Origin of the sequence: Janthinobacterium sp. 1_2014MBL_MicDiv (genome assembly GCF_001865675.1) — a bacterium.
GTDB lineage: Bacteria > Pseudomonadota > Gammaproteobacteria > Burkholderiales > Burkholderiaceae_D > Janthinobacterium.
Genome location: NZ_CP011319.1, coordinates 2,566,011 through 2,620,797 on the forward strand (window position 1 = coordinate 2,566,011; position 54,787 = coordinate 2,620,797).

A 54,787-nucleotide genomic window follows, 5' to 3' on the forward strand; every position below is an offset into this window, starting at 1 on the left:
CTTCCCTAGCCCCTACTGCAGAGAGTGCGCCATGAATGATCTCGTTTCCCCATCGACCCTGCTGCCGCAGCGGTCACACCTGAGCGGCGGCTTGCAGGTGCAGCACGTGAGCAAGTCGTTTTCGCTGAAAGGCGCGCCGCTGCTGGTGCTCGACGATATTTCCCTGACGATTGCACCCGGTGAATTCGTCGCCATCGTGGGAGCGTCCGGTTGCGGAAAATCAACCCTGCTGCGGCTGCTGGCGGGCCTCGACACGGACTACACGGGCTTGCTGCTGCACGATGGCGTGCCGATCCGTGGCACGGATCTGCACCGGGGCCTCGTGTTCCAGGACCACCGCCTGTTTCCCTGGCTGACGGTGCAGCAGAACGTGGCCGTGGCTTTCAGCAATACCAAGGTGCCGCTGGCCGAGCGCGACGCGCGCGTGGCGGCGGAAATCACGCGCGTGGGCCTCGACGGCTATGCGGATGCGTATCCGCATCAATTGTCGGGCGGCATGTCGCAGCGGGCCGCCATCGCCCGCGCCCTCGTCGGCCGGCCCGACGTGCTGCTGCTCGACGAGCCGCTGGGCGCGCTCGATGCGCTGACCCGCTTGCGCCTGCAGCAGGAGCTGCGCCGCCTGTGGCAGGACGAAGGCATCACCATGGTGATGGTCACGCATGACATCGACGAAGCCGTGTACCTGGCCGACCGCATCGTCGTGCTCGATGCGCGCCCGGGCAAGGTGCGCCGCGTGCAGGACGTGCCGCTGGCCCACCCGCGCCAGCGGGGATCTCCGGGCTTTGTCGCCATCCGCGATGGCTTGCATGCGGATTTCAGCGATCTCGACGATAGCCACGTGCCGCTGGCGACGGCGGAAGTCCATCCCAGCAGCTTGTGGGACGGCAATGAATGGGCGCGCAGGATGGCGCTGTAGTTTCCCTTTGATCGACACACCCACCCGGAGATACCCGATGAGCAATGACACACTCGACACCCTGTGGTACACGCGCTGCCCCGTCCCGACGGGCCTGGGCATCGCCTTGCAGCAGGGCTGGCTGGAAGAAGCCCTGCGCGCCGACGGCACCAGCTTGCGTTCGCTGCGCGAGTCCGAGCAGGAAGCCGTGCGCGAATCGCATTTCGACCATACCCTGCAAAATTCCGTGCGCCACGGCGGCAATATCCCGGCCCTGTGGGCCAGGGCGGCGGGACGCGAGACGCGCGTCATCGGCCTGTCGTGGTCGGACGAGACGCAGCTGATATTGACCCTGCCCGACAGCGGCATCAAAACCGTGCGCGACTTGAAGGGGCGGCGTTTCGGCCTGCCCCTGTGGGCGAAAGCGCAGATCGACTTTGCGCGCGCGCAAGCCTTGCGCGGGCTGGAAAACGCGCTGAGCCTCGAAGGGCTGGCTGTTGCCGACGTGGAACTGGTCGATTATGTGGTCAACACGGGCCAGAGCGAAGCGCCGCCCGAGCGGGGCGCGGCAACGAATCTGTTCAGCGGCGCGCGGCGCGGCGGGCAAAGCCCGGAACTGCTGGGGCTGCTGCGGGGCGAGGTGGACGCCATCTTCCTGAAAGGCGCCTCGGCCGCGCAGCTGGCGCAGCAGTTCGGCTTGCACACGGTGATCGATACGGGCAGCCATCCGGAACCCTTGATCCGCGCCAACAACGGCACGCCGCGCACCCTGAGCGTCGATGCGCACCTGCTCGACAACCATTTTCCTTCCGCCGTGACCCTGGTCAACCAGGTGTTGCGGGCCGAAGCGTGGGCGCGCGGCCATGCGGACGAGACGCGGCGTTTCCTCGCCCGCGAATCGAATGCCAGCGAGCATTGGGTGCAGGTGGCTTACGGCAAGGATGCGCATCTGCGCCTGGATACGGATCTGGCGGAAACGTCGATCGCGGGCTTGCAGGATTTCAGCGATTTCCTGTTCCGCTGGAATTTCCTGCCCAGCAAGGTCGATGTGCGCGCGTGGATCGACCCCCGTCCTTTCGAAGCGGCGCTGGCGCAGACGCGCCGGGCTGCCTGAGCGGGACGCACGTCAACGGTGGCCATGTTCGATGAAGAGGAGAATGCGATGCGGCGACGCACGGTGATGGGCGGGCTGGCGCTGCTGCCCCTGGCGGGACAGGCAGTGTCGGCGGCGAAAGCGGCGGGGGCGCCGCCGGCGGCCCTGCGCATCGCCTCGACGGGCTTTGCGGAAAACGGCAGGGCGGAGCTGGGCGGCATCGCTTACCGGGTACAGCAGGAAGGCTGGCTGGCGCGCGAACTCAAGCTGCGGGGCGTGCGGCTGGAATGGCTGCCCGTCACCGGCGATACGGGCGCCACCATGAACGAAGCGTTCGCCAGCGGGCGCATCGACATGGCCGCGTATGGCGACTTGCCCTCCGTCATACTCAACGCGGGCGGCGTGCGCACGCAGGTGATCGTGCCGGCAGGGCGGGGCACGGACCAGTTCCTGCTGGTGCCCACGAGCTCACGCGCCACGTCGCTGGCCGAGCTGAAAGGCAAGCGCATCAGCGTGCACCGGGGCCGGCCGTGGGAACTGGGCCTGCGCCAGCTGATCGCCGACCAGCGCATGTCGCCCACGGATTTCCGTTTGATTAATATGGACCTCAAGCCGGGCACGGCCGCCCTGGCCACGGGCGCCGTCGATGCCTTGTTCATGATCAATGGCTACCCGCTGGAAGACAAGGGCATCGGCCGCATCATCTGGTCCAGCAAGGGCTTGCCAGAGAGAAAAATGCGCGCGGAACTGTGGGCGCGGCGCGACTTTACGCAAGCCCACCCCGACATCGCCGAACTGGTGGCCACGGCCTGGCTGCGGGCCCAGCACTGGGCGGCGCTCGACGGCAACCGCGAAGCGGTCATCAAGGATGGAACGCGCAACGGCACGCCCGACAGCGTGGTGCGGCGCAGCTACGACGATCCTGGCTTGCAGTGGAAGGAGCGCTGGTCGCCGCTGTACGACGATGCCGTGTACCGCCATTACCGCAGGGTACTGGCGTTTGCGCAGGAACAAAAGCTGATCCGCCAGCCATTGACGGCGGAAGAATTGCTGGAGCCGCGCTTCGTCGCGGCCGGCCTGAAAAAACTGGGCCTGGCCCATTACTGGGAGCCGGCCAAGGTGTAGTCCGGCTAGAGGGACGCGTGGATCAATGGGGCAGGCACACGCGTCCTGCCGGTTTAACCTCCGTATCGCCCGCATGCGCGCGCAGTTGCAGCAGCATCAGGGCCACGCCCAGCATCAGCGCGGCCGCGCAGAGTTTCTTGTGCATTGTCTTTCCCGTTTTCACTATCTTTTATGGAGGTTGGCAACAATATTATTGCCGAAATTCAGCGTGCGGACCGAGTAGTTGCTAAGCGTGCTCTACAATTATGCATCTTGCGCATCCGCGCCATCTGAATTCTATGCATAGTATGTGAAGGGAATGACAAGCCTGTGACTTCCAAGCCGATCAAGATCGCCGCCACCGTCGTCGTGGCCCTCGCCGCTGGTGCCGGCATCTACACGTTGACCCGTCCGGCCGCCACCGCCACGCCGGGCGCTCCCGCCGGCGCGCCCGGCAACTCGGCCGCCGCGCCGCAATCGGCCGCCGATACGGCGGCCATGGCGGCCCAGTTCCGCGACTTGCTGGCCAATTTCCGCAAGATTATCGTGCTGCTGGCCGACGAGCAAAGCTTGCCGGAAGGCGCGCGCGACGAGGCGAGAAAAGTGGGACAGGCGCTGTTCCATGAAAACCAGGAACGCATCGCCAAGCTCGATCTTGCGCTGGATCAATTGACGGCACCCACCAATCCCGGCCGCTTCGAGGCGCTCGACAGTTTATTGACGTATATCGAATCCGATCCCGGCCTGTACGATGCGGACCGCCTGGCTTTCCGCGAGCTGCTGCAAAGCATGCTGGCGGACGTCGCCAAGGATTCCTCCTTGCCGGCCATCAAGCTACACAAGCGCATTTCCGAAGACCTCGACGCGCTGGGCGAGATCGAGCGCAATTACGAGAAGGAAATCCGGCAAATCTTCGGCAACCTGGGCCAGCGCGCCATCGAACTCAAGCGCGAACGGTGGGACGACTACGTGGCGCAGCTGAAAAAGCTGTACAGCCGCGAACAGATCCTCAAGGACAACGGCATCGTCGTGCCGTATGCAACACCGCCGGCTGGCTCCGTGCCCGAAGCCAAGCCGGCGCCGAAGAAGGACGAGGCGGAAATTTTCGGCCTGGGCTTGCCGAAGAAGACCATCGTGCTGACCTTCGACGATGGCCCGCACCGCCGCTACACGGAAGAAATCAGCGCCATCCTGAAGCAGTATGGCGTGCCGGCCGTGTTCTTCAACGTGGGCCGCAACCTGGGCTCGCTCGACGCGGAAGGTCATGCCAAGCTGAACGCGGGCGCGGAAGTGAGCCGCAAGCTGATGAAAGAGGGCTATGCCGTGGGCAACCACAGTTTCAGCCACGCCCAGCTGTCGAAACAGACGGGCGAGAAGCTGAAAGGCGAAATCCTCGGCACCGACACCCTGTTGAAGGCCATCAGCCCCGAGCGGGCTGCGCTGTTCCGCTTTCCTTACGGCGCGCGCAACAGCGAAGGCATGGCCGCGCTGGCCGACGCCCACCTGAAATCCGTGATGTGGAATATCGATTCGCTGGACTGGGCCGACCCCGTGCCCAGCTCCATCACGAACCGCGTGCTGGCGTCCGTCGACAAGGCGGGGCGCGGCATCGTCCTGTTCCACGACATCCACGAACGCACGGTGAAAGCCTTGCCGGCCGTGCTCGACAAGCTGATCGCCGAAGGCTATCAATTCGCGGGCTGGGATGGCACCAGCTTCCAGGTGGCCAAAAGCACGGCGCCGGCGCCGGAAAAAGTGCCCGTGACCACGGGCTATGCCAATTCCTGGGCCGTGGTGATCGGCATCGACGATTACGCGAAATGGCCGAAATTGCAGTATGCGGTGCGCGATGCGCAAGGCATACGCGAAACCCTGATCGAGAAATTCGCGTTTGCGCCCGAGCGCGTCGTGACCCTGAAAAACGGCGAAGCGACGCGCAACAACATCCTGGCCGCCTTCCACGACAAGCTGGCTCATGGCGGCGTGCAAAAGAACGACCGCATCTTCGTCTTCTTCGCCGGCCACGGCGCCACGCGCAAGCTCAGTTCCGGACGCGACCTCGGCTACATCGTGCCCGCCGATTCCGACCCGGCGCAGTTCGCCACGGATGCGATCCCGATGACGGAAATCCAGAATATCGCGGAAAGCCTGACGGCCAAGCACGCGTTCTTCGTCATGGATGCCTGTTACAGCGGCCTGGGCCTGACCCGCGGCGCCGGGTCCAGCTCCTTCCTGCGCGACAACGCCAAGCGCATCGGCCGGCAAATGCTGACGGCCGGCGGTGGCGACCAGCTGGTGGCCGATGGCGGACCGAACGGCCATTCCGTGTTTACGTGGACCCTGCTGCAGGGCCTGGCGGGCAAGGGCGACCTCAACGGTGACGGCCTGATCACGGCGACGGAACTGGCGGCCTACGTGGCGCCGGCCGTCTCCAGCGTATCGAACCAGACGCCCGCGTTTGGCAGCCTGCCCGGCTCGGAAGGGGGCGATTTCGTCTTCGAATTGCCGGGCGAGACGGAATTCCTCAGCCCGAACACGGCGCAGCTGTCGACGGAAGCCATCGCCCTGAATAGCAAGCTCGACGCCAAGCCGCAGGCGGCCAGCGTGACGGTGAAGGACTTGCAGGGCGGCGAACAGAAGATCGTCACGCCGGGCGCCGTGCCCACTTCCACGCGCCAGCTGGCGCAGCGGGCCAACGACCGCGGCTTGCAGCTGTACAAGGAAAAGCAGTATGCGCAGGCGGAAGCGCAATTTACGGAAGCGCTGAAATTGCGTCCCGACTTCGCGCTGGCGGCCAACAACCTGGGCTTTGTCTTCTACAAGCAGGAAAAATACCGCGAAGCGGCCCGCTGGTTTGAAAACACGGTGCGGATGGACCCGTCGCGCGCCATCGCCTACCTGAACCTGGGCGACGCCTATGCCAAGGCCGGCGATGCCGCCAAGGCGAAAGCCGCGTACAAGACTTATCTGGAACTGGCGCCGACGGCCGCCACGGCCCCGGCCGTTCGGCAAAAGATGGAGAAGCTGTAAGCGTGGCCGGCAGCCAGTCCATCGTCCACGTGTTTGCCTGCAGCGGGCGCTTCGCCAGCTGGGAAGCGCTGCAAGCCTTCCTGGCGCCCACGTACACGGCAGATGGCGACGCCGTGCCGTCGGCGTTCTTCCTGGAAACCGGGCTCACGCAGTACGAGCCCGCCTGCCTTGAAAGCGCGATGCTGGCGGCGCCCGCGCCGCTGGCGCAGCTGCTCGATGGCGTGTCGTATGGCGACAGCTGGCTGGCGCGGGCTGGCGCGGACGCCGATGCGCAGGGCGTGCTGGCCGACACCAGCGTCTGCGTGTTTGCGCCCAACCAGCTCGCCCATCCACAGCGCAGCTCGCTGCATTACGTGGGCAGCTATGCCTATGTCATTGCTTGACGCTTCAGCGTTCGCGCTCCTCATGCAATAGCTTGTTCACGCTGGCCAGCAGGCTGGTGCCCGAGGTGGTGATGAAGCGCGCGCCAGCCGCCTCCGCTTCCACGCCATAGCTGGCGACCGTATCCTTGCTGCAATACACGATGATGGGCAGGTCCGGCTGGACCTGGCCCACTTCGCGCACCGTGCGCACGCCCGCATCCTTGACGCGCCGGCCGTTTTCGGCCCGTGCCATGTCCGTGATGAATAGCGCATAGCGCTTCTGTTGCAGCATGGCCAGCGCCTGCCGCGTCGAGACGGCCTGGTCCACCTTGATGTTTTCCCGTTCCAGCTGTTCCACCAGCAGGGTGTTGTTGCGCGGGTGGTCGTCCAGCCACAGCACCAGGCTGGACGGTTTTTGCGCCGTCGGCATGCCGGCCAGGGCCGTGACGGCGGCGCCGCCATCGGGAGGATGGGCCAGCAGCAGCTGCGTGACGGCTTCCTGCATGTCGTCGAGCGACTTTTGCTGCAAACGGCTCAGCTCGGTTACTTCGATTTCCTTGCCGCTTTCCAGGCGCACGGACTCGTTTTTCACGAGGCTGTCGGCGCGCTTGATCATGATGGACAGGTAGATGCGCGTGAGCAAATAGCCGATAAGGAAACCGTGCACGGAGAAAAACAGCATGATGCCGCCGACCACGGCCATGGCCGTGGCCGTGTCGACGGCCAGGCTGGGCGCGATGAAGGCGGCCATGCTGCGTGCGCTGGCGGGCAGGCTCTTGAGTTCGATCAAGCCGACGCCGACGATGATTTTCGTCAGCCAGTCCGACACTTCCACCAAATTCGAATTGATCTCCATCGGCGTCGGCGTGCCGAGGAACAGGGTGTTGCTGGCGTTGCTGGCGGCCGCATCGCCCGCCGTGGCTGGCGGCTCGTCCGTGGGGCGGCTCTTGCCGCCGGCCCGCTCATCGGGTGTCGCCATGTTGACGGTGCCCGACGGCAAGGTGCGTGGAATGCCGAATAAAAAGCCCAGCAGCATGCCGCTGACGCAAAATCCCAGGCTCCACAGCAACGCCGGCACGGCCTGGTAATGGGGCGGCAGCAGGGCGCCGGCCAGCACGGCCAGCAAGCCTGCCAGCAGGATGAACAGCAGGATGTAGGGCAGCACGTCGCGCTTACGTACGCTGGCAGGCACGTTCCTGGCCGGCTTGCTGGCGTTATCGGTCTGGTCCACGGGCACTCCTTGCCAAGTCGGCCATATCGCCAGCGCTGAATCCAGACGGGCGATGGCCGCGTATATAAGCGGTAGGCCGGCCACGGCCGGCGGCCTGTACTGACATCATAAAAACTGGGGGCGCGATGGGATTGATAAAAAGCAAACGGATGGCAGCTTGTGCGCTGGCGCTGCTGTCGATGGCAAACAGGGCGGCGGCCGCAGCCCCGGCCACGGCCGCCACAGCCGTTGACGAGGCGCGCACCGTGCGGGTGTCCGGCCACTACGACAACGCCGTCGGCACCTCGGATGCGGCCAGCCAGGGCGTCATCACCAGCGAACTGATCATCAACCGGCCCGCCTTGCGCACGGGCGAGTTGCTGGAATTCGTGCCGGGGCTGATCGTCACCCAGCATAGCGGCGACGGCAAGGCCAACCAGTATTTCCTGCGCGGCTTCAATCTTGACCATGGCACGGATTTCGCTACCCATGTCGACGGCATGCCCGTCAACATGCGCACGCATGCGCATGGCCAGGGCTATTCCGACCTCAATTTCCTCATTCCCGAACTGGTGCAGCGCATCGACTACAAGAAGGGGCCGTATTTCGCCGGCGAGGGCGATTTTTCCTCGGCCGGTGCGGCGCGCATCCGCCTGGCGGATAAATTGCCGCAAGGCCAGGCCAGCGTCTCCGTGGGCCAGCATGGCTATGTGCGCGGCGTCGTTGCCGATTCCTTCGATGCGGGACCGGGCACCTTGCTGTACGGCATGGAGGTGAACCGCAACAACGGCCCCTGGGACGTGCCGGAAAACGTGCGCAAATACAGCGGCGTGCTGCGCTACAGCCAGGGCACGGCGGATGACGGCTACAGCGTGACGGCCATGGCTTACAGGAATCACTGGAACGCCACCGACCAGGTGCCGCTGCGCGCCGTGGAAGCGGGCCAGATCGGCCGCTTCGGCTCGCTGGCGCCCAGCGACGGTGGCGACACGTCGCGCTACAGCCTGTCCTACGCCATGCGCCAGCGCACGCAAAACCGCCTGTTCGAACTCGATGCCTACCTGATCCGCTCGCAGCTGGAACTGAACAGCGATTTCACGTATTTCCTGGCCAAGCCGGAACAGGGCGACCAGTTCCAGCAAAGCGAGCGGCGCACGGTGGCGGGCGTGAACGCCAGCGAAAGCTGGAACACGCAGCTGGCAGGATTGTCTATGCGCAACAAGGTTGGCGTGCAGGGGCGTTTCGACCGCCTGTCGCCCGTGGGCCTGTATGACACGGTGGAGCGCATCCGGCAAAGCACGGTGCGCGAAGACCGCGTGCGCGAGGCCAGCCTCGGCCTGTACGGCGAAAACACGGTGCAATGGCTGCCGTGGCTGCGTTCGGTGGCGGGCTTGCGCTATGACGCCTACCGTTTCAAGGTCGATAGCAGCATCGACGGCAACAGCGGCACGGCGCGCGACCATGTGGTGTCGCCGAAACTGTCCTTGATCTTCGGCCCGTGGAGCAAGACGGAGTTTTTCGTCAATTACGGCAAGGGCTTCCACAGCAACGATGCACGCGGCACGACGCAGACGCGCTTGCCCAACGGCGAGGCCGCCACGCCCGTCACGCCGCTGGTGCCGACCAAAGGCATGGAGCTGGGCGCGCGCACGGAGTGGTTGCCGGGCCTGCAAAGCTCGCTGGCGCTGTGGCGCCTCGACATCGATTCGGAACTGCTGTTCGTCGGCGACGCGGGCGAAACGGAGGCGAGCCGCGCCAGCCGCCGCCACGGCATCGAGTGGAACAACCATTACATTGCCGCGCCCTGGCTGCTGTTCGACCTCGACCTGGCCGCTTCCCGATCGCGCTACACGCAGAATGACCCGGCCGGCAAGCATATCCCCGGCGCCATCGGCAAGGTGGCCTCGTTCGGCATGACGGTGACGGACCAGGGCCCGTGGTCGGGCGCCTTCCAGCTGCGCTACTTCGGCCCCCGTCCCTTGATCGAGGACAATAGCGTGCGCTCCGCCTCGACGACACTGGCGTATGCGCGCCTGGCCTACCAGCTCAACCGCAGGACGCGGCTGTCGCTCGACGTCTTCAACCTGTTCGACAAGCGCGCCAGCGACATCGATTACTACTACGCGTCGCGCCTGCCCGGCGAGGCGCAAGATGGGGTGAACGACCGGCATTTCCATCCCGTGGAACCGCGTTCTGCGCGCCTGACCTTGTCATATGTGTTTTAACAGGCGTAGACTGCGGCCATGGCGCCCGCTGTGGGCGCCTGCATTGACCCATAATAACAAGATTGAATGACCGATAATTTAGTACACACCAGCAAATTCCTTTCCCTTATCCTGCGCCACGCGCCTGAAAAAATCGGCCTCGCGCTCGATGCCCAGGGCTGGGCCGACATCGGCCAGCTGCTGGCGCAGGCGGCCCGGCATGGCCGCCGCCTTTCGCGTGACCAATTGGATGACGTGGTGGCACGCGACAGCAAGACGCGCTACGCCATCAGTGCCGATGGCTTGCGCATCCGCGCCAACCAGGGGCACTCCTTGGCCGCCGTCGATATCGGCTTGCCGCCTGCCGCGCCGCCCGCCATGCTGTACCACGGCACGGCCAGCCGCTTTGTCGAGGCAATACGCGCGGCCGGCCTGCTGGCCGGGTCGCGCAACCATGTGCACCTGTCTGCCCACCGCGAAACGGCCGTGGCCGTGGGCGCGCGCCATGGCAAGCCCGTCGTGCTGACGGTGGACGCAGCCGCCATGCAGGCCCGGGGCCACGTGTTTTATGTGTCGGCCAATGGCGTGTGGCTGACGGACGCCGTGCCGGCGGCGTTCATCGGTTTCCCCTGAAGCGCGGCAGGTTTGCCCTGGCCTGGCCCTGGCGCTTGCGGCGCCAGATCAGCACACCCGTGATGCTGAGGGTCGCCACCAGCACACCCATGGCGCAGATGAACAGCTTGAAGGGCCAGCCCCACATCGAGGCCATGTGCAGGGCGCTGATCCAGCTGCGGATGGTGTCGCCGCTGGCCGCGCCCGTGGGCAGCCAGGTGGCCAGCTGTTGGCCGCTGGCCGCATCGAAAAAGACGGTGGTGAGGCCCTTGTGGGCGCGCACGTCGCGGCTGCTGCGCACGTGGTAGCTGTACACACCCAGTGCGCGCTCGTACGCCAGCGCGTTTTCCTCGATGATGCTAAATGCGTGCCGGCGCGCCAGCTCGTTCATCAGCTGGCGGCCCTGCGCGCGCGCGGCCGGCCAGTCCAGGTGCGGCGCGGGCGAAGGCGTGTGCCGCGCCACCACTTCCTCGGCGCCCTGGTGCGGGAACAGCGGCTGCATCACGGCCGCATATACGCCGTACAGGTTGAAGGCGACGCCGCTCCAGGCAAACACCAGCAGCATGGCCCACAGCCACAGGCCGCCCGCGCGATGCAGGTCGAACACCAGTTTATAGCTGCCGCCATGGCGGCGCAGCAGCCATGAAGGACGCCAGCGCAGCAGCCAGGCTTTCGTGTCCGGCCCCCGTTTTTTCAGGCGCGTGGGGAAGGTCAGGGCGGCGCCGATGAAGCAGTCGACCGTCCATAGCACGGCGATCAGGCCAAACACCAGCAAGCCCGTGTCGCCCAGCGCCAGCGCGTAGTGCAGGCGCTCGATGAAGGGCAGCAGGTTGATGGCGCCCTGGCCGATGTCGCCCCACCGGCGCTGGCCCAGCACGGCGCCCGTGTACGGATCGACGAACACTTCGTCGCTGGCCAGCGGCGTTTGGCCCGCCGGGCGCAGGTAGAACTGCATGCTGTGGCCGGGCGGCGCCGACAGCGGCGCGTAGCTCACCTGCGCCTGCGGGAAGCGCGCGGCCACCCGTTCGCGCAGCAGCAGGGCGTCGAGCGGCGCCGCGCCAGGCGCGGGCGGCGCCACGCGGAACACGGCGGGCAGCATCGCCGCCTCCAGTGCATCCTTCCACGCCAGCGCGCTGCCCGTGACGCCGGCCACGATCAGGAAGCCGGCCATCAGCAGGCCGGCGTAGCGGTGCATGGCCGCCAGTGCGGGCCGCATCTGCAGCGAGGGCATCAGAAGCGGTACATGGCGCTGACGTTGGCCGTGCGTTCGGCGCTGCGGTAGCACAGGTTCGGCAGGTAGCCGCAGTCATACAGCGCCTGCTTGTTGAACAGGTTGTTGACGTTGAGGGAAAACTGCCAAGGTCCGCGCGACATGCCCAGCGCCGCATCCCACTGCGTGATGCCGCCGTTGCGGAGATTCAGGTTGTCGCCGTCCGAATTGGAGCGCATGGCGCCGAGGAAGCGCATGCCCAGCGCCGCATGCGCGGGCAGGGTCCCGGCCACGTTGAACGACTGGCGCGCCCAGGCCGAGGCGCTATGGCGCGGCGCGCCCGGCTGTTGCAGGCCCAGGTCGCCGTTATTGCTCTTCGTTACTTCCGTATCGAGGTAGGTGTACTGGGCGATCAGGCTCAAACGGCTGGCGAACTCCGTGCGCGCTTCCAGTTCCACGCCGCGCGCCTTGACTTGCCCCGTCTGCAGCAAGTGGCCCGGATTGGCGATGTCGGACGTCGAGACATTGTCGCGCACCAGGTCGAACACGGCGGCCGTATAGCTGGCGTGCCGGCCCACGGGTTCGTAGCGCACGCCCGCTTCCAGCTGCTTGCCGCGCGACGGCTTTAACGCGCCGCCGCCCGCCATCGTGCCCAGTTCGGGCGAAAACGAGGTGGCGTAGCTGACATACGGCGCCCAGCCGCCGTCGAACAGGTAGACGGCGCCCAGGCGGCCCGTGGTGGCCGATGGCGACTGGTGGTAATCAGGTTTGACGGCGCCGCTGGCCAGGTCGATGACGTCGCGCGATTGCGTGGCCTTGTCGCGGCGCAGGCCTGCCGTCACGACCCAGCGCTCCCATTTCAATTGATCCTGCGCGTACAGGCCCAGCTGGCGCGACGGGGCGTCGGCGCGCGTGGGCGCCTTGGCCGGCACCAGCGGCTGCTTGCCATACACGGGATGGTACAGGTCGAGCGGTTCGACGAAACCCTTCTGGTAGCGGTAGTCGTCCGTGTTGCGGATGTTCGCGTAGTCGACGCCCAGCAGCACCTGGTGCGTCAGGCCGCCCGTGGCAAACCGCGCCTGCAGCTGGGTGTCGGCGAACAGGCTGCGCGATTCCGTGTCGACGGGCCAGAAATAGCGCTCCACCGTGCCGTTGTCGTTCAGGCCGCCGGGGAACATGTCCGTGCGGTCGTTGTTCAGGCGCGTGTAGCGCAGATTCTGGCGCAGCGACCAGGTATCGTTCCATGTGTGCTCGAACTCGTAGCCCAGCATGGTGTTGCGGCGCTTGAAGCGGTTGTCGTCGCCCATCAGGTTGACGCGGGGATCGACCTGGCCGCGCGGGCCCGGCACCAGCAGCTGGTTGGGAAACGCGTACTGCTGGTTGTCCTGCTCGTAGCGCGCCAGCAGGGTCAAACGCGTATCCGGCCCCGCTTGCCACGTCAGCGAAGGGGCGACATACAGGCGGTTGTCGCGGTCGCGCTCCAGCCGCGTGTGCGCTTCGCGGCCCAGGATGACGACGCGCCAGGTCCATGCGCCTTGCGCGTCGAGCGCGCCGCCCACGTCGGCCTTCAGCTGGCGACGCTGGTAGCTGCCGTATTCCATGCCCACTTCGCGCACGGCGTCCACGCTGGGGCGCTTGCTGACGGCGTTGACCATGCCGCCGGGCGGAATCTGCCCGTACAGCACGGAAGCGGGGCCGCGCAGCACTTCCAGGCGCTCCAGGCCATACGGCTCGATGGAGGCGCCAAAGGTGCGGCCCGAATTGCGCAAGCCGTCCTGCAAAATGCCCGTCGTTTCGATGGTGAAGCCGCGCAGCAGCGAGGAATCGTCGCTGCCCAGCGGGCGCTGGTTCGGCGTCACGCCGGCCGTGTAGCGCAGGGTTTCATCGAGCGATTCGGCGTTGCGGTCGCTGATTTCGTCGGCCGTGACGACGGACATGGATTGCGGATTTTCATTCAAGGTCGTATCCGTCTTGGTGGCCGAGGCGGCGCGCCGCGCCACATAGCCGCGCACGGGACCGGTGGCCGTTTCGCGCTCGCTGCTGGCATTGATGGTGATGGCGGGCAGGGTGGCCTGCGCGCCTGCCTGCGCTTGCGTCACTGCGGCTCCGGCCCGTAGCGCATATGCGCCGTCGGCGCCCGCCACGAGGCGCAGGCCCTGGCCGCGCAGCAGTTCCTCGAAGCCCTGGCGCACCGTGTAGCTGCCCGTCAGCCCGCCGCTGCGCTTGCCCTGCAGGAGCGCCGCATCGGCCGACAGTTCCACGCCGGCCGCGCTGGCGAACGTGGTCAGCGCGCGCTCGAGGGAGCCGGCGGGAATCGCGTACTGGCGCTGCGCCTGCGTGTTGTCCGCCGTCTGAGCCTGGGCGGCAGGCGCGGTGACGGCCAGGGCGCCCACGGCGGCGCCGGCCAGGAACAGGGCCTGGATGGCGGCGGCGATGGGAAACGGGCGCAGGTGGCGGGTGGGCGCGGTCGAGCGATGAGGCATGGTGCAGATCCTTGGAAAGTGGAAGGAAAAAAATGGTTCTTCCCGTATTCCGTACGAGCCGCCAAAACCCTCAACGTTTTTTGCACTTATTCTGACTTTATTTTTCAAGCGGCGAAACGGGGGGCCACGCTGACCCAGTAACGCGTGCGGTAGACCAGCTGCACGGGCAGGCTCAGGGCCAGGTTGGCCAGCGAGCGGTCCGTGTCGCGCAGCGAGTACACGCCGGTCACGCGCAGCCCGGCGATGCGCGCGTCGCAGCGCAGCACGCCGTGGCGGTAGCGTCCCAGTTCGGCCAGCAGTTCGCCCAGGGGCATGCGCTCGGCCACCAGGCTGCCGTGCGCCCAGGCGGCGGCGCTGTCCTCGACGCTGCCGATGTCCTGCACGGCCAGGCGCGAGTAGCCGGCGCGCTGGCCCGCCCGCAGGCGCACGGATCCGGCGCCGTCCTGCGCCGGCTGCAGCGCCACGGCGCCCTGGAAGACGGCCACCGTGCTGGCGCCGCCATCGAGGCGCACGGAGAAGCGCGTGCCCAGCGCCGTCGCCGTGCCCTGCGGCGTTGCGACCAGCAGCGGGCGGTAGACAGGCGCCGTTTCGTGGGCGGTGGTGACGAGGATGGCGCCGGCGCGCAGCACGATGCGCCGTTCGCCGGCGCCGTATGCGACGTCGATGGCGCTGGCCGTGTCGAGCACCAGCTGCGTGCCGTCGGCCAGCACGATGGCGCGCGTCTCGCCCACAGCCGTGCGGTAGTCGCTGGCGGCGCGCCGCCACAGGTCCGATTCGTGCGCCAGCAGCGCCGTGCCGCCGCCGGCCGCGATCAGGCCCAATAGCTGCAAGGCGCGCCGGCGGCCGGCGGCCTGGCGCTGGGGCGGCGCCAGCGCGCCGCGCGCCACCTCGCGCGGCAGGGCGTCGAATTGCCGGGCAAAGCGCTGCAGCCGGGTCCAGGCCCGCTCGTGCTCAGGATGGGCGGCGCGCCAGGCGGCGCAGGCATCGGCATCGGCCGCGCTGGCGTCTTCCGCCCACAGCCGCGCCATCCATTCGGCGGCGCGCTGCAGCACGGCCGGGGCAATCGGTGGACTGTCCAAGGGGGGGCTCATGTGAATTGCGCCGCGCAGCAGGCCAGCAGGGCGCGGGCGATGTATTTTTCCACCGACGAGACGGATACGTCCAGGCGCGCGGCGATATCGGCATAGGCCAGGCCTTCGAGCTTGCACAGCAAAAAGGCGTCGCGCACCTTCTGCGGCAGGCTGGCCAGGATGGCGTCGATTTCCATCAGCGCCTCGACGATCAGCGCGCGCGTTTCCGGCGTCGGCGCGGCCGCTTCCGGCTGCGCGGCGATGGCGTCCGCGTAGGCCGCCTCGATATGCCGGCGGCGGAACAGGTCGACCACGAGGCCGTTGGCGATCTGCGCCAGGTGCTGGCGCGATTCCACGGGCGCCGGCGCGCGGCCGCGCGCGAGAATGCGCAAATACGTGTCGTGCGCCAGGTCGGCCGCATCGAAGGCGTTGCCCAGCTTGCGGCGCAGCCAGCCCTGCAGCCAGCCGTGGTGGTCGCTGTAGAGCACTTCGATTTGCCGGTGCAGTTCCAGTTCGGGACGTAGCATGCAACCTTTCCATGCCATGCTCCGCTGGACGGTCAGGCCTTGATGCGATTGAGAATTGTTCGTATTGTAGCCCGATTGTCAGGCCCTGTGCTCAGGCAGTGGCAAGCCAGCAACGCTCTCAGGCCGTGATCAGCTTGATATCGGCGACCCGCTCCACCAGCCAGACAGCGGCCACCAGCGCGATGGCCAGCGAGCCCACGGTCAGCACCTGCCGGTACAACCACGTCTTGCGCAGCAGCCAGGCGACGGGCAGGAAGGCGGCGACGATGGCCAGCTGGCCGATTTCCACGCCCACGTTAAAGCCCAGCAGGCTGGCCAGCAATGCGCCCTGCGGCAAGCCCAGGTCGCGCAGCACGCTGGCGAAGCCGAAGCCGTGGATCAGGCCAAAGGCGAAGGCGGCCACGGGGCGCTTTCCGCGGAACAAAGGCAGCAGATTGTTCAGCGCCGCCAGGATGACGGAAGCGGCGATGGCCGACTCGACCCAGCGCGACGGCAGCGAGACGAGCGACAGGCTGGCCAGGCTCAAGGTGATGGAATGGGCCAGCGTGAAGGCCGTGACGACTTTCAGCACGTCATAAAAGGCCGCCTGCAAGCCTTGCTGTTCGTCGCGCCGGCCAGGCAGCAGCACGGCCGGCAGCAGCAGCGAGAGCAGAAATAAAATATGGTCGTAGCCGATCCAGATATGCCAGATGCCGTGCTTCACATAGGCGCCGAACTGCGCCAGGCGGTCGGGCGTCGCCAGCGAGATGGTCTGGCGCGGGTTGTCCGGGTCGAAGATGGCCGTCTGCGTGACGCCGCCGTGATCGATCTTGAGCAGGCCCTTGTGCTGCGGATCGAGGTCGGCGAACAGGGTGTAGCCGATGTGTAAGGCCGTCGGCGCGCCGCCGGGGCAGCTGGCCGTAAAGCGCAGCACGCTGTAGGCGCCATCCGTGTGGCGGTCGATCAGCTGCTCGACGGCTTTCAACGGGCAGGCGCCCTGGTCGCTGGCCAGCTGCAGGCGCTGCAGGGCATAGGCGGCGATGGCGTCGTGGCGGACGCGGATTTCATCCCACGTCAGCGCGCCGTCGCCATTGCCGTCGAGGCCGATGGCGAAATCGAGGTCGCGCAGGGCGATATCCCATTGCCCTTCGATCCGCTGGCCGTGCACGGCCAGGCTCAGATAGCTGTCGCTGGGCTTGTGGGCTTGCGCGGGAGCGAGCCAGGCGCAGAGTAAAAACAGGGCGAACAAACACCGTTTCACAGCGCACCTGCCTTCCTGGCGGCGCTGAGCTTCTGGCCATCCTGCGGCCCCAGCCGTTTGACCAGCGCCTGCAGGGCCACGTCTTCCACGCCATTGGCGGCGATCCAGGCCAGCACCGGTTGCGCGGCCGCGTAGTTGCGGGCGGCCAGCGCCGCTTCCAGCAGGATGCGCATGTCGGGCGCTTCCTTCTGGATTGCCCAGTTCCGCTGCGCCAGCCGCAGGGCGGCGGGCACATCCTGCTGCAGGAACAGGGCGAAACGGGCCTGCTCGCGCTGGTGCACGGTGTCGCCGCGCTGCAGGGCGGCGTGGAAACGGGCCGCCAGTTCCGCTTTTGCCGCCAGGAATGCCGCTTGCTGGCCGGGCAGCGCCTGCAGGGCCAGCGCATAACGCAGCAGCAGGGCGTCGATGCGCTGCTGCTCGTTGAGCAGCTTGACGACTTCCTGCGGGCGCTGCCGGTCGAGCAGGAAATCCGCGTAGGCGCCCAGCAGGTAGCTGTCGCGCGGCTGCCGCGCCAGCGCTGTCGTGTAGCGGCTTTCGGCCAGCGCCGTTTCGCCGCGCCGCGTGGCCATTTCCGCCAGCAGGGTCAAGGCCCAGCCTTCCAGCTCGGGCGCCACGCCGGCGCTCCTTTGCAGGGTCAGGTCCAGCAGGCGCTCGCTGCCGGCGGCGCGGCCCGTGACGCTGGCGATATTGGCGATGCAGCTGACGGTAACGAGCTGGCTGGCGAGCGCCGACAGGCGCGCGCAGGCCGCCGTCGCCCGGGCATAGTCGCCCTGCACGGTGAGCACGGTGGCGCGCGTCAGCCAGGCCTGGCCATTGCCCGGTTCCTGCGCGATGATGGCGTCGAGGTCTTGCAGGGCGGGAGCGAACTGGTGGGTGCTTTGCAAGATGGTGGCGCGCAGCAGGCGCACGGGCAGGGGCGGCGCCGCCTGCCGCCACCACGGCGCCAGCGCCGCCTGTGCGTAGCCCAGGTAGCGCGGGTCCGTCTCGCTGCGCGCCAGCGCAATATAGCGCTGCGCCAGGCTGGTGGCCAGCGCCAGGTCTTGCGGCGTGGCCGTGAGTTGCTGGCGCAGGCCGCGCAAGGCCAGCTGCGTGGCGTCGGCGCGGCGCGGCAGCTGTTCGATGACGGCGCTGCCGTCTTTCGGCGTGTAGGGCGCGGCCCATGCCAGCAGCGGCAGGCAGGCGCACAGCAGGGAAATTGGTATTTTCATCGTGGACGCCATCGACGGTGGAATAGGGCGGCAAGGGCGGGGCGCCGGAGAACGCTGTCTCCGGCGCCCGCACTCAGTTACTGCGCGTTACAGCGGCACCGGTTCCGTATTTTCCGGAGACGTCGCCATGATGGCGTCGATGGCGACGCCGTCCTTGTCATCGCTGGTGGTCGCAATGACATTGCTGACGGCCACATAGAAGGCGTCGAGCAGGACCACGGGCGGCGGCGTGGTGCCGCCGTTGTCGCCACTGCTGCTGCCGCCGCCACCGCAGCCGGCCAGCAGGGCCGTGAGCGCCAGGGCGCCGCATGCATAGAGCTTTTTCATCGCATTCTCCTATTACAGCTGCGGCGAACCGGCCACGGGATTTTTCAGGTAGGGGAAAGCTGCCGTGAACGCGGTTTCGTCGAGGAAGGCGCCATCCGTAAAGTGCAGGCCGCCGGCAGGCGCATCGCCGGGTACGCAGCCGATATTGAGCGTGCACAGCTTGCCCATGGCCACGCGCAGCACCACGTCGACCACGTCGTCGCCAGGGCGGCGGCCATTCGGGAAGCCCGCGTTGTCGCCGCCGATGACGCCGAGGCGGTTTTGCGCACCCACATTGGTGGCCGCGATCGACGTGTTCAGGCGCAGCATTTCAGAGGCAACCACCGTTACGGGCTGGTTCACGCCCTTGATGCCGGTCAGGAAAGTAGCCACCAGGTCATTGCGGGGAAAGTTGGTGGGCGCCTTGGCGCCGGCCGAGCCGAACAGTACTTCCACCAGCGCCGGTGCCGTCGGGTTGGTGACGTAGTCGGCGAATTGCGCATCGCCCGACGGCTTGCTGGCGTTGAAACGGTCCTTGTCCTTCAGGCCGATCACCAGTTCATTTACCAGCGGCATGCCCAGGCGCGACACCTGCACCCAGGCGCCGCCTTCCTTCGACGCCGTGGTGGTGGTCCCGGGCGCGGGATTCAGCAAACGGCCCTGGCGCAGGCTGGCCGTGGTCCAGCCGCCGATGACGGGGTCGCTGCCGGCCGTCAGGCAGGAGGTCGGCACTTCCATCTCGATGGCCGTGACGTTCTTGCGCGCCAGGTCATCCTTGGCTGCCGACTCCGCATTTGCGGCGAATTCCGTGGCGGGCGCCTTGATATTGATCAAGTCGAAGGTTTCGCCCAGGTTGACCACGAACGGGTCCTTGCGCTGGCCGACGAACAGGCGCGCCGGCGCGGCGCAGCCGGGAATGTTGACGGCGTACACATGCTGCGCCGCATAGGCGGCGTAGTTGGGGATGGCCTTGTTGCCGATATTGTCGACGGGCTTATCGAACGTCGTGCCGCCGCCGCTGGCGTTGGTGACGGCGCTTCTCGTGCCCGTGCGCCGGTCGCCGCGCACCACCGTCACGCTGTACGTTTCGCGCACGTTCAGGCCGGCCGGATTGACGGAATCGATGGCGCCGCCGTTGATGACCAGCGGAATCGACACTTTCTTGCCGCCCACGGTGAACTGGCCATCCTTGATGGTGTTGGTGAAGCGGAACTGGAAGGTGAGGTCTTCCTTGCCGTCGCCATTGTTGTCGATATGGATTTCGTACAGGGCGTTGGGATCCATGGCGAAGTAGTTGGGGCCGCCATACGCGTCCTGCAGGGGGATATAGTCGGCCACCAGCGTGGTGTAGGCGCCGCGGCCGGCCTCATAGCTGCGGAACATATAGAAGTCGGTGGCGTCGACCTTGGGGTTTTGCGTGATGAATGGCGCTTCCCGGTGGCTGGAAGCGTAGGCGGCTGGCGCCAGGGCCAGCGCCAGCAGGTTGCCCAGAAGGGCGGCGCCGAGGGCGGTTTTCGAGCGTGACAAAGACATTTCGATTCTCCCGATTTTTATGTACGTTGACCAACAAGTCTAAAAAACTGCAGGCTGCCTGACTTGTACGCACGGTGGGAGAAAACGGATTCAATTCTTTGGCCAGGGCCGCCAGGGGCTTACCAGGCCAGCACTTTCGGCCCGATGGCGGCGCCGATGGCGGTCGGCACCAGCATGCCCAGCACATACCAGAAACCGACGAAGCTGGCGGCCAGCTCCGGGCAATGCAGGCAGTAGACGAGGGCCGCCATGGCGCCGGCGGCAAACCCGGCGCCCGCGCCCGCCAGGCGCAGGCGCGTGGGCGCCAGCTCGCGCATCAGGCGCAGCACGGCGGCCAGGAGGGGCAGGGACAGCATGGCGATCAGCAGGGGGCAGCTGCGCCAGGTGGCACCCCAGAACAGCTCGGCACGCTGCTCTGGCGGCGCTTCATTGACGGTGATGGCGCCCAGCGCCCACATCAGGAGCACGGGCACGGCGATCAGCAGGGGCAGGGCGCGGGTGGCCGCCCCCGGCACGCAGAGGCGGCGGCTGACATGCCAGGCTGCCAGGGAGAGGCAGATGACGAAACCGACCTTGATCCAGAAGTCGGGCAGCAGGGTCAGCTGTTCCAGGTTGGGGCGCACGCCCAGCAGCATGGCCATCAGCGCCACGCTGGCCAGTACTCCGGCGCCCAGCGTGGCGGCGGCGCGCCAGTGCGCGCCCGGCGGTGGCGCGGCTGCCACGTCGGGGCCGCTGGCCAGCATGGCGATCAAGTCATCGGTTTTCATGGTGCGTTTCCCTCATTGCCTGTTCTTAAATGGGCCGCCAGCGCCTTCAAGCCGCGGTGCACGGCCACCTTGACACTGGCTTCCGAAATCTGCATGGCGGCCGCCGTGTCGCGCACGGAACAACCGTCGAGCTTGGTATGCACGATGGCGTCGCGCTGCTGCGCCGGCAAGCCGGCCAGTAATTTGCCCAGGTCGCGGCTGGCCTCGGCAGCGTCGGCGTCGGCGCTGGAAAACAGTTCCTGCGCTCCATCCTCCTCGTCATACGGCAAGTGCTGCGCCTCGCGCCGCGCATGCCGGCGCAGCCAGTCGATCAATTTATAGCGCGCGATCGCATGGATCCACGACGTCAGCGGCACCCCCGTATCGTAGGTCAGGCGCTGGTTGTGAATGGCCAGCAAACACTCCTGCACCAGGTCTTCCACTTCATCCGGCCAGCGCTGCAGGCGCCGCCGCAGGAATGCGCGCAAATGCTGGCTCGTTGCCTGCAAAAAACTGCGGTAGGCCGCCGCATCGCCATCGAGCCCGCGCAGCATCAAGCCGTGCAGCCGCAATTCCGTGCCATGCAGGTGTTCGCTTACAGGTATTCGTTGCATGCGGGCCTTTGGTGACAGGCATTGAAAAAATAAATCCCGGATTATTTTTGGCAGCGGCTGTAACCAATCCGTATCGCGCGGCGAATTGACTGGCAAGCACGCTTCTTCATTCAACGTTTCTTAATTCAACGTTTCTTAATTCAATATACCGGCTAAAGACCATGGACATCAAGCACCGCCTCGCAATCCTGCTTCTTCCCGCCCTCGGCGTGAGCGTAGCGGCGCCGGCCGCCGCGCAAATGGCGGCCGGCCAGCGCTGCGCCGTGCACAGCGGGCCGCGGACGGCGGCGCTGGTGGAACTGTACAGCAGCGAAGGCTGCTCCAGCTGCCCGCCCGCCGACCAGCGCCTGAATGCCCTGCGCAAGGAGGCGGGGGCGGCCAGCCTGGTCGTGCCGCTGGCCCTGCACGTGACGTACTGGGACCAGATCGGCTGGGCGGACCCGCTGGCGCAGGCGCAATTCGACGCGCGCCAGGCGCGGCTGCTGCGCTACCAGCGGCGCCAGGTCGCCTACACGCCGCAGTTTTTCGTTGGCGGCACGGAATTGCGCGGTTGGCAGACACAGTTGCCGGCCGCCATACGCCGCATCAACGCGACCGCCGCCAGCGTCAACATCGGCCTGTCCGCCACGCCGGGGGCGGGCGGCAAGCTGCTGCTCGACGCGCATGCCAGCGCGCCGGACGCGGCCACCAGCGGCGAGCTGTACCTGGCCATCAGCGAAAGCGGCATCACTTCGACCGTGCTGCGCGGCGAAAACCGCGGCGCCACGCTGCACCACGATGCGGCCGTGCGCTTGTGGCTGGGACCGGTAGCGCTGGCGCAAGGCCGCGCCCAGCTGCGCCGCGAAGTCGATCTTCCTGCCAGCTGGCGCCCGGAGCGGCTGCAAGTCGTGGCCTTCGTGCAGCAGACGGGCGGCAGCGCCATCCTGCAAGCCGTCAGCACGGCGTCCTGCGCCGGGGGAGTGCTGTGATGCAGACGCCTGCCACCGCCACCATCCACCCGGCCTGGCTGCGCATCACGCACTGGCTCAATGCCGTGGCCGTGGTCGTGCTGGCCGCCAGCGGCTGGCGCATCTACAACGCGGCGCCATTTTTCCCGTTCGAGCTGCCGCGCGCCTTGACCCTGGGCGGCTGGCTGGGCGGCGCCCTGCAATGGCATTTCGCCGCCATGTGGCTGCTGGCCGGCTTTGTCGGCGTGCACCTGGCGATGGTGGCGCTGGTGCCGCGCACCTTGCTGGCCATGCTGCGCGGACGTTAAACGGAGAACCCCATGAAAAAAACCATCATCGTGGCTGAACCCGGCCAGGCCATGCTGGCCGATGCCTTGCGCCAGATCAAGCAGCCGTCGCGTCGCCTGTTCCTGCAGCGCAGCCTGACCCTGGGCGGCCTGTCCATGCTGACGGGCTGCAATGTCAGCGACCCATCGAGCATCGAGACGGCCCTGGCGGCGGTGTCGCGCTTCAACGACACGGTGCAGGGCTGGCTCTTCGACCCCAACAAACTGGCGCCGACCTATCCCGAGTCCATGATCGCGCGGCCGTTCCCCTTCAACGCCTATTACGGCGAGGATGAGGTGGAAGAGGTCGACGGCGACGCCTGGCGCCTGGAATTGAGCGGTTTGATCGCCGACAGGAAGCCGTGGAGCTTGCCGCAGCTGCGCGCCTTGCCGCAGGAAACGCAGGTGACGCGCCACATCTGCGTGGAAGGCTGGAGCGCCATCGGCAAGTGGGGCGGCGTGCCGTTTTCCCACTTCCTCAAGCTGGTCGGCGCCGACACGACGGCGAAATACATCGGCTTCAAATGCGCCGACGATTATTTCACCAGCATCGACATGGCCACGGCCCTGCATCCGCAAACCATCATGGCCCTGAGCTACGACGGCAAGGAACTGCCGCCCAAGTATGGCTACCCGATGAAGCTGCGCATGCCGACCAAGCTGGGCTACAAGAACCCCAAGCATATCCAGGCCATTTTTGTCACGAACACGTATCCGGGAGGGTATTGGGAGAATCAGGGCTACAACTGGTTCGGCGGCTCCTAGGAAGGCCGGGAAGGCGGCAATGCGCCTGGCCTTGGCCACACCTCCCGACCTTCCTGTTATTTGGCAACAGGCATTACCGGCAGCACAGCGACAGTTTTACCACCGGGCAATTTCGCCCATCCAACACTGAGACAAGGACTTATCATGAAAACCACGATCACCGCCATCATCGCTTCCGCCATCCTCATGTCGGGCGCCGCGTTCGCCCAGGACGCCATGAAGAAGGACCCGATGGCCAAGGAGGCCTCGGCCGACGCCATGCACAAGGATGCCATGGGCAAGGATGGCATGCACAAGCCGATGGCCAAGAAACACATGAAGAAAGACCACATGGCCAAGGATGGCATGGCGAAAGACGGCATGCAGAAGGATGAAATGAAAAAGGACGAGATGAAAAAGGATGGCATGGCCAAGGATGCGATGGCCAAATAAGCTGGCATAGCCGGCATTGCGCCGCCTCTGGTGGCGGCGCAATGTCGCGCGGGTATTGACGCGGAGTATGCAATGCATCAGAGTTCATGGCGATGGCTGCCTTCGGCCGCCTTGCCGGACTCCGGCCCGCACCCTGTGCACTACTGGAAACCAAGCCTGCCCATGCCGCCACTGCCTTTGCTTGAAACGCCACGGACTGTCCTGACCGTGCTGCATCCCGACAATGCCGATTTGCTGCATGCATACCAGCAAGAGAACAAACGGCATCTGGCGCCGTGGGAGCCGGAGCGCGACAGCCAGTTCCATGGCGCAGAAGCGTGCCACGCGCGCGCCGCGCTCGCTTACCGCGCATTTCTCGATGGCCATGCCGTCAATTTCATCGCCATCGACAAGGCCGCGAAGACGATGGTTGCCGGCTGTAACTTCACGAATATCGTCAGGGGCCCTTTGCAGGCCTGCAATCTCGGCTATTCCATCGCCCGGGAATATGAAGGCCGCGGCCTGATGCAGGAAGTGGCGGCGGCGGGCATCCGCCATGTATTCGAGGTCGTTCGGCTGCACCGCATCATGGCCAACCACATGCCTGCCAATGTCAGGAGCGAACGCCTGCTGGGAAGGCTGGGATTCGAACGGGAAGGCTATGCCCGGGCCTACCTGAAAATTGCCGGAAAATGGGAGGATATGGTGCTCAATGCGCTGATCAATCCGCAAGGATAGGCTGTCGTGCCATGCGGATGAGCCGATACTTGTATACTGCTTGCTTTCGTCTCGCTTCCGATGCATTTCGCCCGCTACTCAACCGCAGAGCCATGAACGATCCGCACACCACCGCGCTTGCTCCCGAACCGCACGCCATCGCCATCTCCGACAAATCCCTGCGCCGCCGCTCGCTGTTCGCCGCCTGCGGCGCGCATGCCGTGCATGACGGCTTGACCGATGTCATCTATGTGCTCTTGCCCATCTGGCAAGCGCAGTTTGCCATCAGCTACGCCATGGTGGGGCTGCTGCGCGGCTCGTATTCGGGCATGATGGCCGGTTTCCAGTTGCTGGCCAGCCGCATGGCGCGGCGCTGGGGGCGCGAGCGCATGCTGGTGGGCGGCACGGCGCTCGCTGGCCTCGCCTATCTGATCGCGGGGCAGGCGGGCGGCCTGGCCGTGTTGCTGCTGGCCTTGCTGCTGGGCGGACTGGGCGCCAGCACCCAGCATCCGCTGGCCTCGTCCATCGTCACCGATACGCACGAGGCGGGCGGCGGCGTGAAGGAAGCGCTGTCGCAATACAATTTCGCCGGCGACATCGGCAAGACCCTGATCCCCGCGCTGGTGGGCCTGCTGTTGCTGGTGTGCAGCTGGCAAGCCAGCGTCAGCCTCATCGGCCTGCTGGGCCTGGCGGCGGCCGGCTTGCTGTGGTGGCTATTGCCGAAGCCCGGCGAGCTGCAAGCCATCCAGAAAAAAGTGCTCAAACCGATCGCGGGCAGCGGTTCGGCAGGGGGCTTTCGCGCGCTGCTGGCCACGGGCACGCTGGACAGCGCCGTGCGCATGGGCTTTCTCACCTTCCTGCCATTTTTATTGAAAAGCAAGGGCGCGGGCACGGCCGGTATCGGCGTGGCCTTGTCCCTGCTGTTCGTCGGCGGCGCCTTCGGCAAGCTGCTGTGCGGCTATCTGGGCGCGCGCATCGGCATGATGAAGACCGTGTGGCTGACGGAATCGATGACCTCTATCCTCATCGTCGCGGCCCTGTGGCTGCCCCTGGCCGGCATCATGGCCATGTTGCCCTTGCTGGGGCTGGCGCTCAACGGCACCTCGTCCGTACTGTACGGCGTGGTGCCGGAACTGGCCGGACCCGGCAAGCGCGAACAGGCATTCGCCCTGTTCTACACGGGCACCATCGGCGGCGGCGCGCTGTCGCCCGTGCTGTTCGGCGCCTTGGGCGACCATACGAGCGTGCCGACGGCCTTGACGGTGCTGGCGGCGCTGTTGCTGCTGACCTTGCCGCTGGCGTGGAAGGTGCAGAAGGGTTTGCGGGCGTGACGGGGGAAGACTGGTTTGCGCGGGAACAACTGCACCGCGCCGCACAGGATGGGGACATGAAGGAGATGCGGCGCCTGCTGGATGCCGGTTTTCCGCCGCGGCTGTTTGACGACTTGAGCTGCACGCCGCTCCACTATGCCGTCCAGGGCGAGCATTACCATGCCGCCGAGCTGCTGCTGGGCGCCGGCGCGCAGGTCAATGCGCATGAGCAAGACCGGATAGGCGAGACGCCGTTATGCCTGGCCGTGCAGGGCGACTACCCGGAAATGGTCGGCTTGCTACTGAGCCATGGCGCGGACCCGGACATTCCCGGCTGGATGGGGCTGACGGCGAGGCTGCGCGCGCGCAAGCGCAAGGATGAGGCGGGCCGGCAGATCGCCGCGCTGCTGGCGCGCCATGCGCCGGTTCTCGCACGGTGATTCCCGGCATGCGCACTTGCCCGCCGATACTCCCATCGTCTACACTCGCCGCATGAAAAATTTTGAAAAGCGGCGCGACCGCTATGACTTGTTCCGCGCGTTCGAGAATCCCCTCGTCAACATCAACTTCATGCTCGACGTGCCGGATTTCCGTCCGTACTGCAAGGCGCGGCAGATTCCCGTGTTTCATTTCTTCCTGTTTTGCGTCTTGAACACGGTCAAGGACATCGACAATTTCATGTACCGCATCTACCAGGATGAAGTCATCAGGATCGACGATTTCCCCGCCTCGTACACCGTCATCAATGGCGACGAAAACCTGAACTACACGCGCTTCGCCATGACAGACCAGCTCGACGTCTTCATCGCGCGCAGCCTGGAAGCAAAACGCATCGCCGAAACCAGCTCCGAGCTGATCAACACCGGCGAGGGCATGAGCGAGCGCGAACAGCGCAACAATATCTTCATCACCAGCCTGCCGTGGCTGGACATGCAGGCCATCGAGCATCCGATCCACCGCCACCGCGACGCCGATATCCCGACCTTTACCTGGGGCAGGTTTGGCCCTGCGCAAGACGATGGCCGCATGACGCTGCCGTTTTCCGTGCAAGCCCACCATGGTTTTGTCGACGGCTATCACATCCAGAAGCTGGCGCAGGCGCTGGCGCGGCGCATCGCCGATATGATTTCTTAAACCATATAGTCGCTGGGCGCCTGGCCCAGCACGCGGCGGAACGCGGCCGTGAAGGCGCTGGGACTGGCGTAGCCCAGGTCCAGCGCGATCCGCGTGACGGCTTGCCCGTCGGCCAGGCGCGCGATGGCTGCCAGCAGGCACGCTTGCTGGCGCCATTGGGCAAAGCCCAGCCCCGTCTCGGTGCGGAACAGCCGCGTAAACGTGCGCCGGCTCATGCCCGCCTGCGCCGCCATCGCGTCCAGGCTGCCATCGATGCGCGGTTGCCGGAACAGTTCAGTACACAGCCGCGCCAGCCTGGCGTCCCGCGGCAGCGGCGCGCTCAGGGGCAGGGGCGTGGCGGCGGCGATTTCGTCGAGCAGCAGGGCCATCAGGCGCCCGGCGCGCGATTCGGCCGCATATAAAGCATCGACCTTGACGGCGTCGGCCAGCAGCTGGCGCAGCAGCGGCGAGGCGCCCAGCACCTGGCAGTGCGCCGGCAAGCCTGCCTGGACCACGGCGCCGGGCTCGATGAAGACATTCAGCATGGTCACCGCGCCATGCATGCGCATGCCGTGCGCCAGGCCGGCCGGCACCCAGCAGGCGCGCTGCGGCGGCACCAGCCAGTTGCCTTGCGGCGTGTGCACGCTGATGGCGCCTCGCGCCGCATAGGCGAATTGCCCACGTGCATGCTGATGGCTGGGAAAGATGTCGCCGGACGCATGGTCGCGCGCGGTGGCGATCAGCGCGCGCGGCGATTCCGTATAAAAGTCGCTCATGGCCCGAACTCTACAGTATTTGACCCGGCATCGAAAGCGGGCCGCCATGCGTGCCCTTACCATGGCTGTTTTCTACTCGGGAGCAGTGATGCACAATACCTATCATCGCGTGGGCACGGGCGCCCATGCCGTCCTCGTGCTGCACGGCTGGTTTGGCGACGCGCACGCCTTTGCGCCGATGGAGCCTGGCCTCGATGGCGCCAGTTTCAGCTATGTCTTCATGGACAACCGCGGCTATGGCGGCATGCGTGGCGCGGCGGGCGACTACACGGTGGACGAAGTGGCGCGCGACGCGCTGGCGCTGGCCGATGCACTCGGCTTTGCCACCTTCAGCGTGGTCGGCCATTCGATGGGCGGCATGGTGCTGGAAAAACTGGCCCTGCTGGCGCCCTTGCGCCTGCGCAAGCTGGTGGCCGTGGCGCCCGTGCCCAGCTGCGGCGTGGCCTTCGAGGCGGCGGCCCGCGCGCTGTTTCTCGACGCCGCCGGCAGCGTGGCGGCGCGGCGCGCCATCATCGACCGCAGCACGGGCGCGCGCTTGCCTGCAAGCTGGCTGGACTGGAAGGCGGCGTATTCCTGGGCAAGTTCGGATGCGGCCGCGTTTGCCGCCTATTTCCTCGCCTGGAGCGAGACGGATTTCAGTGGGGAAGTCAAGGCGGCGCGTCCGCAGCTGCCCATGCTGGCGCTGGCGGGCGAGCATGACCCGCGTTTCGATGCGGCGCTGATGCGCCGGACGTACCTGGCGTGGTACCCGCGGGCCAGGCTCGAGGTGCTGGCCAATGCGGGACACTATCCGATGAATGAAACGCCGCTGGCCCTGGCGGCCAGCATCGAGGCGTTTTTGCAGGAAAAGTAACTGCGCCGCTTATGCCGCCTTGGCGCGCAGGCGCAGCAGGCTCAGGCCCAGCAAGATGAAGGCGCCGCCCGAGATGCGGTTGAACAGCCTGGCGCGGCCCGGCGTGGCCAGCTGGCTTTTCAGCAGGCGCGCCAGGTTGGCGTAAAACAAATGGGCCAGCATGGCGCAGGCGACAAACGAGGTCGTCAGCACGGCAAACTGGATGCCCACGGGCTCGCCCGGCGTGATGAATTGCGGGAACAGGGCCGAAAAGAACAGGATGGCTTTCGGATTCGTCAGCGCCACCGTCAAGCCCTGGCGGAACAGTTTCCAGAACGAATTCGGATTCGCCGTGCCCGGCAGCGCTGGCGCGTCGGCCACGATGCTGGTCTTGCTGCGCCATTGCTTGATGCCCAGGTACACCAGGTACAGGGCGCCAGCCAGTTTCAGCAGCATGAAGGCCGTGGCCGAGGTGGCCAGCACGACGCCCATGCCGGCCATGGCCACGCCGGAAATGATGAACAAACCAAAACCATTGCCCATGCTGCTGATCATCGCGCGGCGCGGGCCGACGGCGATGGCGTTGGAGATGGCCAGCAGGACGGCCGGGCCGGGCGAAAACGTGACGAGCAGGGCAACGCTGCAAAATAGCAGCCAGTTCGAGAGATGCATGGATGTTCCTGGATGGGGCCGTGGCCGGATTGAAAAGTCAAAACATGCTTATTGTACGAAGTTTTTCGCGCGCGCGTCGGCGGCCCCGGCAGGCGCAGCACACCGTGCCACGGCGTCAGACGAGCACAGGCAGCACGGGATGGGGAACGCCGTGGGCCAGATCCGGCTTCGGCATGCTCGATGGGGATGCGGCGGCGATATGCGCGGCCAGGGCACGGCCGCTGAGCCAGGCACCTTCCACCGTGCCGGCCTGCAGCCAGTCGCCGCACAGGCCCAGCCGCGAACGCTCATGCCAGGCGAACAGTTCGTCGTGGCCGGCGGCCGGGGCCGCGTGCTGCCAGCATTGGGTGCTCCATGCCAGCGGCGCCGCGCCGCCAAGCTGGGCGAAGGCGTGCAGCAGCGCCTTGGCCACCTGGTCGGCGGGCCAGTCCAGATGCGCTTCACTCCAGTCCGATTGCGCGTGCAGCAGCCAGCTTTCCTGGCCATGGCGGCCCGGCTTGCTGTTATTGCGCGCGACCCAGCGCAGCGGGCCGTGGTTGACGAAGGCGGCCTCGAACGGCAGGGCCAGCGGCTGCGCGTAGCGGGCCATGACGGCCCAGCAAGGGTGCATGACGCTGGCGGCCGCCAGGCTGGCCAGGCGGCGCGAATGGGCTTGCAGCAAGGGCAGGGCTTGCGGCGCGGGCATGGCCAGCACGACGCCATCGTAGACGGCTTCCAGCAAGCCCAGTTGCCGCGTTTGTAATTGCCAGCCAGCCACGCCACGCTGCAGGGCGGTAATCGTGGTTTGTAAGTGCAGCGGCAAGCCGCTGGCCAGCCAGCGGGCCGGCGCGTTCATGCGCGGCATGCCGACGAAGCGTTCGACGGGGCCGGCCGGCGCATGCGCGCTGCCGTCCGCCGCCAGCAGGCACAGGCGCGGCGTCCACAGGGCGGCCACGCCTGCCAGTTGCCAGCGCGCCACTTCGGCGCGAAACGCGGCCGAGCGGGCCGTGAAATACTGGGCGCCGTGGTCGCATTGCCAATCCCCGGCGCGCCGCGTGGCCATGCGGCCCGCCACGGTGCCCGCCGCATCGAAGACGCTCACTTGCCAGCCGGCGTGCTGCAAGGCGCTGGCGCACGACAGGCCGGCGATGCCGGCGCCGACGACGGCGATGTGGCGCGGCGCGGCCATGTGCGGCTTATCCATGCGTTTCCGTGGGCAAGGGCAAGCCTTCGGCGCGCGCCAGCCGGTCCATGGCCAGTTCCAGCATGGCCCTGGCCTGGCCCGTGGCGTGGGCCAGGTCCTGGTGCAGCAGGGCATCGTCCGGATGGCGCGTGGCGCAGTGCTGGCTGTAGCGCTCGAAACTGCCCACCATCGACAGGATTTCCGCCAGGTGGCGCGGGCATTCGCACTGCACGGTCGAGGTGGCGGCCGTGATGGCGGCCAGCGCCTGGGCGTCGAAACGGCAGGGCGGCACGGGCAGCGCGGCTGGCGGGGGCGGCGCGGCTGCCGGGCCGGGATGGCCCAGGGCGCCGGCGCACATGCGCAGGATGTCGGCCGGCGCGGCCGGTTCGCGCGCCAGCAGGCAGTCCTGCGCACGCAGGTGGGCGATGGTGGCGCTGGCGCCAAAATGGAAGAGCACGACGACGGTGCGGGCGGCGCCCGCCAGGCGCGCCGCACGGATCAGCGGCAAGGCTTCGTCGGACAGTTCGGCGATTTCAAGCATGACGATGTCGGCGCGCGCCCCCAGCAAGGCTTGCGGCGCCTCGGCCAGGCTGTCGCAGACGCGCACCACGTCGCAGGCGGGCAAGGTGGCCGTGCCGCGCAAGTCGCTGGACATGCGCATCGGCAAGGTGGTGCCGACGAGTGCCAGACGCAAGGGGCGCGGCGGCGGGACGCCGCCAGGCGCGCCGAGCGGCATCAGCAGTTGCTGCAGGCTGTCTGGCGGCAGGCGGGCCAGCATGCCGACGGCATGGCCGAGGTCGGCCAACTGCTTGATCAGGCCCAGGCGCTGGACTTGCTCCGGCGAATACAGGCGCTGGCCGCTGGCCGTGCGCTGCGTGGCGGAAATGCCGTAGCGGCGTTCCCACACGCGCAGGGTTTCCACGGGCAGGCCCGCCATCCGGGCGGCGGCGCCGCTGCGCAGCGCGCCGCGTTCGCCATCGTCGGCGACGCTGCCAATCGCCTCGTTCGATATGGTCGATGCTGTCATGATGACCCGCTTATGAACCGTGATTTTTTCATTGTAGCGGTTCAATTTCCTTGTGCAAGCGATATTCACGGCTACTTGTGCGATATCAAGCGGGTCACTTCGTTCAGGCGAACAGGCTGGCCACGACATGGTTGATGGCGGCGCCACCGGCGATCAGCCAGCAGAACAGCAGGCCTGCCAGCAGCAGCGGCTTGATGCCGGCGCGGCGGATGGCCGACATATGCGTCGTCAGTCCCAGGGCCGCCATGGCCATGGCCAGCAGGGCCGTGTCGATATCGGTGATGGTGGCCACCATGCTGCCTGGCAGCAAGCCCAGCGAATTGAAGGCCACCACGGCAATGAAGATGAAGGCAAACCAGGGGATGGCCAGCTTGGCCGCCTTGTTGCCGCCGCCCGCCCTGGCCTTGCCGCGCGCCAGCACCGCCGACAGGATGACGAGGAAGGGCGCCAGCATCATCACGCGCACCATCTTGGCGATCACGGCCGCGTTCGCCGCTTCCTGGCCGATCGACTTGCCTGCGGCCACCACTTGCGCCACTTCATGCACGGTCGAGCCGATGTAGACGCCGAAGGCCGTGGGCGTGGCGCCCAGCAGATGCCAGCCCAGGTTCAGCTGGTACAGCAAGGGGTACAGGAAGATGGCGATGGTGCCGAACACCACGACCGTCGAGACGGCCACGGTGACGTCCTCGCTGCGGCCTTTCACGACGGGTTCGGTGGCCATCACGGCCGCGGCGCCGCAGATCGAGCTGCCGGCGCCGATCAGGATGGCGCTGTTGCGCTCGAGCTTGAAGACCCGGGTGCCGAGGAGCATGGCCAGGCCAAACGTGGAGGTCAGCACCAGCGCGTCGATGGCGATGCCGGCCAGGCCCACCTGGCCGATATCCTGGAAGGTCAGGCGGAAACCGTAGAGGATGATGCCCAGGCGCAATAATGTCTGCTTGGAAAAAGCCACGCCGGCGCCGCAGGCGGGCGCCAGGCGCGCATATACGCTATTGCCGAGAATAATGCCGAGCATGATGGCCAGGGTCAGCGCGCTCATGCCGTGGCTTTGCATCCAGCCCAGCTTGCCCAGCTGGATGGCGCCATAGGCGATGAGGCCGCTTAGCAGAAGGCCGGGCAGCAGGCGGCCATAGCGGTCGTTGACAGTGCTGGTGTTGGTGGTCGAGAGGGATGACATGCCGTACTCCATGGTTCTGTGTTCGTATGGCATGACTGTACAGTTCGGTGATTAAATGGTAAAACGGATTGTTTTTGTATGTTTAACCTGAAAAATAGGTAAATGAGGAGGCAGCAGCGTGTCATTAACTTTACGCCAATTGCAGATCTTTCTCGCCGTCGCCGACACGGGCAGCACCAGCGCGGCCGCCGAACATATTGCCTTGTCGCAATCGGCCACCAGCGCGGCCCTGAACGAACTGGAAGCGCTGCTGGGCACGCAGCTGTTCGACCGCGTCGGCAAGCGATTGCTGCTCAACGACAACGGCCGCTTGCTGTTGCCGCAGGCGCGGCAGATGCGCGACGCGGCCGCCAGCATCGAGCGCCAGTTCGCGGGCGCCGACCCGTCCGTGCCCGTCAGCCTGCAGATCGGCGCCAGCACCACCATCGGGATCTATCTGCTGCCGCAGATCCTGGCGCAGGCGGCCCGGCAGTACGGGCGCAGCATCCCGCAGGTGACGATCGCCAATACGGCCGACATCGCCGCCGCCGTGGCCGCATTTCAGGTCGATATCGGCCTGATCGAGGGGCCGTGCCACGAGCCGGGCTTGCTGGTGGAGCCGTGGCTGACGGACCAGATGCTGATCGTGGCCGCGCCCACGCACCCGCTGGCGCAGCTGCGGCACCTGCTCAGCTTTACGGAATTGAACCAGGCCGGCTGGCTGCTGCGCGAGGCGGGCTCGGGCACGCGGGAGGCCGTGGAGCAGGCGCTGGTGCCGTATTTGCACTATCTGCGCGCCGCGGGAGAATTCAGCAATTCGGAAGCCATCAAGTACGGCGCGGCGGCCGGCCTGGGCATCGCCTGCCTGTCGCGCGTGGTCGTGGCCGATTTGCTGGCCAGCGGGCAGCTGGTGGAACTGGAAACCATGCTGCCGCCCCTGGAGCGCAACTTTTACCTGATACGTCAGTCTAAAAAGATCCTCTCGCCGCGCCTGACCGGCTTTCTGGAGCTGTGCCGCCACGCTTCGCGCATGGCGGGCTAGTTCGTTGTGCGGTCGCGGCCATTGTCACGGGATCCGGCGGGGGTGTTGTTGTTGTTGTTGTTGTTGTTGTTGTTGTTGTTGTTGTTGTTGTTGTTGTTGTTGTTGTTGTTGTTGTTGTTGTTGTTGTTGTTGTTGTTGTTTGTTACAGGACAAGCGTTACAGGGCACGCTCGTCCAGCTCGTAGTCAGTCGTAGTTGCTCTGGGTCTATTTTTCTTGCGGCAGCTTGCCAGCATCCGGGCGCGCCATGCGCGGAGCTGCTGGCAGTCATGCCTATTTGGGCCGTGGCGGCGCCAGGTTCGCATCGGGTGGCGCCAGGGTGCCCGCGCGTAGCCGCTTGACGGCTACGGCCACGGCGCGCGCCACGTTGCGCACTTCTTCCTGCATGGCCGTGTCGCGGTCCAGCGTTTCATGGCTTTGCGCGTAGCTGTCGTAATAACCGATGTAGCGGTCCAGCCGTGACTTGGCGCCCGCGTCGACCAGGCCCATCCAGTCCAGCCAGTCCGACAGGCCGCGTCGCACGCCTTCGATGCCGGCCACGTCGCCATGCACGACGAGGCCATACGCGCGCCCGGCCAGGTGTTTTGGATAATCCCAGCCTTGCAGCTCCAGCGCTTTCGCTTCCACGGCTTTCTTGCCGTGCGTGCTGGTCGGGTCCGGGTTGCCGCCGTCGGCACATACGAGCCTGTCTATCATCAGTTTCAGCACGCTGGGCGTCTGGTACCAGTACACGGGCGTGAGGATGATGACGGCATGCGCGGCCGTCCAGCGCTCGTAGATTTCCGCCATCCAGTCGTTCGTCTGGCGTTCGCCATGGTTCGGATAGCAGCTGCACGGCCAGTGGCACAGCGGCATGGCCGTCGAGACACAGCCCTTGCACGGGTGGATGTGCAAGTCGTACGAGGAGGTCAGCAGGCTCAGGTCGAGCACGTCGGCCTCGATCTCGTCCGCCAGCAGCACCTCCTTGGCCCACTGCGTCATGCGCCATGTCTTCGAAATTTCACCTGGGCAAGAACCGTCATTGCGCGCCGCGCCGCAGATCAACAGCACGCGCGAGGGCGTGGCCGGGTCTTGCTGACGCGCTTGGGCCGCCAGTAAACGGTTGCGCGTGGCCATCCATTCCACCGAGATATCGTAGTCGGGGTCTGCAAAGCCAGGTCCCGCCTTTTGCGTGAGAGGCGCCTTGCGGCCCTCCTTGTAGTTGTTCCACGCCACTTCTTCCACCTGCACGAGGGCGCCGCGTACGGCATCGAAGGTGGGGTCGGCAAACGAGCGGATGAATTGCAGGTGGAATTCGACGCGGCCCAGGGAATCGGGCGCCTGGCCCTGGCGCGGCACGGGAACGGCGGGAGTGACGGGAGTGACGGGAGTGGCGGACATGGCTTCTCCTTGATGGGGTGGAGCCATGCTGCCGCATGGGCGGCCCGCGGTCTGTGCGTTGAGCAACGGTGCGGGCGGGCTTGACGAAATTCCATTTCAGGGATAAATTCCCATATATGGGAAATCATGCATTGCTCGATAACGATACGGAACAGCGGCTGGCGGCGCGCCTGAAACAGCTGCGCGTGGAGCGGGGCTGGTCGCTGGACCAGCTGGCCGGCGCCAGCCAGGTCAGCCGCGCGACATTGTCCCGCCTGGAAAACGGCGAAGTCAGTCCCACGACGAGCGTGCTGGGCAAGCTGTGCGCCGCCTATGGTCTGGCCATGTCGCGCCTGCTGCGCATGGTGGAAGACGATTTCCCGCCCGTGCTGCGGCGTGCCCAGCAAAGCGTGTGGAGCGACCCGGACACGGGCTTTCGCCGCCGCTGCGTCTCGCCGCCATCGCGCGCGCTGGCCGGCGAGGCGCTCGAATGCGAACTCGATGCGGGCGTGACGATCGCCTATGCCGCCTCGCCGCGGCCCGGCATGGAACACCATCTGCTGCTGCAGGAGGGCAAGTTGAACGTGAGTGTCGATGGCAAATCCCACGACTTGCTGGCCGGCGATTGCCTGCGCTACCAGTTGCACGGCGCCAGCGCCTTCGTCACGCCGCCCGACAGCGGCGCACGCTATTTCCTGTTCATCGTCTGAGGCCGCCATGCATCCATCACTACGACTTTTCAGCTCCACGGATATTCTTGCGCGCCTGCCGGAACTGGGCGCGCTGCTGCAGGCATGCGTGCACGATGGCGCCAGCATCGGTTTTATCCTGCCCTTCGATGCGGCAGCCAGCCAGGGGTTCTGGACGGACAACGTGCTGCCGGCCGTGACGCGCGGCGTGCGCCTGCTGCTGGTGGCCGAGGTGGACGGACAGGTGGCGGGCGCCGTGCAGCTGGACTGGGATACCAACCCCAACCAGGCGCACCGGGCCGAGGTGCGCAAGCTGCTCGTGCATGCGGCATTTCGCCGGCGCGGCATCGCCCGCTTGCTGATGCAGGCGCTGGAAGCGCAGGCGCGGTTGCTGCCGCGCAGCCTGCTGACGCTCGACACGCGCAGCGGTGACCATGCGGAACCGTTGTACTTGTCGCTGGGTTACGTGGTGGCCGGCAGCATCCCCGGCTATGCGCTGGCACCGGCCGGCGAGCGGCTCGACGCCACCACCATCATGTACAAGCTGCTGTAGCGGGGAACTCATGCTTTCAGCCGCGCTCTAACAGCAGGGCGGTGCGCCGACGGTGTTGACACCATGGGCTGGGTGGTGCTTTGCTGCGTCTGCGTCTGCGTCTGCGTCTGCGTCTGCGTCTGCGCCGTGGCCAGGCTGATGCCGTGCGCCGCATGCGCAGGCGTCAACGCCGGCGCATGGCCCAGCTTGAAGATGCCCACCGTGCCCGACAGCTGCGTGGCGCGCTGCTGCATGCTGGCGGCCGCCGTTGACGCCTGTTCCACCAGCGCGGCGTTTTGTTGCGTCACGTGTTCCATCTGTACGATGGCGGCATTGACTTGCTCGATGCCCGACAATTGCTCGCCGCTGGCCATGCTGATTTCACCCATGATGTCCGTCACGCGGTGCACGCTGGCAACGATATCGCGCATGGTGGCGCCCGCCGTGTCGACCAGGCGCGCGCCCGCATCCACGCGCTCGACGGAGTCGCCGATCAACTGCTTGATTTCCCTGGCCGCGCCCGCCGAACGCTGCGCCAGGGTGCGCACTTCGCTGGCCACCACGGCAAAGCCGCGCCCCTGTTCACCTGCGCGCGCCGCTTCCACGGCCGCATTCAGTGCCAGGATATTCGTCTGGAAGGCGATGGCGTCGATGACGCCGATGATATCGACTATCTTTTTCGACGAGGCATTGATCGAGCTCATGGTCTCGACCACCTGCGCCACCACCTTGCCGCCTTTGCCCGCCACCTCGGCCGCCGAGAGCGCCAGCTGGTTGGCTTGCCGCGCGTTATCGGCATTCTGCTTGACGGTGCCCGTCAATTCCTCCATCGATGCGGCCGTCTGCTCCAGAGAACTGGCCTGCGCCTGCGTGCGCTGCGACAGGTCGAGATTGCCGGCGGCGATCTCGCCCGAGGCGCCCGCGATGTCGTGCGTGCCGCCGCGTACCTCGCCGACGATGCCGGTCAGGCTGGCCGTCATGTCTTTCAGCGCCTGCAGCAACTGGCCCACTTCATCGCTGGATTCGACGCGGATATTGTCGCTCAAGTCGCCGCCGGCCACCTTGCGGGCCACTTTGACGGCATGGCGCAGCGGGCGCACGATGCCGCTGCTGATGAACCAGGCCGTAAGCAGACTCAGCACGCCGCCGATCACGCCCAGTGCAATGATCAGCATGCTGGTATTGCGCGCCCGCGCCACGGCTGCGCCGGCCGCTTCGCGCATGAGGGCGGACTGGGCCGCGATCTGCCGGTCGATGTCGCGCAGGGCCGCCGGATCTGCCTGCGTGGAGTTGCGCAAGGCGTGCAGTTGTTCGATGCGCGCATAGCGCTGGTTCACGCTGGCGTCGATTTCCCCGCTGACCGTGGATAGTTGCCAGGTGCTGATGATCACGACGATGGCCAGCAACAGCGATGCCAGCAGAAAGCCTGTTGTCAGGCGTGCTCCGATACGGATGTTGGAAAGTTTCATGTCCCCTCAGCGGTTGTCCCATGGTGGCCACTTCCCATGCGGACGGCATGGTGCGGCGCGATTGCCCCTGACATTGCTGGGGTGAAATGAGTGTAGCAGTGCAGTACTAAGTAATCTATAAATATTTCCATATTGGAATTTGTTGCTGATTATTCAGCAACAGATGACGACTGCATGTCGGAACGAATCACGGCAATGAATCAGGAGTTTTCCTACTGATTCGGGCGGGATTGTCTGACTAGCCATTTGAGCCGCCGCGCCTACACTCCAATCCTGGCCCGCTGGCGCATGCCTGCCGGCGGCATCGCGATTGTCAACCGTAACATTAAGTGCAGCATTAACCGCAACAGGAGACCGAGATGGCGAATATTCAATCGGGTACGGAAGGGACGGCACGCACGGAACTCATGGCCATGCGCCTGAATGCGCTGGACTGGGTGGCCATGGTGCTGCTGATCGTGGGCGGCTTGAACTGGGGCCTGGTGGGCCTGTTCGATATCGATGTGGTGGCGCGCCTGCTCGGCGACGTGACGATGGCGTCGCGCACCGTCTATGTGCTGGTGGGCCTGGCTGCCCTGTATTCGATCTATCTGTGCGTGCGCAAGCTGCCGTCCAAGCCATGACGGGAGAGCTGCCATGCCTGTCGGCGCCAATCCCAAGCGTGAACGCGAATTCAGGAAACTGGACAAGGATTTCAAGCAGGAAGGGCGCTATCGGGGCCGCGAGGAAGAAGTTGCCGCCCGCATCGTGAACAAGCAAAGGGCGCAAGCGGGCGAAACGCTCGTGCCACGGGCCGGCAAGCCAACGGGCAAGGGTGGGGCACCGGAGCTACCCATCGACGGCTACCAGCACCTGACGGTGGCGCAGATATGCGGCAAGCTGGAGGGCCTGTCCGCTGCCGACCTCAAGCGTTTGCGTACCTATGAAATGGCGCACAAGAAGCGCAAGGGCGTATTGCAGGCGCTGGGAGCCTGACCTGGCGCGGCGTGGTTCCTGTGGCTTGATGCGGGGCGTTGCTTTCAGCCGGCGTGGCTTCGCACGGCTTGCCGGTCTGCGGCGCGGCCGTGCGCGTTTGCATACGCTTATTGGTCTGGCTTAGGTTTAAGCTTGGTGGGCTTGGTGGGCTTGGTGGCTTGATTGGTTTATTGCTGCGTACGCAAATAGGCCAGCAAATCGGCCACTTGCTGGGCATTGCCGATGCCCCAGAAGCGCATGTTGTTGCCCGGAATGAAATCGCTGGGCGCTTTCAGGAAAGCGGCCAGATTGTGTTCGGTCCACACGACCTGGGAGTTTTTCATGGCCGCCGAATAGCGGTAATCGGTGGTGGCGCCCGCCTTGCGGCCAATCACGCCCGTCAACTTGGGGCCGAAACCGCCGCGCGCCGATGGCCCCACCTGGTGGCAGGAGGCGCACTTGCGAAACGCCGCCTTGCCCGCCTCCGCATTGCCCTTGAGGGCGGGTGCCGCTGGAGTTGGCGCTGTGACGGCGGGCGCAGCCGCAGGGGCCATGACGGCTTGGGAGCAGAGCACGGCGAACAGCGTGGCGGCCGCCAGGCTGTTGCTACGCATGCTGGTCGACGGCAGGCGCAGCGGGCGGTGAAGGAGATAATGGCAAACTTGTAACAGGTTTTTCATGGTGAAAGCGGATGCGTCAGGCACGTGCGTGGCAAGCGATGGCGCATTTTACAGGGTGGTATGGATACTTGCCTTTATGCATGCATCCGCTGCGGCAGGTCTGGGCCACGGTGTGGCCTGTCTTGCCGCTGCTATCTGCCTTGCCGCATTGCCGCATGCGCGTTGCAGGCGGTAGCAGTTACAGTCGGCATGCCGCCGCTAGCGCTTGCCGCCTTGCGCCCCCAGCGCCGCCATGGCCGAAGCGAAGACGATGCAGCCGATGGCCAGCCACTGGGTCATGCTCAGCAGTTCTCCCAGCACCACCATGGCGGCCAGTGCGCTGACGGCCGGCGCGGCGCTGCTGAACATGCCGAACACGCCTTGCGGCAAGCGGCGCAGGGCGAAGATTTCCAGGGAATATGGCAGGGCGCTGGAGAGCATGGCAATCGCCAAGCCCATCAGCGCAATCGACGGCGCCAGCAGGGCCGTGCCCGAGTAAGTGATGCCGATGGGTACCGTCACCATGGCCGCCACCGTCATGCCCCACGCGACGGCTTGGCCGCCCTGAAGAGTGGAAGCGCGCTTGCCGAAGATGATATACAGCGCCCAGCACAGCGCCGCGCCCAGCGCATACGCCACGCCGATAGGGTCCAGGCTGCCCGGGCTGCCTTGCAGCGGCAACAGCAGGTACAGGCCGAACACGGCGCAAGCCACGGCCAGCAAATCGCGCGGCCGCCGCGACGACAGCATGGCCACGGCCAGCGGCCCCGTCACTTCGATGGCAACGGCGATGCCGATCGGTATCAGCGCAAACGCCCGGTAAATCAGCAAGTTCATCAACCCCAGCACGGAACCGTAGACCAGTAAATTCAGTACATCCTTGCGCGTCAGCCGAAAACGCCACGGCCGAAAGATGGCCAGCAAAATCAAGGCTGAAAACCCCACGCGGTAGGCCGTGATGCCCTCGACACCGATGACAGGAAACAGATTCTTCGCAATCGCCGCCCCCAGATTGACGGAAATCTGCCCTCCCAGTACGGCAAGGGAAGGGAGCAGGATGCTGTCGGGGAGGGGGGAGGTCGAGGCGGGGGAGGTCATGGGGCGTGATTTTAATACGCCTGGGCCTGCCAGTCGCTGGCAACTTGGTAAGTTGGGGAGATTTAACTGGGCAGCCGCTGGCATCGCTGGCGTATCGCGGCTTCTGCCAGGTCATTTTCTTGATGTTGTGTTGCGAAATACGCTACAGTTGCAGAATTGTTTGCTCATGGCCAAAAGCTGCACGTTGTCAGTGAAGCGGCTAAGCATTGTCATATTTTCAAATTCAGATAGGATTTAAGCCATGGAAAACAGCGCGCCAAGTCTTTTTGCTTCATTTCTTCCATTAATATTGATGTCACTATTGATGGCAATACCAGCACATCTTCTGGCTAAGGAGAAGGGACGCAATGTCACAAAATGGACGATTCTTGCATTGATTCCGATTGTAAACTTCGCATGTATCTGGTTCTTCATCGGCGCATCGAATCTAAAGCTCGAGCGCAAAATTGACGATTTAGCGCTTCGTTTGCAATCCCAGAGCGATAAGAAATAAATTACCTCACTGCCCGCTGTCGGCCAGCACCGGATGCTTGGATACTCGCCAATTCGTCTGCCCGCACAGCTTCCGTAGTGCAGACTCAAGCCGGCGGCATAGTTGCAAGCGATAATTGGCTTCCGCACGAAGCCTCCCGGTCTTTTAATCTATGGGCCCGCTGGCTCAGCTACAAGCTAGGTTGCACCATGGAGTATTCGTTTTCACGCTTGATAATCGCGGCTAGTTTGGCTTGTTTAGTCATGGGTGCGGCCGCTATTCATCAGATGCGCCTCAGTCGCTCCATCGGTAAAGTAAAATACTTTCTGCTTAAATTGGCGCTGTTAGTCTGGCTAGTGAGTGGACTATTTGTCGGAACACTCTACAGTCACGGAATCGATGTGGCGTGGTACATTTTTGGTGTCGCCGTTAGTCTGGCCGGATGTGTCGTTGCAGGCATTGTGGTGCTTGCCTGGCTGCTTTTCACAAGGCGCAAGCAGGACAGTTAATATACTTTATGAAATTGCCTCGCTTACGAATTTAGTTGCCGACCGATATCTGCTTCCGGCCAGAAGCGGACGGTTAGAACGCCATGGGTAAAGACATGCCGCGTAGCGAAATCAATGAAATGACGCAGCGTGAGTGGCGTGAGTTCGGTTTCTTCTATGACAGCGATGATGACGCCAAGGAGTGGCGATTGGTTGGGACCAAGGCAGGGCTTCGACAGTTCGCACATGCAATGCAAAAATATGCAGCAAAACCTAGCAACGATTTAATTTCGGCACACGAACACTTTGGCGCCTACAGTTACCTTGCGCTCGGCACTTGGGCAACATCGGAGATCAGCGACCATTGGCTCGCCGGTTCGCTGAAGGACATTCAAAGGCCCATCAACGATTCCAAACGCAAGTCGATTTTGCGTCGTTTCTACCCAGACTATTTTAAGCGAGGATAGCTAGTGCAAAAGTAGCCGTTCGATAGAATGGAGTCTGTCTAATTCAGGGCGTGCAGTCGCCCTTGTCTAAATATGGAATCAATCACAGTGATGGCAACCAAGTGGAAGAACCAGGAGGTGTGCAGCTGCAATGGCCTCGTGTGCACCAACGGTGATATCTACGAAGTGCACGAAACCTGGATGGCCAAAGTACATGAAAAACAGGAGCCTGGCAGTTGGCTCAATGTCGCGATTCTGGCGCAAGAAGAGCTGTATGGTGGACAGTACATAGTCAAGTGCGGAGAGGCGGCGGAACATGGCTCAATCGGCGTAATCGTTTTGGAATCGCTGCAAAATCATGAACCTGTTTGGACGTTTGTCTCGGATCAATCCAATCCATTTGATCAAATAACAATCAAGGCTGGCTGGGTTGTGGTGCTGTCAACGTCAGGCGCCGTTTTTCGGTTTGGCGCTCCAATTAGGGAGGTAAGGCTTCTGCTTCCGCGTACTTCAATCCATGGTTCTAACTAAGCAAGCTTGTAGAGTGGACGCAGCGTATCCATTAGCTTTGCGTGACACCTTTCAGGCAGCCTTCGGCCAACAGCAGTCATTCATATTGACGTGATAATGCGTGACTTTTCCCTTCGGTAATTTGCTATTCTCTGGGGGCGCTGTAAAAAGCGGCCACGGTCGGGTGTTGGAATGATTGGCTTTCTGACGCCTGCGCCGATGCTATGTTCGCGCTTATACCTTACCGACGAGGCATTGAACAAATGCAGCGGCATCATGCAATACACCGCCTTAATCCTGCCAATACCATGCTGAACATCCTGCTCGCGCTCTATCTGCTGTTTGTTTTTCCTGCCTTGAACGTGTGGCGCAGCCTGCGTCCGAAGAGTAATAAGCCCCGTCCACTGCTGCTTCGTTACTGGTCAATGAGTTGGCATGTACTAGTACTACTGGGCATCCTCTGGGTCGGTTCCTGGCAAGCCGGCTACACGCTACGCGAAATCGGCTTCGATCTGCCCCTTTCCAGCGTCGGCACCTGGGGATTGGCCTTCGCCGTGTTGCTGCTGTGTGGCCTTTCGCTAGTCGTCAACATCATTGAGCGTCGTAAAACGCCACTGGCTCGCGCTGAGAATGAACGCAAGCTGCTGGATTCATCTTTCCCTTGGCCGCTTACCGGCGCTGAGACGCTGGCCTTCGTGGTCAGTATGTCGCTTACGAGCGCTGGATGGGAAATCCTCTACCGCGGCTTTATTCTGCTGCTACTGACACCCAGCACAGGCTTGCCGATTGCCATCGCGGCTTCTGCTCTTGCCTACGGCATAGGGCACGGCTACAAGAACCCGAAGCAGCTAATCGCCTCGATCGTGTCGGCCTTCGTCTTTACGATCGCATATGCTTTGACGCACAGCCTGTGGTGGCTGATCGTCATCCATGCTGGTTTGTCGCTAATCTCAGTTCCGGTGGTGTTCCGGGCGCGACAGCGCCGTGAAACAGAGATCGCACATGCGGTGTAGAGGAAAGTTCGAACGCAGACCCATCAACGACGAAGGTGCTGGATCGTGAATCTCTGAAAAGAGGTAGAAGCTGCCACCAGCCATCTGCCGCCGCTCGCCAATGTAAGAACTGAAGCATCAGCGATTTATTTTTGGAGCATCGATTTGGAAAATCTAGTTGTATTGCGAATTTTCGACAATGACGGCGTAGACTTGAATGGTGTCAAACTACGCTCAGCAAGTGAGGTCGCTGAAGCTCTTGAGAAAATCGGCGCCGAAAACTCGGACATGACCGTTTCTGTCGAGGCCACCGATTCCAAATGGTATGAGTCTATCGGAAAGGCCATTTACGGTAGCCACCGGGCGGGCTTTTCAGGTGAGCGATTTCGCGTACTCATCGACGGTAAGCCTCTGGAAGCCTGATCTACACCGGCTGCTGTCGGCCAAAAGCGGACCTAGCCAAATACGTGAACAACGCCATGAATATTAAAGGAATGATCGCGCATGAAGATCGAAGACCTAGCTGAGACCTACGTGCTCTCCTTCTACCTGGAGCAGCGCCATTCCTATTTTCTGACGAAGTTGATTGGCTATGACGGGACACGATTTGAGTTGCTGGCGACAAATTCCGATGGCTCGCCAATTGGATTTGAAGTTGGCGAACTTCGTTTTGCCGGGAACATCACAACTCGTGAGAATGTTCCAAGTCTTGGTGAGCTTGAAGGTGCGGCGACAACTGAAGATGGTGCAATCCTTGAAGGTGACTTCGGCGACATCAGAATTCGCGCAAACAACATTACCATCAAGAAGGAATCCTAGTTCTCGATGGTCCGCTTTGGGGCGGAACCTGCCAACGACGGCAACCGGCCAATAACGGACGTTGGAAACAACTCGAACTATGCAATCAAAAAGAAAGAAAACATGTTTAAAGTCGCCTTTCTAAAATACGTGTTCGATTCAGACCGTGATGACCCAAATGCGCGCTTCGCAGTTTTAAGTAGAGAAGAGATGCTTCCCTTCGCACCTCAGCCAGGCATTGAAATTCAGTGGTCACTTGAACGACCTCAAAAAGTCATTACGAGTACATGGAGTGCGGAACATCAAGGTTTTAGATGCAGAGTCGAAGATGACTATGCCGATAATTTTAGTATCGACGAATTTGATTTCGATGGATGCTTGGACGATGCCCCTGAACGAGGGTGGAAAGTTGAGTCGGCATATCCTGCTCAGAAAAAATAATTATGTGGGAGCACTCGGACGAAAGTCGACCTTAGGGATGCAGGACAGCAGATAAACTCTCAAGATGCAATGAAGTGGCAGCGTAAGGATAGGTGCCAAGATACCGCTGCCCATCCGGCAATCCTACAAAGATTGCCAGCGCTAAAACAGATTGCTATATTGCAAAACGACCAAACGAATTGGTTCGATCAAGATTCCCCACTAACTCCTCGTTTAGAAAGTATCGTTCATGATCCGGTTTGCCGCTTTACTCGTGGGTCTGTCTTTCAGCGCAGTGGCGCACACAGCGGCGGCAGCCGTGAAGGCCGGTGATCGGCTCCAAACATGCTTGCATCAGAAGCAGGAGCGCAGTGCAGCGATGCAGGCACGGGACTGGGAAGCGATGGAGAGGTTCGCGAACGCCTATATCAAGCGTTGCGCCGGTATCGACCGACCACGAGACTTTTCTACTGCCCACTGGGAAGCGGCCATGGCCGCAATGAAGCTCGGCCGACCTGCGAGTGCGCTGAAATACCTGGACCGCTGCATCGAGGTTTCCTATGCGAACGCTGCATGCCAGGTCGAAAAGATCTACGTGCTCATTAGCATGCAGCGGACGGATGAAGCCCGCAAGTTGCATGCGACAGCCAACCGTCTGGTCAATGGCCAGGTGGAAGCAACGGAGCGCGCGCTGCGCGGGCCGGTAGCTGGAGTCGAGAAGGAAGCGCTGGAGATCGAACTCGAATCGTTACAGATTAGCCAGCGTTCGCTGGCGATGTACGGCGAAGAATTGGAGTAGCTCGCTTGTGTCGGCGACTTTGCCGCAATCGGTGTCCAACGCAGTAATGACGTGGTATGTGCCTCCGCTTCCTTAGCGCTCGAATGTCTGCAATGGGGCGGAAGCAGACGTCACAGGTCTTGCCTTGTCTGCGGACTGAGCGTCCTTGCTGCATTCACGGGCCTTTAAACGCGTTGAAGTTTGACGCCGTTGCTGTGCGCGTTGACAATGACGGCACGTACATGGGCTTCAGGATGAAAATAGGCCATCTGCATGCTGGCCGTGATTGCCTGGCTTATACTTGCCGCCGGCTTGATCGACGCGACCGTTCTGCATGCATGCCTGCCTGTCGCTCCGCATATTCACATGTAACCCAGGAGTCGTATTGCATGACTGTTTTCAGTATCGGTGGCACCAATTTTGAAGTGGACGTGGCGAAATCAGGCATTCGCCTGGAAGGCGATGGCAGTGGCTTGCTGGAGCTCAATATCGATATCCATGGCGACGACGATGTATTCATGCGCTTGACCGAGGAGGACGATGCGGAATGGGCGTGGGCCCTGTATCCGCCGGCCTTTTTCCTGCACGGCTTGCGCGTGCAGGCAGGGCCGCAGGGGGAATTCACTGCCGGTCCGCTTGATACGGAGTCCGATGCCGAGGAGTCGGGTATCTATATGATGGAGTACGGCGACGTATCGGCCGTCCATGTCGTCGAATTGTCGGCGCGGCGTCTGGCCATGTCGGGCATGGTGGACTTGTGCGGCCAGCGGCTGCCATTTCATATCGAGATGCCGCGCGCATAGTGCCGGGTACTCGGGGGCGGTTCCCCCGGGGTCGGAATGCGCGCCATTGGCGCGTATTCCCCGGCAGATCTGCCCCCTTCCTGCGTCATTACTCCAGCTTCAACGCCTTCGCCACATCCGCCCACGCCACATACTTGAAGTTCTGCGGGCCGTCGGGCAGGCGCTTGTAGCCGTCCTGTATCACCAGCATGCCTTGCGCGTAGGCGCCGCCCAGGTTGGCGGAGGTAACGTCGAGACCGTCCGTCTCCGACGTGCCGTCTATGCCGGCCGGCAAGTTAAAGCCGACCTTGAAGCGGCCGCGCACCTTGTACGGCGCTTGCGCGTCGAGCACGACGTAGCTGCTGTCGCCCTGGCTGGAGACGACCAGGTAGCCGGTGTCAGGCGCGCTACCCGGCTGGCGGTAGATAGCCATGCCTTCCACGTCGGCCGTCAACTGCGGGCCGACCGGCAAGACCATGGTCAGCGCGTCCGGCTTGGCGGCGTCGGCCGAGGTGGTCCACACGCCGCGCGTTTCTTCGCCGAGGAAGAGGCGGCCATTGGCGTCGTCGGCCACGCAGCCTTCCGGTTGCGTGGCGACCTTGATGCTGCGCAAGAGGGTGGCGGTAAACTTGTTCTCGCTCATGCCGATCCGGTACTGCTGGAAGGTGCCGTCCTTGTCGTTGATGAACGCTTCCACGCCGCCGCCAGCCGGCTGGTACAGACACATGCCGTAGATGCTTTTCAGCCCGGTAGGGAAACGGCCCGCCTCCGTCACTTCGCCGCTGGCATTGATCGTGAACAGCATCATGCTGTTGTCGTCGCGCTGGGTGGCGACGGCCAGGTCGACCTTGCCGCCGCCAAGGCTGATGTTCTGCCGCACGTCGACGTTGTTCAGGCGGCCCACTTCCAGCAGCTGGGTTTGCTTGCCTTGCAGGTCGTAGACGAGCAAGCCTTGCTTCTTGTTCGTGCCGAGAATGCGCGCGTCGCCCGGCTTGCTGGACAGCCAGATGGCCGGGTCGTCGGCCGCGTCGCCCTGGCGCGCCATCGGTTCCGTCTGCGCTTGCGGGGCGACGATGGCGACCGCTGGCTGGATTTCCGCCTGGCCCGTCCACTTCAATGGCCGCGCTTGCCAGCCATTTTTGCCGCGCAGCAATAACGAGCTGGCATCGAGCGCCAGCTGGCTGTCGCCCTTGCGCACATTCAAGGCGACGGCTTGCGGCGGCAGGGCCGTCCACTTGCCGCCCTGGTGTGCCAGCAGATGCAGTTTTTCTGCCTTGCCGTCGAGCACGGCCACGCCGCCGGGCAGCACAGCCAGTGCGCCGGCACCGCCATCGAGCTGGCCATACGGCTTGCGCAAGGCCACGACTTCGCGCTTGCCCATGCCTTCGGCATCGGCGTCATACGCCCACACGCCCATGTTCGCTTCGCTCACCAGCAGGCGCTGCGCGCCATCGTCGATCCGGCAATGTTTCGTATGCGGCGGCAAGGCCAGCTTGCGTACCAGCTGGCGCTGCTCGCCCTGCATCACCCACTGTTCCGCTTGCCCATCCTTGCCGATCAAGAACAGATGCTCGAGCTGCTGGGCATCGCGGTACAGACACGACGCTTCCACGGAAAACGTCGGCACGGGAAACGGCGCCAGTTTCACCAGCTTGCCGGCCTGTACATCGACGGCGACGGGCAGCGGGCGCTGCGTGTCCGCTTCCAGGAAGACGGCCAGAACCTTGCCGCCATCGATGCGCGTGTCGAGCTGTTTGGCGCGCACGGCGATGCGGTCCTGTTCCTGGCCGGCAGGGTCGAACAGGCGCAGGCCGTGCTTGTCGAGAAGCAGCCAGCCGCCGCCGGGCAGGCGCGCCAGCTCTTCCGCTTCCTGCGTGAAGGCGGGAGGAGCCATGGCGGCGGGCGCGGCCTGCGTCACGCCGCTGAAAGAAAAGGCGGCCAGCAAAGCACTGCAGAGTACGGTCTTTTTCATCTTGTTCAAATTCATCATCAGAAGGCGCTGGCTTTCAGGCTCACCTTGAAGGTGCGGCCATATTGTTCGTTCTGCACGTTGTATTGCTTCGTGCCCTGGTAGACATAGTATTTCTCGTTGTTCAGGTTGGCCGCTTCGAAAATCACCTGGAATTGCTTGTTGATCTGGTATGACAGCGAGAAATCGAGCTGCTTCTGGCTGTCGACGATGTGGTCCTGGCTTGAATCGAGGATATCGCCGCCCATTTCCAGCAGATACGGCGACTTGTAGTTGAGGGCCAGGCGGGCGCTGACGGGACCCGTTTCATAGCCCAGCATCAGGTTCATCACCTGGTTCGACTGGCCCGGCAGGCGGATGTCGCGGTTGACCTGCTTGCCTGCCGCCTTGTCGAAACGGCCGATCTGCGCGCTCGACGTGCTCAGCGTGCCATTCACGCCCACGAGGAATTTGTTCCACGGCGCCGGCAGCATGCGCAACGGCTGCATATAGGCCAGTTCGATGCCTTTCACCTTGGCCGCATCGCCATTCGCATACGAGGTGGCCGTCGTGTAGCCGGCCCACTGGCCCGTGCCGGCCAGGTTCGTCGTGTACGTAAAATTCTTGATGTCCTTGTAGAAACCGTAGGCCGACATCACGCCGTCATTGCCCAGCACGCGCTCGATGCCCAGATCCAGGTTGTTCGCCTTCAGCGGCTTCAGGTCCGGGTTGCCGATCACGGCTTCCGTGTTGCTGGCCAGGCTGACGCCGGGCGCCAGCTGGCTGAAATTGGCGCGCACCACGGCTTGCGTCCAGGCGGCCCGCACGCTGGTCTTTTGATCCAGGTCATAACGCGTCTGCAGGTTCGGCAGCCAGTTGGTGTACGAGCGTGCGCGCGTCAAGGGCGTGGCGACGCCGGCGCTGTCCACTTGCGAGCCGGCCGCTTCAAAGCTGGTGCGCTCGGCGCGCACGCCACCGAGGAGGTGCCAGGCATCGAAGTCGTAGCTGTTTTGCACATACATGGCGTTGATGTCTTCATGCATGCGGTAGTCGTTGATGATGGACTCGGTTGCCAGGCGTGCCTTGGCGCGGTCCAGCCCGGCCACGCGGGCGCGGATCAGGGCCGGATCCAGGGCCACGCCGATGTTGCCCAGGTCGTAATCGAGGCTGTGGCCTTGCACGAAGCTGCTCATCGACGTGGACCCGGCGCCCCAGTAGTTGCCGCTGGTGGCCTTGCTGCTGTTGTACGCCCATTGATCCGTGTCATTGCTTTTCTCGCGGCGGCTGACCTTGGCGCCGAATTTCAGGGTGGCGATGTCGAACTTGCGCGCCAGGTCGATGCGCGCGTGGTGTTCATTGTCCTTCGAGTAGCGCTTTTGCAGCGTGATGGCGTTGAGCGCGTAGCTGGCCGGGTCGTACAGCGAGGCGGGGCCGCTCAGCCTGGGTTGCTGCGTATCGGTGAAGCTGATGCCGGGGAAGTTGCTGAGACCGCGGAAACGGCCGTCGTTCAGCGATTCCGGCGTGTCTTCCGTGGCGCGGCTCATGCCGCCTTTCACGTCCAGCGTCCAGTCGCCCGATTTTTGCTGCGTGCCCAGCACCAGCGAGCGCACCTGCTGCGTGTACTTGCGCTGGCGGATGCGGCGCTCGGCGCGCGCGCCGGCCGTTTCCCCTTCGGCCAGGCTGCCGCCGGCGATATTGCTGATGGTCAAGCGGTCGCGCACTTCATTGTCGGAAAACTCGCTGACGAACGAGCGCAGGAACCAGCTGTTGCCCGCTTCGGGACGGTAATCGAGGTTGACGGCCAGCGCGCCGCGCTTGCGCACGGGCAGGTAGTCGCGCAATTCCAGGCCGGATACGCGGCCCTTGCTCCAGGCGCCGCCCGTTTCCACGTCGTCGGAACCGAACGAGCGCTTTTCCGCGCTCAGGCCGGCTGCCACGCCCAGCTTGCCGTCGAGGAAGCGCTGGGCCCACAGGGCGCCGCCGCTGGGGCTGGTCTTGCCCGTCTTTTCATCGTGGCTGGCGCCCACGTTGGCCGACAGCAGCTTGCCCGGCAAGTCGAAGGCGGACAGCGATTTCACCTCGACCGTGGCACCCAGCGAGTTGGCGTCCATTTCCGGCAGCAAGGTCTTCGACACTTCCAGCGTGCGGATCAGGCCGGCAGGCAGGATGTCCAGCGCCACGGCGCGGCGGCCCGCTTCCGGCGACGGCACCAGCGCGCCATTGATGGTGACGGCGTTCAGGTCCGGGCCCAGGCCGCGCACGGTGATGTAGCGGCCTTCGCCCTGGTCGCGCTGCACGGACACGCCCGGCAAGCGGGCCAGCGCCTCGGCCGCGTTCTTGTCGGGCAGGCCGCCGATATCGTCGCTGCTGATGACGCTGATGATGTTGTCGGCTTTTTCCTGCGCCGCGATGGCGTTGCGCAGGCTGGCGCGCTGGCCGCTGACGACCACGGTGGCGGCCGCCTGGCCGTCTTCCTGTGCCTGGGCCTGGCTGGTGCCGCCAAAGACGGCCATGATGCCGAGGGCCAGGGCCGTCAGGCGCAGCGGGGAGGGAGTCGAAGTGTGCATGGTTTTCATGAAGAGCTCGGTTAGGGGAGGGAACCGGGCGGATTCTAGGCAGCAAATATGACCATTGCGTGACAGGCAAGGGCTTGCCGCCCTGAAAACAACGGCAGGCAAGCGCTTTCCAGCCAGAAATGAATCGTGGTGAGCTGAAATGACCTGCGCGCGCCGGGCGCATGGGCTGGCGCTTGCCGCATTTGCATCATGTTGCTTCGCAATCATGAGCCGTTTGCACCTGTCGCACGCGAGGCGGGCATGTCATCGTGCCGTCATGGGCGGACGCTATCGTGGCGGCAGCACCACTTTTAAAGGTTTCCCCACATGCTGCCACTCCACCGCAACAGCCTGATTGCCGCCGCGCTGGCGCTGCCCCTGTTCTTTTTCCTTTACGCCACCTTGGGGCAGCCGAAGCCGATCGCCCTCTGGAAGTGGATGGACATCGTGTGCGAAGGCGGCACGGCCATCATGGCCGGCGTGTGGTTCCTGTTTACTCTGAGCAGCCGGCCGCGCGGCCTCGTGACGCGCCTGATCGCCGGCGGCCTGTGCGCCATCATGCTCGGTTCCTGGGCCGATTGCCTCGACGAATTCTTCGCCGTCGACAAGCGCGCCGTGTGGGATAACTGGCTCGAAGGCTTGATTCCGTTCGGCATGCTGCTGCTGACCATCGGCATGTATTACTGGCGCCACGAGCAGTTTCGCCTGAACGAGCACCTGCAAAAGCGCGAGCGCCTGTTCCGCGACCACCGCGCCTTCGACCGCATCACGCAGCTGGCCGACGCCAGCTACCTGCGCACGCAGATCCGCCTGGAGCAGGAGCGCCGGCCGGGCCTCGATTGCGCGCTGGTCTTGCTCGACATCGACAGCTTTCACCTGATTAACCGCGAATACGGCCACCGCGAAGGCGACCGCGTGCTGCAGGCCGTGGGGCACATGCTGCTGCTCAATCTGCGCAATGACGACTTGCTGTGCCGCTATGCGGGAGACCGCTTCGCCGTGCTGATGCCGGGCGTGTCGCGCGAGGCGGCGGCCGTGTGCGCGCGCCACCTGTGCGCGATGGTGGGGCAGATGCGCCACCACGCCAACGACAACCGCGAAATCCGCCTGAGCCTGCGCCACGCCTGTTCGCTGGCCGATGGCGTGCCGGAAGTGGTCCTGGCCGAACTGAGCCGCGCGGTGGAGACGCCGCGCGCGCATGCCGCCGCGCCCGCCTGATGTCGCTGAACCAGGCGGGCGACCCCAGCATCGCGGCGCGCCACCAGCCGGCGCTGGTGCTCGACTATGCGCGCAGCCGCGACCTGGCCACGGCGCCGCTGCTCAAGGGCACGGGCCTCGATGACGGTCCGCTGCCATCGGAGGAAAGCCAGGTCAGCGCCGCGCAATACCTGCAATTGCTGGCCAACGTGGCGCGCGGCCTCGACAGTGCTGACACGAGCTTCATGCTGGGCCAGCAAATGCTGCCCGGCCATTACGGCGCCGTCAGCCACGCCTTGCTGCAGGCGCAGAACCTGCGCCAGGCCTTGAGCATCCTGTGCGACTTCCACACGCTGCTGTGTCCGCTGTTGCAGCCGCGCCTGCGCGAGGCGGGCGAGCTGCACGTGCTGTACTGGACCGATGCGTTCGGCGCCCCGAGCCAGCTGCCTTTCCTCGTCGAGATGCACATGACGGCGCTGGCCGCCATGTGCCGCTGGCTGGCCGGCGAGACGCTGCCGTGGCGTTTCTGCTTCAACCGGGCGCAGCCGCGGCATGTGGAGCAGCACGAGGTGCACCTGGGCCAGGCGCTGCGTTTCGATTGCCAGGTCGACGCCATGCTGATCGAATCGGGCTGGCTCGACCGTCCCTGGCCGCGCGGCAATGCCACGGCGGCGGCGCTGGCCATGCGCGCGGCGGCATTGGCGCCGGCGCCGGCCGCCAGCCTGCTCGGCGCGCTGTACGACTACCTGCTGGAGCATATCCGCTGCGCGCCCACGCTGGAGCGCACGGCGCAGGACTTCGGCGTCAGTCCCGCCACCTTCAAGCGCCACCTGGCGCGCCATGGCACGCATTTCCAGGCCGAGCTCGACCAGGTGCGCGCGCACAAGGCGATCTACCTGTTCCAGGCCCATGGCTACGACAACGACGCCGTGGCCGCCTATCTCGGCTTTCATGATGCCACCAACTTTCGCCGTTCGTTCAAGCGCTGGACGGGGCAAACGCCGCAATTGCTGCGCCACGCGCTGGCCCTGTTCGTCGCTGGCTGAGAACGCGGATCAACACCTGCTGCACGTCGCGATGACGGCCTGCGCTGCCCGCTGCCTGCGCGGCCCCGTGCACGGACAGCGGCGCTTCGCGGCCGTATCCCGCTTCCGCCCGCCACGGTTTGGATGGGCGTTGCCCGTTCCTGGCCGGCGCGAATTGCGGCAGCGTTGCGCGATAGCGCCAGTGTGAGTCGTTCCAGAGGGAACAATTGCCCGTTCTGCTACATCCATAGTACACTCGGCAAGAGAGCGAGCAGACGCGCTTTGAGGCGGTCCGGCTGGCGTGGCGTCACACGACGCCGCAGCGCCGCCATATCGATGGTGCGCCGGTGGCAGCCGACCGGCTTGCCTTGCCTTAACCCAGTCTGGCAACTGGCGCCCCGATGGCTGGCGCGCCGGAAAACCGGGCCACTTGATAATGTTCAATCGTGTATTCACAATCGCAAATCGATCCAGTCGTCAGTTTCCGCAACACCCAGGGTGAGGCGGTGCGCGGCACGATTTTCAACCTGCAGCGCAACTCGCTGGTGATGGAAATCTACAATCCATACTCGATTGTGCAGGTCAGCGAGGTACTCAACGAGCTGACGGTGCGCATGGGGGCGAAAAACGCCTACGTCGGCAAGGCGGTCGTCATCAGCAGCGTCAACACGGGCCTGACGGCGATCGTCTCGGTGACCCTGATCGACGAATGGCGCGAACTGAGCGATGTGGTGGTGGTCAAGGGCGCGGTGGCGAAGGAGTCCAGCGCCTTTGTCGCCGGCTGGGGCGAGCGCTTCCGCATCCGCCGCGACTACCAGATCGTCGTCAATGAAATGCGCGCCTTTTTGTCCGAAGTGGCGCGCTGGGTCGAGCAGGTCGACTTGTCCGACTCGCTGCCCAAGGAAAATGGCCGTTTGCGCGCCGATATCTTCGACGAGCTCGCGCTGCCGCTGATGGAGCAAACCCAGCTGTACTTGCGCCAGCTCGAGACCGAGGCGTCGCTGGTCGAGGAAGAGCGGGCACCGGCCCACCGCGCGTTTGCCCAGGCGGCGCTGCACCCGCTGATCCTGCGCGCGCCATTCGTCTTTCGCACGTTCACCAAGCCGCTCGGCTATGCGGGCGACTACCAGATGGTCAACCAGTTGCTGGACGACCCGCGCCAGGGACCGAGCACGTATTTTCAGATCGTCAATGCGGCCTTCCTGCAGGCGGCCGTGGCCACCGCGCACCGCAACCGCATCGATATCCTGACGGAATTCCTGACGCAGAAGGCGGCCGCCGCGCGCGCCGCCGGGCGCGTCTTCAAGGTGCTCAACGTGGGCTGCGGCCCGGCCATCGAAGTGCAGCGCTTCCTCGACACCTGTGCCGATGCGCAGTGGCTGGCCTTTGAACTCGTCGACTTCAGCAGCGAGACGCTGGACTGGACGCGTGCGCGCCTGACCACCATCATGCAACGCACGGGCCGCGTGGTCGAGATCGACTATGTGCACGACTCCGTGCACAACCTGCTCAAGCGCCGGCATGGCGCCGGCGTCACCGGCTTGCCCGGCAGTTTCGATGCCGTGTATTGCGCCGGCCTGTTCGACTACCTGTCCGACAAGGTCTGCGCGCGCCTGCTGCTGCACTTCGCTTCGCGCGTGGGGCCGGGCGGGCGCCTGCTGGTGACGAATGTGCACGCCAACAATCCCGGCAAGTTCGGCATGGAGCATTTGCTGGAATGGCATTTGATCTATCGCAATGAAGAGAGCCTGTCGGCCCTGCTGCCCGAGTATGCGACGGACCCGCATATCTATGTCGATGCCACGGGCGTGAATGTGTTCGCGGAAGTGAGCATTCCCTGATGGATACTCCAGGCCTGCACGCCGGCTACACGGCCGTTTTGCGCGACTTCCGCCTGGAATTTAGCCGCGGC

General features: G+C 64.6%; 59 protein-coding genes and 1 pseudogene (2 of these 60 only partly in view). 36 read left to right on the forward strand and 24 right to left on the reverse strand.

The window, feature by feature from the left end; all coding sequences use genetic code 11:
- The 4 genes in view from YQ44_RS11115 to YQ44_RS11130 are tightly spaced (at most 48 nt apart) and all read left to right on the forward strand, a layout consistent with a single transcriptional unit that may run on beyond the window.
- Nucleotides 1-35: the final stretch of an MFS transporter gene (locus tag YQ44_RS11115; RefSeq protein WP_071323434.1), read on the forward strand. 1,246 nt of this gene lie to the left of the window's left edge; 35 of the gene's 1,281 nt are visible here — the last part of the coding sequence; its start codon lies off the left edge, out of view; the stop codon is at nt 33-35.
- Complete coding sequence (locus YQ44_RS11120; protein ID WP_071323435.1) at nt 32-916, forward strand: ABC transporter ATP-binding protein; 885 nt, start codon at nt 32-34, stop codon at nt 914-916. Before YQ44_RS11115 ends, YQ44_RS11120 begins: the two co-directional genes overlap by 4 nt.
- Before the next feature lie 37 nt (nt 917-953).
- Entirely contained in the window at nt 954-2,009 is a 1,056-nt protein-coding gene (locus tag YQ44_RS11125; protein WP_071323436.1) for an ABC transporter substrate-binding protein, read from the forward strand.
- Between the two features lie 48 nt (nt 2,010-2,057).
- Complete coding sequence (locus tag YQ44_RS11130) at nt 2,058-3,113, forward strand: ABC transporter substrate-binding protein (RefSeq protein WP_156894785.1); 1,056 nt, start codon at nt 2,058-2,060, stop codon at nt 3,111-3,113.
- A 22-nt stretch (nt 3,114-3,135) separates the two neighbouring features.
- Here YQ44_RS11130 and YQ44_RS29670 read toward each other — a convergent pair whose 3' ends face one another.
- The gene (locus YQ44_RS29670; protein ID WP_257786883.1) at nt 3,136-3,258 is read right to left on the reverse strand and encodes a hypothetical protein; all 123 of its coding nucleotides are present in this window, start codon (nt 3,256-3,258) and stop codon (nt 3,136-3,138) included.
- Nucleotides 3,259-3,422: 164 nt separating this feature from the next.
- Here YQ44_RS29670 and YQ44_RS11135 point away from each other — a divergent pair, with 164 nt between their 5' ends.
- Nucleotides 3,423-6,122 (forward strand): polysaccharide deacetylase family protein, encoded by a 2,700-nt coding sequence (locus tag YQ44_RS11135; RefSeq protein WP_071323438.1) that lies wholly within the window; start codon nt 3,423-3,425, stop codon nt 6,120-6,122.
- A 2-nt stretch (nt 6,123-6,124) separates the two neighbouring features.
- Nucleotides 6,125-6,505: an immunity 22 family protein gene (locus YQ44_RS11140; RefSeq protein ID WP_071323439.1), complete on the forward strand. Its 381-nt coding sequence runs from the start codon at nt 6,125-6,127 to the stop codon at nt 6,503-6,505.
- 4 nt (nt 6,506-6,509) lie between these two features.
- Here the strand turns inward: YQ44_RS11140 and YQ44_RS11145 are convergent, their stop codons facing one another.
- Nucleotides 6,510-7,715, reverse strand: a complete 1,206-nt coding sequence (locus tag YQ44_RS11145; protein ID WP_156894786.1) for a response regulator — start codon at nt 7,713-7,715, stop codon at nt 6,510-6,512.
- Between the two features lie 149 nt (nt 7,716-7,864).
- Between YQ44_RS11145 and YQ44_RS11150 the strand changes: the two genes are divergently transcribed.
- Both YQ44_RS11150 and YQ44_RS11155 read left to right on the forward strand, forming a co-directional pair.
- Nucleotides 7,865-9,919, forward strand: coding sequence for a TonB-dependent receptor (locus YQ44_RS11150; RefSeq protein WP_083411769.1), 2,055 nt, complete (start codon nt 7,865-7,867; stop codon nt 9,917-9,919).
- A 66-nt stretch (nt 9,920-9,985) separates the two neighbouring features.
- Nucleotides 9,986-10,531 (forward strand): RNA 2'-phosphotransferase, encoded by a 546-nt coding sequence (locus tag YQ44_RS11155; protein WP_071323442.1) that lies wholly within the window; start codon nt 9,986-9,988, stop codon nt 10,529-10,531.
- On the opposite strand, the gene YQ44_RS11160 is transcribed toward YQ44_RS11155, so the two are convergent.
- The 10 genes from YQ44_RS11160 to YQ44_RS11205 form a co-directional block, all read right to left on the reverse strand.
- The gene (locus tag YQ44_RS11160) at nt 10,515-11,741 is read right to left on the reverse strand and encodes a PepSY-associated TM helix domain-containing protein (RefSeq protein WP_198043915.1); all 1,227 of its coding nucleotides are present in this window, start codon (nt 11,739-11,741) and stop codon (nt 10,515-10,517) included. The two genes, YQ44_RS11155 and YQ44_RS11160, sit on opposite strands and share 17 nt — an antisense overlap.
- Nucleotides 11,741-14,203, reverse strand: coding sequence for a TonB-dependent siderophore receptor (locus tag YQ44_RS11165; protein WP_083411770.1), 2,463 nt, complete (start codon nt 14,201-14,203; stop codon nt 11,741-11,743). The genes YQ44_RS11160 and YQ44_RS11165 overlap by 1 nt, the downstream gene beginning before the upstream one ends.
- A gap of 104 nt (nt 14,204-14,307) precedes the next feature.
- The gene (locus YQ44_RS11170; RefSeq protein ID WP_071323443.1) at nt 14,308-15,294 is read right to left on the reverse strand and encodes a FecR domain-containing protein; all 987 of its coding nucleotides are present in this window, start codon (nt 15,292-15,294) and stop codon (nt 14,308-14,310) included.
- On the reverse strand, nt 15,291-15,800 hold the full coding sequence (locus tag YQ44_RS11175) for a sigma-70 family RNA polymerase sigma factor (protein WP_071323444.1): 510 nt from the start codon (nt 15,798-15,800) through the stop codon (nt 15,291-15,293). Before YQ44_RS11175 ends, YQ44_RS11170 begins: the two co-directional genes overlap by 4 nt.
- A gap of 118 nt (nt 15,801-15,918) precedes the next feature.
- Nucleotides 15,919-17,040 (reverse strand): HupE/UreJ family protein, encoded by a 1,122-nt coding sequence (locus YQ44_RS11180; protein WP_071323445.1) that lies wholly within the window; start codon nt 17,038-17,040, stop codon nt 15,919-15,921.
- Nucleotides 17,037-18,248 carry a tetratricopeptide repeat protein gene (locus YQ44_RS11185; RefSeq protein ID WP_071323446.1) on the reverse strand — a complete coding sequence of 404 codons (1,212 nt, stop codon included), beginning with the start codon at nt 18,246-18,248 and terminating at the stop codon, nt 17,037-17,039. Before YQ44_RS11185 ends, YQ44_RS11180 begins: the two co-directional genes overlap by 4 nt.
- 87 nt (nt 18,249-18,335) lie before the next feature.
- On the reverse strand, nt 18,336-18,575 hold the full coding sequence (locus YQ44_RS11190) for a hypothetical protein (protein WP_071323447.1): 240 nt from the start codon (nt 18,573-18,575) through the stop codon (nt 18,336-18,338).
- A gap of 12 nt (nt 18,576-18,587) precedes the next feature.
- Nucleotides 18,588-20,087 (reverse strand): DUF4331 domain-containing protein, encoded by a 1,500-nt coding sequence (locus tag YQ44_RS11195; protein ID WP_071323448.1) that lies wholly within the window; start codon nt 20,085-20,087, stop codon nt 18,588-18,590.
- Nucleotides 20,088-20,206: 119 nt separating this feature from the next.
- Nucleotides 20,207-20,854, reverse strand: a complete 648-nt coding sequence (locus YQ44_RS11200) for an NrsF family protein (RefSeq protein WP_071323449.1) — start codon at nt 20,852-20,854, stop codon at nt 20,207-20,209.
- The gene (locus tag YQ44_RS11205) at nt 20,851-21,447 is read right to left on the reverse strand and encodes a sigma-70 family RNA polymerase sigma factor (RefSeq protein ID WP_071323450.1); all 597 of its coding nucleotides are present in this window, start codon (nt 21,445-21,447) and stop codon (nt 20,851-20,853) included. Before YQ44_RS11205 ends, YQ44_RS11200 begins: the two co-directional genes overlap by 4 nt.
- A 161-nt stretch (nt 21,448-21,608) precedes the next feature.
- On the opposite strand from YQ44_RS11205, the gene YQ44_RS11210 reads away from it, so the two are divergent.
- From YQ44_RS11210 to YQ44_RS11245, 8 genes and pseudogenes are all read left to right on the forward strand, one after another.
- Nucleotides 21,609-22,415: a DUF1223 domain-containing protein gene (locus tag YQ44_RS11210; RefSeq protein WP_071323451.1), complete on the forward strand. Its 807-nt coding sequence runs from the start codon at nt 21,609-21,611 to the stop codon at nt 22,413-22,415.
- Nucleotides 22,415-22,654, forward strand: a pseudogene (locus tag YQ44_RS11215) (cytochrome b/b6 domain-containing protein); the annotation flags it as partial. The gene YQ44_RS11210 and the pseudogene YQ44_RS11215, both read left to right, overlap by 1 nt.
- Nucleotides 22,655-22,753: 99 nt before the next feature.
- Entirely contained in the window at nt 22,754-23,485 is a 732-nt protein-coding gene (locus tag YQ44_RS11220) for a molybdopterin-dependent oxidoreductase (RefSeq protein WP_442905935.1), read from the forward strand.
- Nucleotides 23,486-23,629: 144 nt separating this feature from the next.
- Nucleotides 23,630-23,917, forward strand: a complete 288-nt coding sequence (locus tag YQ44_RS11225; RefSeq protein ID WP_071323453.1) for a pentapeptide MXKDX repeat protein — start codon at nt 23,630-23,632, stop codon at nt 23,915-23,917.
- A gap of 30 nt (nt 23,918-23,947) precedes the next feature.
- The gene (locus YQ44_RS11230; protein WP_232251258.1) at nt 23,948-24,634 is read left to right on the forward strand and encodes a GNAT family N-acetyltransferase; all 687 of its coding nucleotides are present in this window, start codon (nt 23,948-23,950) and stop codon (nt 24,632-24,634) included.
- Between the two features lie 92 nt (nt 24,635-24,726).
- Nucleotides 24,727-25,944 (forward strand): MFS transporter, encoded by a 1,218-nt coding sequence (locus YQ44_RS11235; protein ID WP_071323455.1) that lies wholly within the window; start codon nt 24,727-24,729, stop codon nt 25,942-25,944.
- A 56-nt stretch (nt 25,945-26,000) separates the two neighbouring features.
- The gene (locus YQ44_RS11240; RefSeq protein ID WP_071323456.1) at nt 26,001-26,363 is read left to right on the forward strand and encodes an ankyrin repeat domain-containing protein; all 363 of its coding nucleotides are present in this window, start codon (nt 26,001-26,003) and stop codon (nt 26,361-26,363) included.
- 52 nt (nt 26,364-26,415) lie between these two features.
- A complete protein-coding gene (locus YQ44_RS11245) occupies nt 26,416-27,057 on the forward strand; it encodes a CatA-like O-acetyltransferase (RefSeq protein WP_071323457.1) in 642 nt (213 codons plus the stop codon).
- On the opposite strand, the gene YQ44_RS11250 is transcribed toward YQ44_RS11245, so the two are convergent.
- Nucleotides 27,054-27,812, reverse strand: coding sequence for an AraC family transcriptional regulator (locus YQ44_RS11250; RefSeq protein ID WP_071323458.1), 759 nt, complete (start codon nt 27,810-27,812; stop codon nt 27,054-27,056). The two genes, YQ44_RS11245 and YQ44_RS11250, sit on opposite strands and share 4 nt — an antisense overlap.
- Before the next feature lie 88 nt (nt 27,813-27,900).
- On the opposite strand from YQ44_RS11250, the gene YQ44_RS11255 reads away from it, so the two are divergent.
- Nucleotides 27,901-28,665, forward strand: a complete 765-nt coding sequence (locus tag YQ44_RS11255) for an alpha/beta fold hydrolase (protein WP_071326412.1) — start codon at nt 27,901-27,903, stop codon at nt 28,663-28,665.
- Nucleotides 28,666-28,674: 9 nt separating this feature from the next.
- On the opposite strand, the gene YQ44_RS11260 is transcribed toward YQ44_RS11255, so the two are convergent.
- From YQ44_RS11260 to YQ44_RS11275, 4 genes are all read right to left on the reverse strand, one after another.
- Nucleotides 28,675-29,316 (reverse strand): LysE family translocator, encoded by a 642-nt coding sequence (locus YQ44_RS11260; RefSeq protein ID WP_071323459.1) that lies wholly within the window; start codon nt 29,314-29,316, stop codon nt 28,675-28,677.
- A 115-nt stretch (nt 29,317-29,431) separates the two neighbouring features.
- The gene (locus YQ44_RS11265; RefSeq protein WP_071323460.1) at nt 29,432-30,499 is read right to left on the reverse strand and encodes an NAD(P)/FAD-dependent oxidoreductase; all 1,068 of its coding nucleotides are present in this window, start codon (nt 30,497-30,499) and stop codon (nt 29,432-29,434) included.
- Nucleotides 30,492-31,505 carry a MerR family transcriptional regulator gene (locus tag YQ44_RS11270; protein ID WP_083412132.1) on the reverse strand — a complete coding sequence of 338 codons (1,014 nt, stop codon included), beginning with the start codon at nt 31,503-31,505 and terminating at the stop codon, nt 30,492-30,494. The genes YQ44_RS11265 and YQ44_RS11270 overlap by 8 nt, the downstream gene beginning before the upstream one ends.
- Nucleotides 31,506-31,608: 103 nt before the next feature.
- A complete protein-coding gene (locus YQ44_RS11275) occupies nt 31,609-32,685 on the reverse strand; it encodes a YeiH family protein (protein WP_071323461.1) in 1,077 nt (358 codons plus the stop codon).
- Nucleotides 32,686-32,803: 118 nt separating this feature from the next.
- Here YQ44_RS11275 and YQ44_RS11280 point away from each other — a divergent pair, with 118 nt between their 5' ends.
- Nucleotides 32,804-33,706, forward strand: a complete 903-nt coding sequence (locus YQ44_RS11280; RefSeq protein ID WP_071323462.1) for a LysR family transcriptional regulator — start codon at nt 32,804-32,806, stop codon at nt 33,704-33,706.
- On the opposite strand, the gene YQ44_RS29310 is transcribed toward YQ44_RS11280, so the two are convergent.
- Nucleotides 33,703-33,975, reverse strand: coding sequence for a hypothetical protein (locus tag YQ44_RS29310; RefSeq protein WP_198043916.1), 273 nt, complete (start codon nt 33,973-33,975; stop codon nt 33,703-33,705). The genes YQ44_RS11280 and YQ44_RS29310 overlap by 4 nt on opposite strands.
- 2 nt (nt 33,976-33,977) lie before the next feature.
- The gene (locus YQ44_RS11285) at nt 33,978-35,084 is read right to left on the reverse strand and encodes a flavodoxin family protein (protein ID WP_071323463.1); all 1,107 of its coding nucleotides are present in this window, start codon (nt 35,082-35,084) and stop codon (nt 33,978-33,980) included.
- 116 nt (nt 35,085-35,200) lie between these two features.
- Between YQ44_RS11285 and YQ44_RS11290 the strand changes: the two genes are divergently transcribed.
- Together YQ44_RS11290 and YQ44_RS11295 are read left to right on the forward strand one after the other, a co-directional pair.
- Entirely contained in the window at nt 35,201-35,773 is a 573-nt protein-coding gene (locus YQ44_RS11290) for a helix-turn-helix domain-containing protein (protein WP_071323464.1), read from the forward strand.
- Between the two features lie 7 nt (nt 35,774-35,780).
- Entirely contained in the window at nt 35,781-36,305 is a 525-nt protein-coding gene (locus tag YQ44_RS11295; protein WP_071323465.1) for a GNAT family N-acetyltransferase, read from the forward strand.
- Between the two features lie 8 nt (nt 36,306-36,313).
- On the opposite strand, the gene YQ44_RS11300 is transcribed toward YQ44_RS11295, so the two are convergent.
- A complete protein-coding gene (locus tag YQ44_RS11300; protein ID WP_083411773.1) occupies nt 36,314-37,753 on the reverse strand; it encodes a methyl-accepting chemotaxis protein in 1,440 nt (479 codons plus the stop codon).
- Nucleotides 37,754-38,112: 359 nt separating this feature from the next.
- Here YQ44_RS11300 and YQ44_RS11305 point away from each other — a divergent pair, with 359 nt between their 5' ends.
- Together YQ44_RS11305 and YQ44_RS11310 are read left to right on the forward strand one after the other, a co-directional pair.
- Nucleotides 38,113-38,376: a DUF378 domain-containing protein gene (locus YQ44_RS11305; RefSeq protein WP_198043917.1), complete on the forward strand. Its 264-nt coding sequence runs from the start codon at nt 38,113-38,115 to the stop codon at nt 38,374-38,376.
- A 13-nt stretch (nt 38,377-38,389) separates the two neighbouring features.
- Complete coding sequence (locus tag YQ44_RS11310; RefSeq protein ID WP_071323466.1) at nt 38,390-38,728, forward strand: hypothetical protein; 339 nt, start codon at nt 38,390-38,392, stop codon at nt 38,726-38,728.
- 167 nt (nt 38,729-38,895) lie between these two features.
- Here YQ44_RS11310 and YQ44_RS11315 read toward each other — a convergent pair whose 3' ends face one another.
- Entirely contained in the window at nt 38,896-39,261 is a 366-nt protein-coding gene (locus YQ44_RS11315) for a c-type cytochrome (RefSeq protein ID WP_071326415.1), read from the reverse strand.
- Between the two features lie 324 nt (nt 39,262-39,585).
- Nucleotides 39,586-40,464, reverse strand: a complete 879-nt coding sequence (locus tag YQ44_RS11320) for an EamA family transporter (protein WP_071323467.1) — start codon at nt 40,462-40,464, stop codon at nt 39,586-39,588.
- A 241-nt stretch (nt 40,465-40,705) separates the two neighbouring features.
- Here YQ44_RS11320 and YQ44_RS28875 point away from each other — a divergent pair, with 241 nt between their 5' ends.
- From YQ44_RS28875 to YQ44_RS11360, 10 genes are all read left to right on the forward strand, one after another.
- Entirely contained in the window at nt 40,706-40,957 is a 252-nt protein-coding gene (locus YQ44_RS28875) for a hypothetical protein (RefSeq protein WP_156894787.1), read from the forward strand.
- Nucleotides 40,958-41,145: 188 nt separating this feature from the next.
- Entirely contained in the window at nt 41,146-41,445 is a 300-nt protein-coding gene (locus YQ44_RS11325) for a hypothetical protein (protein ID WP_156894788.1), read from the forward strand.
- Nucleotides 41,446-41,528: 83 nt separating this feature from the next.
- Nucleotides 41,529-41,891 (forward strand): hypothetical protein, encoded by a 363-nt coding sequence (locus YQ44_RS11330; RefSeq protein ID WP_156894789.1) that lies wholly within the window; start codon nt 41,529-41,531, stop codon nt 41,889-41,891.
- Nucleotides 41,892-42,071: 180 nt separating this feature from the next.
- Nucleotides 42,072-42,401 carry a hypothetical protein gene (locus YQ44_RS11335; protein WP_156894790.1) on the forward strand — a complete coding sequence of 110 codons (330 nt, stop codon included), beginning with the start codon at nt 42,072-42,074 and terminating at the stop codon, nt 42,399-42,401.
- 287 nt (nt 42,402-42,688) lie between these two features.
- Entirely contained in the window at nt 42,689-43,393 is a 705-nt protein-coding gene (locus YQ44_RS11340; RefSeq protein ID WP_071323471.1) for a CPBP family intramembrane glutamic endopeptidase, read from the forward strand.
- Nucleotides 43,394-43,537: 144 nt separating this feature from the next.
- Nucleotides 43,538-43,795 (forward strand): hypothetical protein, encoded by a 258-nt coding sequence (locus YQ44_RS11345; RefSeq protein WP_156894791.1) that lies wholly within the window; start codon nt 43,538-43,540, stop codon nt 43,793-43,795.
- 81 nt (nt 43,796-43,876) lie between these two features.
- Nucleotides 43,877-44,191, forward strand: coding sequence for a hypothetical protein (locus YQ44_RS11350; protein WP_070259164.1), 315 nt, complete (start codon nt 43,877-43,879; stop codon nt 44,189-44,191).
- A gap of 102 nt (nt 44,192-44,293) precedes the next feature.
- Entirely contained in the window at nt 44,294-44,611 is a 318-nt protein-coding gene (locus tag YQ44_RS28880) for a hypothetical protein (RefSeq protein WP_156894792.1), read from the forward strand.
- A 229-nt stretch (nt 44,612-44,840) separates the two neighbouring features.
- Complete coding sequence (locus tag YQ44_RS11355; RefSeq protein WP_071323473.1) at nt 44,841-45,389, forward strand: hypothetical protein; 549 nt, start codon at nt 44,841-44,843, stop codon at nt 45,387-45,389.
- Nucleotides 45,390-45,757: 368 nt separating this feature from the next.
- On the forward strand, nt 45,758-46,171 hold the full coding sequence (locus YQ44_RS11360) for a hypothetical protein (RefSeq protein ID WP_071323474.1): 414 nt from the start codon (nt 45,758-45,760) through the stop codon (nt 46,169-46,171).
- 88 nt (nt 46,172-46,259) lie between these two features.
- Here YQ44_RS11360 and YQ44_RS11365 read toward each other — a convergent pair whose 3' ends face one another.
- Together YQ44_RS11365 and YQ44_RS11370 are read right to left on the reverse strand one after the other, a co-directional pair.
- Nucleotides 46,260-48,122, reverse strand: coding sequence for a phytase (locus tag YQ44_RS11365; protein ID WP_071326416.1), 1,863 nt, complete (start codon nt 48,120-48,122; stop codon nt 46,260-46,262).
- Nucleotides 48,123-48,139: 17 nt separating this feature from the next.
- A complete protein-coding gene (locus YQ44_RS11370) occupies nt 48,140-50,665 on the reverse strand; it encodes a TonB-dependent receptor (protein ID WP_071323475.1) in 2,526 nt (841 codons plus the stop codon).
- Between the two features lie 315 nt (nt 50,666-50,980).
- Between YQ44_RS11370 and YQ44_RS11375 the strand changes: the two genes are divergently transcribed.
- The 4 genes from YQ44_RS11375 to YQ44_RS11390 form a co-directional block, all read left to right on the forward strand.
- Entirely contained in the window at nt 50,981-51,871 is an 891-nt protein-coding gene (locus YQ44_RS11375) for a GGDEF domain-containing protein (RefSeq protein WP_071323476.1), read from the forward strand.
- Entirely contained in the window at nt 51,871-52,896 is a 1,026-nt protein-coding gene (locus YQ44_RS11380) for an AraC family transcriptional regulator (RefSeq protein ID WP_071323477.1), read from the forward strand. The genes YQ44_RS11375 and YQ44_RS11380 overlap by 1 nt, the downstream gene beginning before the upstream one ends.
- A 425-nt stretch (nt 52,897-53,321) precedes the next feature.
- Nucleotides 53,322-54,716, forward strand: a complete 1,395-nt coding sequence (locus tag YQ44_RS11385) for a class I SAM-dependent methyltransferase (RefSeq protein ID WP_071323478.1) — start codon at nt 53,322-53,324, stop codon at nt 54,714-54,716.
- Nucleotides 54,716-54,787: the beginning of a sensor histidine kinase gene (locus YQ44_RS11390; RefSeq protein ID WP_071323479.1), read on the forward strand. Its footprint extends 1,272 nt past the window's final position; 72 of the gene's 1,344 nt are visible here — the first part of the coding sequence; it begins with the start codon at nt 54,716-54,718; its stop codon lies beyond the right edge, outside the window. The genes YQ44_RS11385 and YQ44_RS11390 overlap by 1 nt, the downstream gene beginning before the upstream one ends.

Bases quoted from the DNA above. Each gene is read 5' to 3' on its own strand.
- YQ44_RS29670 (WP_257786883.1), bottom strand. From the start codon at position 3,258: ATGCACAAGAAACTCTGCGCGGCCGCGCTGATGCTGGGCGTGGCCCTG.
- YQ44_RS11170 (WP_071323443.1), bottom strand. From the start codon at position 15,294: ATGAGCCCCCCCTTGGACAGTCCACCGATTGCCCCGGCCGTGCTGCAG.
- YQ44_RS11165 (WP_083411770.1), bottom strand. From the start codon at position 14,203: ATGCCTCATCGCTCGACCGCGCCCACCCGCCACCTGCGCCCGTTTCCC.
- YQ44_RS11295 (WP_071323465.1), top strand. From the start codon at position 35,781: ATGCATCCATCACTACGACTTTTCAGCTCCACGGATATTCTTGCGCGC.
- YQ44_RS11375 (WP_071323476.1), top strand. From the start codon at position 50,981: ATGCTGCCACTCCACCGCAACAGCCTGATTGCCGCCGCGCTGGCGCTG.
- YQ44_RS11240 (WP_071323456.1), top strand. From the start codon at position 26,001: ATGAAGGAGATGCGGCGCCTGCTGGATGCCGGTTTTCCGCCGCGGCTG.
- YQ44_RS11125 (WP_071323436.1), top strand. From the start codon at position 954: ATGAGCAATGACACACTCGACACCCTGTGGTACACGCGCTGCCCCGTC.
- YQ44_RS11270 (WP_083412132.1), bottom strand. From the start codon at position 31,505: ATGACAGCATCGACCATATCGAACGAGGCGATTGGCAGCGTCGCCGAC.
- YQ44_RS11155 (WP_071323442.1), top strand. From the start codon at position 9,986: ATGACCGATAATTTAGTACACACCAGCAAATTCCTTTCCCTTATCCTG.
- YQ44_RS11335 (WP_156894790.1), top strand. From the start codon at position 42,072: ATGGCCAAAGTACATGAAAAACAGGAGCCTGGCAGTTGGCTCAATGTC.
- YQ44_RS11290 (WP_071323464.1), top strand. From the start codon at position 35,201: ATGGGAAATCATGCATTGCTCGATAACGATACGGAACAGCGGCTGGCG.
- YQ44_RS11255 (WP_071326412.1), top strand. From the start codon at position 27,901: ATGCACAATACCTATCATCGCGTGGGCACGGGCGCCCATGCCGTCCTC.
- YQ44_RS11200 (WP_071323449.1), bottom strand. From the start codon at position 20,854: ATGAAAACCGATGACTTGATCGCCATGCTGGCCAGCGGCCCCGACGTG.
- YQ44_RS11300 (WP_083411773.1), bottom strand. From the start codon at position 37,753: ATGAAACTTTCCAACATCCGTATCGGAGCACGCCTGACAACAGGCTTT.
- YQ44_RS11305 (WP_198043917.1), top strand. From the start codon at position 38,113: ATGGCGAATATTCAATCGGGTACGGAAGGGACGGCACGCACGGAACTC.
- YQ44_RS11380 (WP_071323477.1), top strand. From the start codon at position 51,871: ATGTCGCTGAACCAGGCGGGCGACCCCAGCATCGCGGCGCGCCACCAG.
- YQ44_RS11190 (WP_071323447.1), bottom strand. From the start codon at position 18,575: ATGAAAAAGCTCTATGCATGCGGCGCCCTGGCGCTCACGGCCCTGCTG.
- YQ44_RS11250 (WP_071323458.1), bottom strand. From the start codon at position 27,812: ATGAGCGACTTTTATACGGAATCGCCGCGCGCGCTGATCGCCACCGCG.
- YQ44_RS11320 (WP_071323467.1), bottom strand. From the start codon at position 40,464: ATGACCTCCCCCGCCTCGACCTCCCCCCTCCCCGACAGCATCCTGCTC.
- YQ44_RS11370 (WP_071323475.1), bottom strand. From the start codon at position 50,665: ATGCACACTTCGACTCCCTCCCCGCTGCGCCTGACGGCCCTGGCCCTC.
- YQ44_RS11310 (WP_071323466.1), top strand. From the start codon at position 38,390: ATGCCTGTCGGCGCCAATCCCAAGCGTGAACGCGAATTCAGGAAACTG.
- YQ44_RS11350 (WP_070259164.1), top strand. From the start codon at position 43,877: ATGAAGATCGAAGACCTAGCTGAGACCTACGTGCTCTCCTTCTACCTG.
- YQ44_RS11160 (WP_198043915.1), bottom strand. From the start codon at position 11,741: ATGCCCTCGCTGCAGATGCGGCCCGCACTGGCGGCCATGCACCGCTAC.
- YQ44_RS11205 (WP_071323450.1), bottom strand. From the start codon at position 21,447: ATGCAACGAATACCTGTAAGCGAACACCTGCATGGCACGGAATTGCGG.
- YQ44_RS11245 (WP_071323457.1), top strand. From the start codon at position 26,416: ATGAAAAATTTTGAAAAGCGGCGCGACCGCTATGACTTGTTCCGCGCG.
- YQ44_RS11220 (WP_442905935.1), top strand. From the start codon at position 22,754: ATGCTGGCCGATGCCTTGCGCCAGATCAAGCAGCCGTCGCGTCGCCTG.
- YQ44_RS11330 (WP_156894789.1), top strand. From the start codon at position 41,529: ATGGGTAAAGACATGCCGCGTAGCGAAATCAATGAAATGACGCAGCGT.
- YQ44_RS11285 (WP_071323463.1), bottom strand. From the start codon at position 35,084: ATGTCCGCCACTCCCGTCACTCCCGTCACTCCCGCCGTTCCCGTGCCG.
- YQ44_RS11130 (WP_156894785.1), top strand. From the start codon at position 2,058: ATGCGGCGACGCACGGTGATGGGCGGGCTGGCGCTGCTGCCCCTGGCG.
- YQ44_RS11185 (WP_071323446.1), bottom strand. From the start codon at position 18,248: ATGAAAATACCAATTTCCCTGCTGTGCGCCTGCCTGCCGCTGCTGGCA.
- YQ44_RS11325 (WP_156894788.1), top strand. From the start codon at position 41,146: ATGGAGTATTCGTTTTCACGCTTGATAATCGCGGCTAGTTTGGCTTGT.
- YQ44_RS11260 (WP_071323459.1), bottom strand. From the start codon at position 29,316: ATGCATCTCTCGAACTGGCTGCTATTTTGCAGCGTTGCCCTGCTCGTC.
- YQ44_RS28875 (WP_156894787.1), top strand. From the start codon at position 40,706: ATGGAAAACAGCGCGCCAAGTCTTTTTGCTTCATTTCTTCCATTAATA.
- YQ44_RS11175 (WP_071323444.1), bottom strand. From the start codon at position 15,800: ATGCTACGTCCCGAACTGGAACTGCACCGGCAAATCGAAGTGCTCTAC.
- YQ44_RS11275 (WP_071323461.1), bottom strand. From the start codon at position 32,685: ATGTCATCCCTCTCGACCACCAACACCAGCACTGTCAACGACCGCTAT.
- YQ44_RS11365 (WP_071326416.1), bottom strand. From the start codon at position 48,122: ATGAAAAAGACCGTACTCTGCAGTGCTTTGCTGGCCGCCTTTTCTTTC.
- YQ44_RS11360 (WP_071323474.1), top strand. From the start codon at position 45,758: ATGACTGTTTTCAGTATCGGTGGCACCAATTTTGAAGTGGACGTGGCG.
- YQ44_RS11235 (WP_071323455.1), top strand. From the start codon at position 24,727: ATGAACGATCCGCACACCACCGCGCTTGCTCCCGAACCGCACGCCATC.
- YQ44_RS11120 (WP_071323435.1), top strand. From the start codon at position 32: ATGAATGATCTCGTTTCCCCATCGACCCTGCTGCCGCAGCGGTCACAC.
- YQ44_RS28880 (WP_156894792.1), top strand. From the start codon at position 44,294: ATGTTTAAAGTCGCCTTTCTAAAATACGTGTTCGATTCAGACCGTGAT.
- YQ44_RS29310 (WP_198043916.1), bottom strand. From the start codon at position 33,975: ATGACTGCCAGCAGCTCCGCGCATGGCGCGCCCGGATGCTGGCAAGCT.
- YQ44_RS11315 (WP_071326415.1), bottom strand. From the start codon at position 39,261: ATGGCCCCTGCGGCTGCGCCCGCCGTCACAGCGCCAACTCCAGCGGCA.
- YQ44_RS11150 (WP_083411769.1), top strand. From the start codon at position 7,865: ATGGCAGCTTGTGCGCTGGCGCTGCTGTCGATGGCAAACAGGGCGGCG.
- YQ44_RS11210 (WP_071323451.1), top strand. From the start codon at position 21,609: ATGGACATCAAGCACCGCCTCGCAATCCTGCTTCTTCCCGCCCTCGGC.
- YQ44_RS11265 (WP_071323460.1), bottom strand. From the start codon at position 30,499: ATGGATAAGCCGCACATGGCCGCGCCGCGCCACATCGCCGTCGTCGGC.
- YQ44_RS11225 (WP_071323453.1), top strand. From the start codon at position 23,630: ATGAAAACCACGATCACCGCCATCATCGCTTCCGCCATCCTCATGTCG.
- YQ44_RS11340 (WP_071323471.1), top strand. From the start codon at position 42,689: ATGCTGAACATCCTGCTCGCGCTCTATCTGCTGTTTGTTTTTCCTGCC.
- YQ44_RS11195 (WP_071323448.1), bottom strand. From the start codon at position 20,087: ATGTCTTTGTCACGCTCGAAAACCGCCCTCGGCGCCGCCCTTCTGGGC.
- YQ44_RS11355 (WP_071323473.1), top strand. From the start codon at position 44,841: ATGATCCGGTTTGCCGCTTTACTCGTGGGTCTGTCTTTCAGCGCAGTG.